This window comes from Micromonospora sp. NPDC005707 (assembly GCF_040631005.1).
Classification (GTDB): domain Bacteria; phylum Actinomycetota; class Actinomycetes; order Mycobacteriales; family Micromonosporaceae; genus Micromonospora.
In genome coordinates this window covers 1-56016 of the sequence record NZ_JBEXYR010000001.1, presented here as the reverse complement: position 1 = coordinate 56016, position 56016 = coordinate 1, and the positions used below count along the sequence as shown (strand labels likewise).

Here is a 56016-nt window from a genome sequence, read left to right as displayed (position 1 = left end):
ACCTGCGCCCTACCGGACCCCGCGCCCGGGCCGGCGAACCGATCAGGAATCGAGAAGCGCCCGGTCTGCCGCCGGGCCTAGCCTTTTCCTGACCGTCGGCCCGAGGCCGAGTCTCGACCAGGGAACGGAAGTCCGAGAATGTCCGCGAAGAACGCCACGACCGTGTCCGACGGCTTCAGCGCCGAGGAGCGCGCCGCGATGAAGGAGCGCGCCGCCGAGCTGCGCGCCGAGGGTAAGAAGGGTGCCAAGAAGGCCGACGACCTTCAGGCGCTTCTCGACCGGATCGCGCAGATGGCGCCGCAGGATCGCGCGCTCGCCGAGCGCGTGCACGCGACGGTCACCGCTGCCGCCCCGGAGCTGTCGCCGAAGACCTGGTACGGGATGCCCGCCTACGCGAACGCCGACGGCAAGATCGTCGTCTTCTTCCAGGACTCGGGCAAGTTCAACTACCGGTACTCGACTCTGGGCTTCCAGGACACGGCCAACCTCGACGATGGGGATCTGTGGCCGGTGGCGTACGCGCTCCAGAAGTGGAGCCCCGCGGTGGAGAAGAAGGTCGTCGCGCTGGTGAAGGCTGCGGTCTCCTGACCGCTGCCGTTTCAATCACCCGGCGGGGCCTTCGCCGCGGGCCGGTATCGCACGTTCACCACCGACGTGGGATCGCCTCCGCCGAGGCGGTGGAGACGGATCGGCGCACCGCCGGGGTTGTCATACAGCCGGATGCCGTCGCCGAGCAGGACCGGCGCGATGTGCAGGTCGATCTCGTCGATCAGGTTCAAGGCGAGGAGCTGGCGGCCGATGGTCGGTGAGAACACCTCGAGGTTCCTGCCGTTGGCCGCCTCCAGCCCGATCCGCACGGCGTCGGCCGGGTCACAGTCGAGGAACGTTACCCCCTCGGCGGGCTCGGCGTCCTCCGGGTGGTGGGTGAGGATGAAGACCGGGCCCTTCCAGGAGCCGCCGTAGGGGCGGCTGCCAGGCGCGGCGTCCCAGCCGTCCCGGCCGCCCAGCACGGCGCCCGTGGTCGCGACGTACTCGCCGACCAGGCCGGGCCGGGCCGAGATCCCGGTCATCCAGTCCATCCCGTGGTCCGGTCCCGCCACAAAGCCGTCGAGGGACATGGTGAAGTGCCACAGGACCTTTCCGGCTGCGGTCTGCGATTCGGTGTCGCTCATACGAAACGAGGTCATGGTTGTTGGACGGTCTGCACCGGGAAAGCTCATCGGTGGAGGCTGGGCGGTAGCGGTGCCCGGCACGTTCGGCGAGGCTCCTCCCGTCGTCCACCCAGGCACTATCCCGCGCGGCGCCGCGCGAGATGCACGGTGAGGTCGGCGGCGATCTCGACCGTCTGGGGCAGGACCTGAAGGATCCGGCGGTACACCTCCTCCTGCTCCGGGACCGGTAGCAGGAGATAGGCCGAGACGGTCGAGAGATGGCCGACGTAGTCCCGGGCGGTCATCGTCACGCGTCGCTCCACCACGGACTGCTGGACGTCGCCGAACCACTCGGACCGTAGGAGCTCCGTGCCCGGCCACTGCATGGCGTGTCCCGCAGGCGTCCCGTCCGGAGACGGCACCTCGTCGCTCTCCAGGAACGGCGCGCGGGCCGCGCGAACGGCTTCCTCCACGGCCGGATCGGCAAGCTGGATCGGCCCCCCGAACGAGGCGAAGACGCCACCCGGCTCCACGAGCGCGGCCATGCGGGACCACCGATCCCGCGGGTCCGTCCAGTGCAGCGCCGCCGCCGCATAGACCAATTCGTAGCTCTCACCGGGTTGCAGGTCCTCGAACGCGGCCCGCACGGTCCTGACGCCGGCCGGCAGGTGCCTGCGCAGCTCGGCGAGCATGGCCGGGTCCGGCTCGGTGGCGGTCACCGTGACCCCTCGTCGCGCGAACAGACGGGTGGCCTTCCCGGTCCCGGCGCCGATCTCGAGGGCGGTCCGGACGGGCCGGCCCGCGTACGTCATCACCATGTCGAAAAGTTCCACGGGATATCCCGGCCGGAATCGTTCGTACGCCTCCGCCACCGCCCCGAAGCTCAGTGCCCGACCAGACATGCCGAGATCCTGACACCATCCGCGCCGGCTGTGCTCACTCTTTCGCAGAGATCGGGCGCCGGAGCAGGCCGCCTCGATCCCGGCGACCACCAACGAGTGGCGGACGCCTGCCGATGAGCCGTGATACGGGTTGCGGAAGGCCCCTGTCCCACCCTCACCGTCGTGGATCTGCACCCGGTAGTGTGCCGTGCCCTGTGCGCCGTCACCTGTGTGCTGTGCTGGGCGTGCGTTGTGTGCCGGGGAGTCGAACCCCTGCGCCTGCCCGCGGCGCGCCAGGAGGGAGCCGGATTGCCCGCCGGCTCTCGGGTTCGTGCACGCCTCCACGTCGGCTACCTGCTCCGCAACCTCAGTCCAGCAGGTCGACCTCCCAGTTCGTCCGCTGAATCAGCGTGTCGACTTCGCGAATCTGCCGGCCGAGGTCGTCGGCCTGGCGGCGCAGTTCCGCCACCGGAAGCGCCGGGACCATCTTCAGCTCCGACCGCAACTGCCGATATCCCCGCTGGCCTTCCCCGGCGGCGGCGTCGGCGGCAGAAGTGACGACGTTGTGCCGCAGGCGGAGCACGTCGCGGCGTGCGAGCGCATCGGTGAGGGTCGCACCCTCCACCACCGTGGCGGCGTTGGTGCGATTGATCCGCCGGATCAGGATCTCCAGCTCACCGAGCACCTCGCCCGCCTCCACCAGGAGAGCGGCGGCGTCCTCAGCGGGCGCCTCGCCCTCCTGGTAGCGGGCGCTGGCGGCGATGCGGGCACGGAGTTGTTCGGCGCGACGCGCCGCATCCGCGCGCAGCGCAAGAGCCTCAGCAAGCTTCATGGTCACCAGTATGGCCACGTGAAGATCATCGCCGCACCGCAATTAGCTACGGCGGAGCACCAGCGTCACGAAGCCCAGAACGTTGCGGTAGCCGCGCAACCACTGGTCGCGGTGCTCCCGGGCGACGGTGACCGCCTCGGCGGCGTCCGGGTGGCCGGGGTTGTCCAGCGCCCACTCGGTGAGCGAGCCGATCCACGACCACTCGTAGTCGTCCCACTCGGCGGCGTCGCTGACATGGGCGTACACCGGGGTCCAGCCGGCCTGCTCGGCGGCGTCGACCAGGCCGGCGAGGTCGGTGAACTCCTCCGGCTTCGCATCGAGTGCCGCGAGTGCCTCCGGAGTCGGCGGGACCTGCCAGAACCCCTCACCGACCATGAGGATGCCGTCGGCGTTCACATGCCGACCGGCCAGCTCCAGCGTCCCGCCGAAGCCGCCGAACGCGTGTGTCGACCCGACGCACAGCACCAGGTCGTAGTCGCCGTCCGGCACGTACGTCCGGGCGTCGCGCTCGTGCAGGGTGAGCCGGTCGGCGAGGCCGCGCGCCTCGGCGGCGCCGGCGGCGCGTTCGAGGGCGTACGGGCTGACGTCCACGCCGTCCGCGTGCCCGTCGGGGTAGTGAGCGAGGGCCTGCAGCGCCCAGGATCCCTCTCCGCAGCCGAGGTCGAGGATGCGAGCCGTCGGTTGGCGGCCCGCTCGGCGCAGGAGCCGGTTGACGTTGACACCGAAGATCGGGGCCGCGATGGGGTGCCGCGAGTGCGCGATGCTGCTGAGCCGTTGACGATCCACCGGCAGAGTCAACACGAGTCAGGCCGACGTGCGCACTCTGGTTGTCGTGCCACGGCCGTTCCCGGGACGGCTGTCGCGCCCGCGGACCTGGACCGGGGGCTGGGAGCGGCGGCGCGCCGCTTCTCGGCTTCGTAGGAGTCACGGTCGGCCGGACCCGTCACGATCAGGTCGACGTCCAGCCGGTCAGGGTCCGCTCGGTGCACCGTCAGGGGCCGCGAACGTCAGTGGGCGAACCCTAGACTGCGGCTCGTGACGACACCCCTCACTCCGGTCGAGCTGGCCTTCGCGCTGTTGCGGGAGGGCCGGATGGGCGACGCCGAGAACCTCATGACGCGCGAGGTGCTGGCCACTGCGGACCGGCACGGTCCCGGCAGTCCGGAATGGGCCTCGGCCCAGTGCGACCTTGGCAATGTGCTCCTCAACGCCGATCAGCTCGACCGCGCGATCGAGTGCTTCCGCCGTGCCGTCTCCGTGCCGCCACGCGATCACGAGTCCCGCAAGGACCAGTTGACCTACCGGCTCAATCTGGGCTTGGCGCTTCGCCTGGCCGGGCGACTGGACGAGGCCGAGACGGAGCTACGCCAGGGGGTACAGGAGCGGCTCGCCTTCTACGGTCGCGAGCACGCCGGGTACGCGTTCGGCCTCGAACCGCTGGCCGACCTGCTGCGACAGCGTGGTGACCTGGCGGGCGCCCGGGAGGTCGTCGAGGAGGCGGTGGCCAACCTGTGGCGCAACGGGCACGAGCGGGTGGCCTCCGCGTTGGCGTTGCGAGCAGCGATCGTGCACGCCGGTGGCACCCGCGAGCCGCTCTTCGTCGGCCTGCACCAGCTGCCCGACGAGGTCGTCGAGCAGGTCGGCCAGGTCGTCACCCAGATGCTGAACCGCCGGGACCCGGCGTCCAAGCCCCTGCTCACCGCCCTGGTCGCGGCCTTGGAGGAGCGGCTCGGTGTCGACCACCAGGCGACGCTCAACGCCCTGTCCGTGCTGGCGAACCTCGGTCGTGACCTCGGTGACCAGGCGGGGCGGATCGAGGCGATCGAGCGCGTGCTCGCGTCGTACGACCGCCAGGGCCGGCAGGAGGAGGCGCTGTCGGCAGCGCTCGGCCTGGCGATGGCTCAGGACGAAGCCGGCGATGCCGCGGCGGGGCTGCGCACGTACGCCTCGGCGGACGCGAGGGCCGAACGCATCGGTCGTCCGGAGCTGCGGAGTCAGGTGCTGCGCAACTGGGGTCTCGCGCTGAAGGAGGCCGGCCAGGTGGGCCCGGCGGAGCAACGGCTGACCGAGGCGGTGAACCAGGCGCGCCGCGGCGCCGACCACGACACGGTCGGGCGGGCCTGCGTCGCCCTCGGCCTGTTCCTCCAGCACGAGGAACGGCTGTCGGAGGCCCGCACGGTCCTGGAGGAGGGCCTCGCCGTCATGGATCCCGTACACCCGGACGCGATCATCGGCCGCAGCCACCTCGGTGCGGTCCTCGACGGCCGCACCTGCGGGTGCGGCGACATGGCGGGCACGATCGCCGACGCGTTCCGCGAGTTCGTCATGACGAGGCTTCCCGCGGACCTGCTCGATCGCCTCGACGTGGCGATCGTGGACGGCGACTTCAAGATCGAGGTGGGGCTGCGGCGAGAACCGACCGAGTCCGAGATCGAGCGCCTGAACGGCGTCCTCCAGACCGCTCACGCCGAGTTCCGCCGCCGGATCAGCGAGCCACACTACGCCGGCTGACCGCCCGACCACCGCAGCCGGAGCAGGCCGTCGACACGTGGTGACCACGGCGTCTCGCCGCCGAGAAGAAGGCCCTGAGCGCCCACGCTCAGGGCCTTCCGGGTGCGGTGTCGCGACTCAGCCGGCGGTGTCGATCTGCTTCACGGAGTCGACGAAGGACCGCCAGGACGTGGGGTTGATGTGGAGGGTGCCGCCGTCCCGGTCCTTGGTGTCGCGCACCAGCACGACGCCCGGCAGGTTGTCGGCCACCTCGACACAGGAGCCGCCGTTGTTTCCGCTCTTCGTGCTCTTGCGCCACCGCGCGCCGGTCATGTCCATGATCCTGCCGCTTTCCTGATCAGGTCCAGGGATTGGGCGCGGGACAGGGCCTCACCCCTGATGCGCTCCCACCTCCGACTGAGCGTAGCAACGCCCGCAGCATCATTTACGATCTGCGCTCGCGCTTGGCTGTCGGCGTGCGCGACGTGCTCCCCGGTGGGCAGTTCGGCGATGATGAACCCTCCACCGAGACCCGGATACATCCCGACGTCCCGCGGCACCACGTGCACCTGCACCGAGGGCAGCGCCGCACACGTGGCGAGGTGCTCGACCTGCTCGCGCATCAGGTCGCGGTCGCCATAGGCCGACTGATAGAGCACCCCTTCGAAGACCACGGCGACGAGCAGCGGCGGGCGGTCGCGGCGCAGGATGGCCTGCCGACCCAACCGCGACGCGACGAGATCGTCGGCCTCGCTCGCCGTCAGAGCCTCGCCCGCGAGCGTCGCGCGGGCGTACTTCTCGGTCTGGAGGAGTCCAGGTATCCACATGTGCTCGAACCAGCGCAGTGCGACGGACTCCCGTTCCCAGTCGACCCACTCCCGTAGCCACTGCGGCTCGCGTCGCTTCAGGACATCGGGCCATAGGTCCCCAACGTCCCGGCCCAGGAGCGCGGCCACCTGCGCACGTCGGCGAGGTTGTGGCACTCGTCCCGGCGAGATCCACCGCGCTGCCGTCTTCGGATCCACACCGGTCTGAGCAGCCAGGCTCTCGGCTGTCTCGCCAGCTTGGGCCATTGCCGCTTGAAGCGTGTGGTTCATCCCGTCCCCAAGAAGGATGTCCTGAACGTCCTCTGAGAATAGATGAACGTCGTGTACTGGTCCCATCACGCTGAGCAAGGTGTCCTCGTGGGTCCGTTCGGCTCAGTCGAACAGTTGGGCGGGCTCCTGCCGGGCCACCCCACGGATTGAGGGCGGCCCTCTCCACCACAAGGAGGCTGATGTGCGTACCCGATGGTTCCGGTGTTTCACCGGCAAGCTGCCGACACTGCGGGAGCCGGCCCGGGCGTCGCGGCCGGTTGGCGCCGGCCCCGCAGTGGCGGGCGAACGGGAGCCACTGGTGACCGGCATGCTCAGCGTCACCGCGCACGTCGCCCGCCGCCCGACCTGGCACTGCGAATGCTGCGGCGCGCCCTGGCCCTGCCCGGCCTTCCGCACGATCCGGCTCGAACCGGCGGCGCTCATTCCGGTCCTGTCGTCCCTGCTCCCTGACGCGATCCGGGACCTGCGTGGATGCCCGGAGGGGCCGGAGCCGCCGCACATCGTCCGGCGGTTCCTGTGGTTCCTGCCGCTGACCGGCGAGGAAGCCCGCGCCGTGGCCCGCCGGCTGCGGTGATGGGGCGCCGGACCATCCCGCACGTCCCGATGCGTCCGCTCTGGCGTTGCCGGAGCTGCGGCGCGCAATGGCCCTGCCAGCCGGCCCGGCTGTCGCTGCTCGTCGAGTACCGGGGGGACCGGACGGCGCTGCTGGTGTATCTCGGCACGCTGATGGCCGAGGCCACGGAGCAGTTGACCAGGCTGAACCCGGATCGAGTCCCGGACCTGCACCACCGCTTCCTCGCCTGGGCGCGGGCCCGCGGCTGACCCGGCACACGGCGCGCCGCCCGCCGCTAGACCCGGTCGGGGCGGTCCGAGTTGGGGAAGCGGAACGGTACGCCCAGGTGGTCGGCGAGCGCCGCGCCGAGGCGACGCGCCGCGGCGGCAGCCGGCCACGGTGGGACCCGGCCGGTGAAGCCGGCCAGGTTGTCCCGGTGCCGGACCAGGGTGAGCGGGACGCCGCCCAGCGGACCGTGCAGGGCGGCGACCAGCAGCACGTCCAAGGCGGGTCGCTCGCCGCGCCACCGTGCCTCGATCGCCGCGGGTGGTGCCGGCAGCGCCGCCACCCGGGCGAGCAGCGCCGGCAGGTCGGCGCCCGGTGGCGGGTCCCGGCGCAGATCCTCCTGGAGCGCGGCCAGCCGGTGCAGGACCAGTTCGTGGCAGTCCTGCAGCGGCGGCCGGGGAGTCACAGCGTCGGAGACGGCGCGGATCGCGGGGATCAGCCAGCCGTGGGCGATGTGCCGGTCGACCCGGTCCTGGTCGGCCCCGGTCAGCCGGCCCCACAGCGCCTCGTCCACCCCGGTATTGACGCACGGCCGGCGGCGGTCGGTCGATCGCGTTTGCCACGGTGTCCGCCGGGCACCCGCCGCGTCGGCCGCCGGCCACGCGGAAGGTCGTCAGTGCGTTCCGCTGGGGGCGGGGACGGCATGCTCGGCCGCTCGGCTGACCTGTTCCCAGCCCGCCCAGGTGTCCATGCGACGGCGTGAGATGTCGAACGCCAGGTCGTAGACCATGCTGCCGAGCAGGAGCCGCAGCGGCGGGTCGTCGCTGTCGACCAGTTTCAGCAGCGAGTCGGCGGCGAGTCGGGGATGACTGTCGATCGAGCCGTCCGCCCACTGCCGTTCCAGCTTCGCGCGCAGTGGACCGTAGGCCTCCATCGGCGTCGTGGTGGCCATGCTGGTGTACAGGTCCGTCCAGTAGCCGCCGGGCTGGATGATGCTGACCTTGACGCCGAAGGCTGCCGCCTCCATCGCCAGGGCCTCGCTCATGCCTTCCAGCGCGAACTTGCTCGCGCTGTACATCCCGGTGCTCGGGAAGCCGCCGAGTGCGGCGATGCTGGAGATCTGCACGATGTGGCCGGCGCGTCGGGCACGTAGGTGCGGCAGCACGGCCTGGCTGACCCAGAGCGCCCCGAAGAGGTTGACCTCGAACTGAGCACGCGCCTCAGCTTCGGTGAACTCTTCGATCATGCCCATGGACATGGCGCCGGCGTTGTTGACGACGATGTCGAGCCGCCCGAAGTGCTCGACCGCGGTGGCCGCGGCGGCGAAGACCGCAGCCCGGTCGGTCACGTCGAGCCGCAGGGCGAGCAGCCGGTCGCCGTATCGGTCATCGAAGTCGTTCCGCGTGATGCTCCGAGCTGCGGCGACCACCCGGTCGCCGCGTTCGAGTGCCGCGATGGTGAACGCACGGCCCAGGCCACGGCTCGCGCCCGTGATGAACCAGGTACGCGTAGCGGTGCCGGATGAGGTGCGCATAGCGGATCTCCGCTCTCCCGTACTGAGACGAGACGGTTCGTCTCGCCGCTGAGGCGACAGTACGTCATTGGTACCCGCAACACAAGACGAGACGGTCCGTCTCAACCGGTAGGGTGGCCCACGTGACGACACCGCACCGAGCAACGCCCAGCGTGGCCCGCCGGAACGAGGCCTCGCGGCGGGCCATCCTCGCCGCCGCGTTCGAGCTGCTCCAGGAAGTCGGATACGCCAAACTCAGCATCGAGGGCATCGCCGCACGCGCCGGCGTCGGCAAACAAACCATCTACCGCTGGTGGCCGTCGAAGGGCGCGGTCATCTTCGACGCCTTCCTCATGCGCAGTGAGGGCAGCGAGGGTGAACCTGTCGCGTTGCCCGACACCGGTGACCTGGAAGCCGACCTGACCGCGGTCCTGCACGCCACGGTCGCGGAGTTGAACGATCCCCGGTACGACCGTCCGATGCGGGCGCTGGCCACCGAGATCGCGAACGACCCCGAACTGGCCGCCGCCTACCGCCAACGGCTGGACGGACCGATGAAGGAGGCCAAGCGGCAACGGCTGGTCAGCGCCCAGCGGGCCGGGCAACTCGCCGAAGACCTCGACCTCGACGTGGCCGTGGAGATGATCTGGGGTCCGGTGCTCAACCGTTGGCTGCAACGCAGTGGACCACTCACCGCCGAGTACACCGACCGTGTCATCACCACCGCCCTCAACGGCTTGCGCCCACGCCCGTCCGGCCGTTGAGCCGGCACCGCTGTCGAGCAGGCCCGCTACCGACCCGGCTCCGGCCCCCGGCCGATCGCGTTTGCGACGGTGTCCGCAGGGGGCATTGACGGTGATCCGGTTCTGCCAGTAGACCTTGGTGATGGAGGCGCGCCGATGAGGAAAGCTCCGCTCACGCTCGAACAACTGCGCGTCGCGGTCGCCGAGGGCGAGATCGACACGGTGGTGCTCGCGCTGACCGACATGCAGGGCCGCCTCCAGGGCAAACGGTTCCACGCGCCGTTCTTCCTGGACCAGGTCGTGGCGCACGGCAGCGAGGGTTGCAACTACCTGCTCGCCGTGGACGTCGACATGAACACCGTCGACGGGTACGCCATGTCGAGCTGGGAACGCGGCTACGGCGACTTCGCCATGCGGCCCGACCTGGACACGCTGCGCCGGGTGCCCTGGCAGCCCGGCAGCGCGATGCTGCTGGCCGACCTGGAGTGGCTGGACGGTTCCGGGCCGGTGGTCGCCTCGCCCCGGCAGATCCTGCGCCGGCAGCTCGACCGGCTCGCCGCTCACGGGCTGACCGCGTACGCGGGCACCGAGCTGGAGTTCGTGCTGTTCCGCGACTCGTACGAGGAGGCGTGGCGGCGCGGCTACCGCGAGCTGACCCCGGCCAACCAGTACAACGTGGACTACTCGCTGCTCGGCACGGCGCGGGTGGAGCCGCTGCTGCGCCGGATCCGCACCGAGATGGCCGGCGCCGGGCTGATCCCGGAGAGCGCCAAGGGCGAGTGCAACCTGGGCCAGCACGAGATCGCCTTCCGCTACGACGAGGCGGTGGCCTGCGCCGACCACCACGTCATCTACAAGAACGGGGCAAAGGAGATCGCCGCCCAGGAGGGCATGTCGATCACCTTCATGGCCAAGCCGAACGCGCGGGAGGGCAACTCCTGCCACATCCACTTCTCGCTGCGCGACTCCGACGGCCGCTCGGCCATGCTCGGGGACGGGCCGGCGCACCTGTCGGCCACCGGGCAGCGGGTGCTGGCCGGGCTGCTCGCCACCATGCGCGAGTTCAGCATCCTGTTCGCCCCCAACATCAACTCCTACAAGCGCTACCAGCCCGGCTCGTTCGCGCCGACCGCGCTGCGCTGGGGCACCGACAACCGCACCTGCGCGCTGCGGCTGGTCGGGCACGGCCAGGGGATGCGGGTGGAGAACCGGGTGCCGGGCGCCGACGTCAACCCGTACCTGGCGATCGCCGCGCTGGTCGCCGGTGCGGTGCACGGCATCGAGCGGGAGCTGGAGCTGGGCGAGGAGTGCGGCGGCAACGCGTACGACGACGCCGAGGCCGAGCGGGTGCCCGGCACGCTCCGCGACGCCCTCGCCCTGTGGGAGTCCTCGGCGACGGCCCGGGAGGCGTTCGGCGCCGAGGTGGTCGACCACTACGCCAACACCGCGCGGGTGGAGCTGGCCGCCTTCGACGCGGCCGTCACCGACTGGGAGCTGGTGCGTGGCTTCGAGCGCCTCTGACCTTGCGCTCGGGGTGCCGCCAGGAGAAGGGTGGGGCGCGTGACCCAGGTGATCAACCCGGCGACCGGTGAGCCGCTGCGCGAGGTGCCGGCCACCTCGCTCGCGGAGACGGACGCGGCCATCGAGCGGGCGGCGGCGGCCTTCGAGACGTGGCGCGCGGTGGCGCCGGGGGACCGGGCGCGGCTGCTGCGGCGGTTCGCCGCCGTGGTCGACGCGCACCGGGAGGAGCTGGCGCTGCTGGAGGTGCGCAACGCCGGCCACACCATCGGCAACGCGCGCTGGGAGGCCGGCAACGTCCGGGACGTGCTCGACTACTACGCGGGAGCGCCGGAGCGGCTGACCGGGCACCAGATCCCCGTGCCGGGCGGGCTCGACGTCACCTTCCACGAACCGCTCGGCGTGGTCGGGGTGATCGTGCCGTGGAACTTCCCCATGCCCATCGCCGGCTGGGGCTTCGCCCCCGCGCTCGCCGCCGGCAACACGGTGGTGCTCAAGCCGGCCGAGCTGACCCCGCTGACCGCGCTGCGCCTGGCCGAGCTGGCTCTCGACGCCGGCCTGCCGGAGGGCGTGTTCACCGTCCTGCCCGGCCAGGGCAGCGTGGTGGGCGAGCGGTTCGTCACCCACCCGGCGGTCCGCAAGGTCTGCTTCACCGGCTCCACCGAGGTCGGCGTCCGGATCATGGCGGGCTGCGCCGCCCAGGTGAAGCGGGTGACGCTGGAGCTGGGCGGGAAGTCCGCCAACCTGGTCTTCGCCGACGCCGACCTGCCGAAGGCCGCGGCCAGCGCGCCGGCCGCGGTCTTCGACAACGCGGGCCAGGACTGCTGCGCCCGCTCCCGCATCCTGGTCCAGCGCTCGGTGTACGACCGCTTCCTGGAACTGCTCGAACCGGCCGTGCGCGGGTTCCGGGTCGAGGACCCGGCCGCCGAGACCGCCGAGATGGGCCCGCTGATCTCCGCCGGGCACCGGGACCGGGTCTCCGGGTACGTCGACGGGGCGAAGGTCGCCTTCACCGGCGACCGTCCCGACGGCGGCGGTTTCTGGTACGCGCCGACCGTGCTGCTCGCCGACTCCCCGGCCGACCGGCACTGGCGGGAGGAGATCTTCGGCCCGGTGGTGTCGGTGCTCCCGTTCGACGACGAGGCGGACGCGATCCGCCTGGCCAACGACACGGAATACGGGCTCTCCGGCTCGATCTGGACCCGGGACGTGGGCCGCGCGGTCCGGGTGGCCCGGGCGGTCGAGGCCGGCAACCTCAGCGTCAACTCGCACTCCTCGGTGCGCTACTGGACCCCGTTCGGCGGGATGAAGCGCTCCGGCCTCGGCCGGGAGCTGGGTCCGGACGCGCTGCACGCCTTCACCGACGTCAAGAACGTGTTCATCAGCACGGAGGAGTGAGATGCAGGGACGGCTTCAGGACCGGGTCGCCGTGGTGACCGGGGCGGGCAGCGGCATCGGCCTGGCCACCGTGCGGCGGTTCGCCGCCGAGGGGGCCCGGGTGGTCTGTGTGGACATCGACGCCGAGGCGGGCAAGCGGGCCGCCGACGAGGTGGCCGGCGAGTTCGTCGCCGCGGACGTGGCCGACGAGACGGCCGTCCGGGAACTCTTCGACGGGGTGGCCGAGCGGCACGGCCGGGTGGATGTGGCGTTCAACAACGCCGGCATCTCGCCGCCGGACGACGACTCGATCCTGGAGACCGGGCTGGACGCCTGGGAGCGGGTGCTGCGGGTCAACACCACGAGCGTCTACCTCTGCTGCAAGTACGCCATCCCGCACATGCGCCGGCAGGGCAAGGGGTCGATCATCAACACCGCCTCGTTTGTGGCGCTGATGGGGGCCGCGACGTCGCAGATCGCGTACACGGCGAGCAAGGGCGGGGTGCTCGCGATGACGCGGGAGCTGGGCGTGCAGTTCGCCCGGGAGGGCATCCGGGTCAACGCGCTCTGCCCCGGCCCGGTCGCCACCCCATTGCTGCTGGAGCTGTTCGCCAAGGACCCGGAGCGGGCCGCCCGCCGCCTCGTCCACGTGCCCATGGGCCGGTTCGGCAACCCCGCGGAGATCGCCGCCGCGGTGGCCTTCCTGGCCAGTGACGACGCCTCGTTCATGACCGCCGCGCAGTTCGTGGTCGACGGCGGGATCACCGGCGCGTACGTGACACCCCTATGAGTCGGCGGCCGCTGATCGGCATCACGTCGTACGTCGAGCCGGCCGGCTGGGCGGTGTGGCGGGACGTGCCGGCGGCGCTGGTGCCGCAGGCGTACGTCCGGGCGGTGACCGCGGCGGGCGGCCGGGCCGTGGTGCTGCCCCCGGACGACGCCGACGCCGACGTGTTGCGGGTGCTGGACGGCCTGCTGCTGGCCGGCGGCGCCGACGTCGGCCCGGAGCGGTACGCCACACCGCCCGACCCGCGCACCGAGAGCCGGCCGGACCGGGACGCCGGCGAGCTGGCGTTGCTGACCGCCGCGCTCGCCGCCGACCTGCCGGTGCTCGGCGTGTGCCGGGGCATGCAGCTGCTCGCGGTGGCCTACGGCGGCACGCTGCACCAGCACCTCCCGGACGTGGTGGGGCACGACGGCCACCGGCCGGCACCCGGGGTGTACGGGTCGCATCCGGTCCGGTTCGCCGCCGGCAGCCTGGCCGGGGCGGTGATGGCCGGGGTGGACCGGGTCAACTCGTACCACCATCAGGGGGTGGCCGACCCGGGCGGCCTCGCCGTGACCGGCTGGGCCGACGACGGGGTGGTGGAGGCCCTGGAGGATCCGGCGCGGCGCTTCCTGCTCGGCGTGCAGTGGCACCCGGAGAACGACCCCGATCCGCGGCCGGTCGCCGCTCTGGTCCGCGCGGCGGCCGGCGCCGCGACCTCCCACGACACCGCCCGGACCGACCCGCGGGACGCGCTCGACTCGCCGCCGGCCGGAGGTTCCGTCAGGATGAGGCGTAGGTAACCAGCGTCCCGGGGTGGCGATGCGTTACGTTGCTCCTCCGCCTGGGTAGTAGGCGGGGCACGACCGGCGTGGCTGCGCCGGTCGTCGTGGACTCGGCCGGAGCGGGAGGCTGCATGGGTTCGGCCCAGGGGGGCGGGGGCGTCGGTCGTTCGTCCTCGGAAACCGGGGAGACTCTTCCGCCACTGCTGAGCGCGGCGTTCGCCGCGGGAGGCGAGATGGGCGAGCGACTGCGCGGCTTCGACTGGTCCCACTCCCCGCTCGGCGCCCCGCACGGTTGGCCCCCCGCACTCAGCCACGCGGTCAGCACGATGCTCTCCTCCCGGGCCCAGATCGTGCTGTTCTGGGGCGCGGACCACCTGGCCTTCTACAACGACGCCTACCGGCCCACCATCGGCGACAAGCATCCGGCGGTCCTCGGTCAGTCCGCCCGGCAGCACTGGGCGGAGACCTGGGACGTGCTCGGGCCGCTGCTCGACGGCGTGCACGGCACCGGCGCGCCCTACCGTGGCGAGAATCACCCCTTCGTGCTCAACCGGCACGGCTTCCTGGAGGACGTCTACTTCGACATCTCCTACGACCCGATCCGGGACGCCGACGGCAGCGTCAGCGGGGTGTTCTGCTTCGTCAACGAGACCACCGGGCGGGTGGTCGGCGAGCGCCGGCTGCGGGCCCTGGCCGAGCTGGGCACCGAGCTGGCCGATGTGCGCAGCACCGTGGAGCTGGGCCGGACCGCCGCCCGGGTGCTCGACACGCACCGGGCCGACGTGCCGTTCAGCGCCGTCTGGCTGCACGACGAGGACGGCGTCCCGGCGCTGGCCGGCTGCTCCGGGGTGGCCCCCGCCACGATCGCCGGCGGGCCACCACGCCCCGGTGACTCCCCGGAGATGCCCCGCTGGGTCTCCACCGCCGAACTGCTCGGCACGGTGCCGCCGGACGCCGCCGACCGGGCCCTGCTGCTGCCGCTCACGGCGACGAACGAGCCGGCCGGCGTGCTGCTGCTCGGGGTGGCCCGCCGGCTGCCCTTCACCGACGAGTACCGCCACTTCGCCGACCTGGTGGCCGCCCAGATCTCCCGGGCCGTCGGCAAGCAGCGGGCGTACGAGCAGGAGCGGGCCCGCGCCGCCGCCCTCGCCGCGCTGGACCGCGCCAAGACCAACTTCTTCGCCAACGTGAGTCACGAGTTCCGCACCCCGCTCACCCTGGTGCTCGGGCCGCTGGAGGACCTGCTCGCCGACCGCGACGTGCCCGACGCGTACCTCGACCGGCTGACCGTGATGCACCGCAACGCGCTGCGGTTGCTCAAGCTGGTCAACACGGTGCTGGATTTCTCCCGGCTGGAGTCCGGCCGGCTGACCGCCCGCTACCAGCCCACCGACCTGGCCGACTACACCGCCCGGCTGGCCAGCACCTTCCGCTCGGCCACCGAGCGGGCCGGCCTGCGCCTCGTGGTGGACTGCCCGCCGCTGCCCTCGCCGGTCTACGTCGACCGGGACATGTGGGAGAAGATCGTCCTCAACCTGGTGTCGAACGCCGTCAAGTTCACCTTCGACGGCGAGATCCGGGTCCGGGTGGCCGCCCGAGCCGACGCGGCGGTGCTGGAGGTCACCGACACCGGGGTCGGCATCGCGCCGGAGGAGCTGCCGCAGGTGTTCGAGCGGTTCCACCGGGTGTCCGGGGCCCGCGCCCGCACCCACGAGGGCACCGGCATCGGCCTCGCCCTGGTCCGCGAGCTGGTCGAGATGCACGGCGGCACGGTCGAGGCACACAGTGTCGTCGACCAGGGCACCACCTTCACGGTCACCGTGCCGTTCGGTTACGCGCACCTGCCCGCCGACCGGGTCTCGGCCCTCGCCGCGCTGCCGCCGGCCGAGCCGGAGCAGGCCCGCCTCTACGTCGCCGAGACCGCGCTCTGGACCGACGAGGTGGCCCGGCCCGGGGGGCTGCCCGAATCGGTCGGGCTGTCGGGCGGAGCGGGCCGGATCCTGGTCGCCGACGACAACGCCGACCTGCGCGAGCACGTCAGCCGGCTGCTCTCCCCGGCGTACGAGGTGGTCACCGTGCCGGACGGCGTGGAGGCGCTGCGGCTGGCCGTCGACTCCCCGTTCGACCTGGTGCTCACCGACGTGATGATGCCCCGGCTGGACGGGTTCGGGCTGGTCACCGCGCTGCGCGGCAACCCGGTCACCCGGCACGTGCCGATCGTGCTGCTCTCCGCCCGGGCCGGCGCGGCGGAGGAGGTCGCCGGGCTCTCGGTCGGCGCCGACGACTACCTCACCAAGCCCTTCTCCAGCCAGGAGCTGATCGCCCGGGTCCGGGCCAACGTCGAGCTGGGCCAGCTCCGCGGCCAGATCATCCGCCGGCTGCGGGCGCTCGCCGACGCCGCCGTGGCGATCAACACCGCCCGCTCCACCGCCGAGGTGGTGCAGGTCGCCGCGCGGCACGCGCTCCGTCTGGCCGAGGCCGCCCGGGTGGTGGTCACGGCCACCGGCGCGCGGTACGAGGCGGACGGCGGCGGGGACGCGTCCGCCGAGCCGTCGGTGGTGCTCCCGCTGACCGGCACCACCGAGGAGCAGCTCGGCGAGCTGCGGGTCTGGCGCCGGGAGGGCGGCGGCACCGAGCAGGCGGCACTCACCGAGCTGGCCCGGCTGATCGGCGTACGGCTGGAGAACGCCCGGCTCTACGAGGCCGAGCACCGGATCGCCACCACCCTCCAGCACAGCCTGCTGCCGCGTACGCTGCCGCAGCTCCCCGGCGCCGTGGTGGCCAGCCGCTACCTGCCGGGCAGCGCCGACGTCGAGATCGGCGGCGACTGGTACGACGTGATCGGCACCCCCGACGACGAGCTGGTGCTGGTCATCGGCGACGTGGTCGGCAAGGGGGTGCGGGCCGCCGCCGCGATGGGCCAGCTCCGCAACGCGCTGCGGGCGTACGTGCTGGAGGGCTACGACCCGGGCGAGGCGCTGACCCGGCTCAACCGGCTGGTCGGCTCCACCGAGGGCGGGTCGTTCGCCACCGTCGTCTGCCTGCGCTTCTCCCCGCGCACCGGCCGGCTCCGCTACGCCAGCGCGGGCCATCCCTCGCCGTTGCTGATCCGGGGAGGCGCCGCCGTGTTCCTTCACGACCGGGCGCTCGGGCCGCCGGTCGGGGCGGTCCCCGGCACGGCGTACCGGACCGTCGACGCCGAGCTGGCCCCCGGCGGCCGGCTGCTGCTCTACACCGACGGGCTCATCGAGGACCGGCAGGCCGGCATCGACGCCGGGCTCAGTCAGCTCCGGGCGGACGCGACGGCCCCGGGCGAGCACGTGGCCGACCTGGTCGACGCGGTGGTGGAGCGGGTCGCCGAGCGGACCCGGCACGACGACGTGGCGGTGCTCGCCCTGGAGGCGACCGAGCTGAACCGCTTCGCGCTGCGGCTGCCGGCCGACCCGACCCGGCTCAGCGTGCTGCGCAAGCGGCTGGAGGACTTCCTCGTCGCCCACCACGTCGGCGAGACCGACCTGTTCGACCTCACGGTGGCGATCTCCGAGGCCGCCGCCAACGCCATCGAGCACCCGGTCGACCCGGCCGAGCCGACGATCGGCGTCGAGGTGACCATCGAGGACCGGACGGTGACCGCCACGATCCGGGACAGCGGCCGGTGGAAGGAATCCACCGGGTCCAGTTTCCGGGGCCGGGGGCTGTCGCTGATCCAGGCGCTCGGCGAGATGACCGTGACCCGCACGGACGACGGCACCGAGTTGGTCCTGCGCCGCCGGCTGGCGGGCTGAGGCCGCGGCGGGCGGCGGCTAGGCCTGCTCCAGCCAGCGCTGCTCGCCCAGGCCGGAGATCTCCAGCACCCGCCGCACCTGCCGGGACGGCAGCACGGTGAGCGCGCCGGGGAGCTGCTGGGCCAGCCGGACCACGGCGTGGATCGCGGCCGAGTCGAAGAAGGTCACCGCCCGCAGGTCGAGCGTGACGTGGCGGGCGGACTCCCGCAGGACCGTCTGGTACATGGTGTCGGCGGTCGCCATGTCGACCTCGCCGACCACCTGGACGCGCAGTTGATCACCGTCGATCTCCGCCGTCGCGGAGAAGACGGGCGGCGCGCCCCCTTGATCCACGGAGCAACAATGGCACAGGCCTTGCGGTGCGGCAACAACCCGGGCGAGCGGGCCGTGGCGGGGGTCACCAGGAGTGCGGCGATAGGCTTGTCAGCATGACCGTCCGTGCGCCGCTGACCCCAGGCACGCTCTCCCCGTGGCGAGCGGTTCCCGCTGACATCCCGCGTCCCGAATACGTGGGCAAGAAGCGTCCCCAGGAGTGGCGCGGCTCGCACGTGCAGACGCCGGAGACCATCGAGAAGATGCGCGTGGCCTGCCGGCTCGCCGCCCAGGCCACCCAGCTCGCCGGGGAGCACTGCAAGCCGGGCGTGACCACCGACGAGATCGACAAGGTGGTCCACGAGTTCCTCTGCGACCACGGCGCCTACCCGTCGACGCTGGGCTACAAGGGCTTCCCGAAGTCCTGCTGCACCAGCATCAACGAGGTCATCTGCCACGGCATCCCCGATTCGACGGTGCTCGAGGACGGCGACATCATCAACGTCGACGTGACCGCGTACATCGGTGGGGTGCACGGCGACACCGACGCCACCTTCTGCGTGGGCGAGGTGAGCGAGGAGGCCCGCCTGCTGGTCGAGCGGACCCACCAGGCGATGATGCGCGGCATCAAGGCGGTCGCACCGGGCCGGCAGATCAACGTGATCGGCCGGGTCATCGAGTCGTACGCCAAGCGGTTCGGCTACGGCGTGGTGCGCGACTTCACCGGCCACGGTATCGGCGAGTCCTTCCACAGCGGCCTCTACGTGCCGCACTACGACAGCCCGCGCCCCACCGACGTGATGGAGCCCGGGATGACGTTCACCATCGAGCCGATGATCACCCTCGGCACCTACCAGTACGACATGTGGGACGACGGCTGGACCGTGGTCACCAAGGACCGCCGGTGGACGGCGCAGTTCGAGCACACCATCGTCGTGACCGACGACGGCCACGAGATCCTCACGCTGCCGTGACCGACACCCCGGCGGCGCTGCGCGAGGCGCACCACGCGGACGTGTCCGGCGGCTGGCTCCGGCCGGCCGTGTTCGGGGCGATGGACGGGCTGGTCACCAACATCGCGTTGATCGCCGGGGTCGGGGGCGGCGGGGTCTCCCCGCGCAGCGTCGTCCTCACCGGCGCGGCCGGGCTGGTGGCCGGCGCCATCTCGATGGGGCTGGGTGAATACACCAGCGTCCGCTCGGCCAACGAGCAGGTGGCCGCCGAGGTGGCCAAGGAGCGGCGCGAGCTGGAGCGGCACCCGGAGGCGGAGGCCCGCGAGCTGGCCGACGCGTGGGTGGCCCGGGGGCTGCCGCGGGACCTGGCCACCCAGGTCGCCGAGGCGGTCCGGCGCAACCCGGAGGAGGCGCTGCGGGTGCACGTGCGGGAGGAGCTGGGCGTCGACCCCGACGAGCAGCCCAGCCCGTGGGCGGCGGCGATCTCCTCGTTCCTCTGCTTCTCGGTCGGCGCGCTGGTGCCGCTGATCACCTACCTGCTCGGCTTCACCAGCCTCGCGCTGGCGCTCGCCGTCGGCGGGGTCGGCCTCTTCGTGGCCGGCGCGATCGTGGCCCGGTTCACCAACCGCACCTGGTGGACGAGCGGGTTGCGGCAGTTGCTGCTCGGCGCCCTGGCGGCCGGCGCCACCTACCTGGTCGGCGCCCTGATCGGCATCCAGGGCGGGATCGGCTGACCGGCCCGGGCACGCCCTAGCCGCCGAGCAGGTCGTCCACCGTGCCGTCGACCGGGCGGCCGCGGGCGGCCAGCTCCTCGGCCTGGCGGGCCAGCACCGTGCCCACCTCGGTCATGTCCGCGCCGGCCAGGCCGGTGCGCCGCACCGCGTCGCCCGGGTCCCGGAAGTAGGTGCGGCTCAGCAGCCCCTGCACGGTGGCCGCGGCCAGCCGGGCCTCGCCGAGCATGAGCAGCGCCGGGTCCGTCTCGTACCACTCGGCCAGCCGCAGCGCCCGGGCGTGTGCCGCGCTGCCCCGGTACCAGGCCTGGCGGGCCGCGGCGGTGAACTCGGCCGGCCGGGCCCGGGCCAGCCGGGCGAGGTGCCCGTCGCGGAGGGTGCGCAGCCAGCCGGTCGGGTCGTGCAGGGCGCGGGTGGTGACGTAGCGGTCGGCGGTGAGCGGCCAGAGCGCCGTGATCGCCGTGGCCTGCCGCAGGTAGTCGTCGGCCCCGGCCACCGTGAGGTCGACCAGCACCCCGTCCACCCGGCGGGTGGCCGGCGACGGCCCGCCGCCCGGCCGGTAGGTGGCCACCAGCAGCCCGACCTCGCCGTTGCCGCCGCCGTCGTCGTCGCCGTGCGCGAGCGGGCCGTGCACCGCCACGGCGAGGACGTCCGCCCGGAACCGGCGCAGCGCCGCGTCGCTCACCCGCTCGGCGACCCGCCAGCGGGGATCGTCCAGGTAGCGGTCGGTGTCCAGCTCGGCGCCGCCGGCTCCCACGGTCCACCTCCGTTCCGCGCGCGGCCCGCCCGGCGGCGGCCCGGCGCGCGTCGACCGACCACCACCCTAGCCAGCCGGACCGGGCCCGCCGGCTCGCCGCGCCCGAGGGTCAGGCGGCCGGCTCGCCCACCGGGACCAGCCGGAACACCCGGATCTCCCGGCCGCCGGCCCGCTCCACATAGGTGCGGTAGGCCGGCCACTCGTCGACCAGCCGGGTGAACAGCCGCTCCCGCTCCGCGCCGCTGATCGGCTCGGCGCGGACCGGGACCCGGCGCCCCTTGACGTCGACCTCGGCGGCCGGCTGGGCGAGCAGGTTCAGCGACCAGGCGGGCTGGTGCTGCTGCCCCCAGTTCGAGCCGATCACCACGAAGGCGTCGCCGTCCGGCACGTAGAGCAGGGGGTTGCTGCGCGGCTTGCCGGAGCGGCGGCCGGTGGTGGTGAGGACCAGCGAGGGCACCAGCCCGAAGGCGACCACCCGCCCCTTCGTGAGCCGGCCGACCAGCCGGTCGGCGGGAACGAGCAGGCGCATGGTGGCGGCGAACCACTTCTGGTGACCGAGACGACGGGTGAGGGATCCCAGGGCGGACACCCGCCCAGTGTGCCGCCCGCACCCCGCCCGCGACACCCCCCGACCGGATCGAGCGGTGTCAGTCCAGCCGGCGCTCGACCGGCAGCCGGGACCGGGTGAGCAGCGCCGCCCCGACCATGGCCACCAGCGGCACCACCACCAGCACGGTCAGCGTCGACCCGGGCACCACCAGCGGGTACGGCGGCTCCACCGGCCAGGACTGGGCGTAGCGGCGGTTGAGCGAGACCAGGATGATGGCCGCCGAGCCGAGGCCGGCGACGATGCCGAGCACCGATCCGAGCACCGCGATCACCCCGGCCTGGGAGAGCGACAGCACCCGGCGTACCCGGGGATCGGCGCCGACCGCGGCGAGGGTCGACAGGTCCCGGCGGCCCTCCGCGGCGGCGAGGCCGGTGGCCACCGCGGCCGCGCCCAGGGTGATCAAGCCGGACGCCCCGGCCAGCAGGAGCAGCAGCGGTCGCTGGTCGAACGGCGGCCCGGCCGTCGCGACCTGGACCGCCAGCGGGGCGACCTCGGTCAGCTCGGCGGCCAGCCGGTCCCGATCGTGGGCGGTCGGCGCGTCCGCGGTGTCGACCAGGTAGCCCAGCGGCGCGGCCACGAGGCCGAGCGTGGTGGCCGCCGCCGGGGAGAGCACCACCCGGTCCACCGGGAGGCCGCCGCGCAGCGCGTAGCCGGGCAGCGTGCCCACGGCCGTCGGGGCGTCGGAGCCGTGGCTGACCTCCACCCGCACACGGCCGTCCACCACCTGCCCGGGATCGGTGACCACCACGCCACCCGCCCCCAGCGTGCGGCGGGCCGCCGCCACCTCCTCGGCCGGGCCGCCGGTCAGCGCGGGCAGCGCCGTCCCGTCGTCCACGATGGCCGGCAGGTAGAAGTCGCTCGGTTCGCGGAACGGCCGGGCGCAGCGCGGGTCGGTCCGCGCCGAGGGCGGCCCGGAGCCCATCGGGTCGTACGGGCAGCGCTGCTCGGGCGGGCGCACCGCGGTGGCGACGCAGTAGTCCTCCTTGTCCGCCGGCCGGGCGCACTCGGGAGCGGCGAGCGGGACCACGGTGGCTCCCGGCAGCACCGCCCGGACCCGCTCCGCCACCTCGCCGGCCGGGGGCAGCGCGCTGTCGGCCGGCCCGTCGGTGCGCTGGAGCAGCACGTGCCCCGGGGGCAGGCCGGGCTGCCAGGCCGCCCGCTGCCGGGCGTCGTCGCTGGCCACGTAGACGCCGAGCGCCACGCTGCCGGCCACCGCCGCCATCACCGCGGAGATGGCGGGCGCGGCCGACGAGCGGTTGCGGCTCGCGTCGCGCAGCGCCAGCCGGGGCGTCAGCGGCAGCAGCCGGCCGGTCCGGGCCAGCAGCCCGATCAGCGTCGGGGTGCAGAAGACCAGCCCCAGCTCGCCCAGGACCACCCCGGCCAGCACCCCCGTCGGCGTGGTCCGGGTGGCGCCGAACGCGGCCACGGCGGCGCCGGCCACGGTGAGCAGCAGCCCGAGGGCCAGCCAGCGGCGGCCCGGTCGCGGCGGCTCCCGCCGGCCGGCAAGCCCGGCCACCACGTCCTGCCGGGCCGCCGTCCAGGCCGGGGCGAGCGCGGCCAGCACACCCGCCAGCACCGCCACCGCAACGATCGCCACGAGCGCCGCCGGGAAGACCCGGTACGCCCCGAAGCGCGCCTGGATCACGTACTGCTCGACCAGCGGGCGGCCGGCGAACGCGGCGCCGATGCCGAGCAGCAGCCCGACGGCCGCCCCGCCCGCGCCGAGCACCACCCCGTCGGCGAGCACGATCCGGCGCAGGTGCGCGGCGTCCCCGCCGGCCACCGCGACCAGGGCCAGGTCCCGGCGCCGCCGGCGTACGCCGACCGCGAAGGCCGGGCCGACCAGCAGCACGACCTCCAGCAGGCCGAGCCCGCCGACCAGCACCGTGTTGCCGGCCTCCTCGGCGTCGGGCAGGTCCGGTCCGGTGGCCATCTCGTCCCGTCCGGGCAGCGGGTTCCGGGCGGTTACCAGGATTCCCCGGGCGTTCAGCCGGTCGACCAGCGTCCCGTCCACCGGCCCGGGCAGGTCCACGAGCCAGCTCTCGTCCGCCGCGGCGGGCGGCCCGGGCGGCAGCTCCGGCCGGAGCGCGACCACCTCCCGGAGGTTGTCCGGGAACTCCACCACCCCGACCACCCGGTAGGTGGTGCCGTCGACGGTCCGCACCGGCTCGCCGAGCCGGGCGCCCAGCCGGCGCAGCGCCGCCGGGCTCACCGCGATCTCGTCGGAGCGGGTGGGCCGCCGGCCCTCCCGCAGGGTGGCCAGCGGGCGGGCGAGCGGGTCGGTCAGGTCGACGGCGCGGGCGTCGAACGACACGGTCTTCCGGTCCACCCGTACGTCGAACGGCACCCACCGGCGCAGCAGGGTGAGCCGGGTGCCGGCGGGCAGCAGCGCCCGCAGCTCGTCCGCCGTCACCGGACGGGTCCGGGGCACCGCATCGCCCTGGACCGGCCAGGAACCCTCCCCCCAGGCGTCCTGGGTGATCGGGTTCACGTCGGCCCAGCGCAGCTCCGCGTCGGCGGCGCCGAGCTGCCGGTCCATCCGCTCGGCCCGGCTCAGCTCGGCCATGTCGTAGCTCACCGCGGCGAAGCTGAGCCCGAGCACCGGCAGCGCGATCATCACCAGCACCAGGGCGGTACGCCGGCGTGCCCGCAGCGCCTCCCGCCGGGCGATCCGCAGCGCGGTCCGCCACGACCCGAGCGTGGCGGCGAGCCGGCCCCGGTTCACCGACCGCTGCCGCTGAGCAGATGCTCCACGCCGACCAGCGGGGCCGTCGAGTCCACCAGCACCCCGTCGCGGAGGAACACCACCCGGTCCGCCCAGCCGGCGTGCCGCGCCTCGTGCGTGACGAGCACCCCGGCCGCGCCGGCGTCCACCCGGCGGCGCAGCAGGTGCAGCACCGCCTCGCCGGCCTGCGAGTCGAGCGCGCCGGTGGGCTCGTCGGCGAGGACCAGGCGGCGCTCGCCGACCAGGGCCCGGGCGATCGCCACCCGCTGTTGCTGGCCGCCGGACATCTGGTCGGGGAAGCGGTCCGCCAGCCCGGCCACGTCCACCTCGGCGAGCGCGGCCAGGGCCTGCCGGCGGGCCGCCCGGACGCCGGCGCCGTCCAGTTCGAGGGGGAGCGCCACGTTCTCCACGGCGGTGAGGCTGCCGAGCAGGTTCAGATCCTGGAAGACGTAGCCGATCCGGCGGCGGCGCAGCCGGGCCAGGTCGCGGGCCGACAGGCCGCCGAGGGACTCGCCCTCGACCAGCACCTCCCCGCCGGTCGGCCGGTCCAGGCCGCCGGCCAGCGCCAGCAGGGTGGACTTGCCGGAGCCGGACGGCCCCATGACGGCCACCAGCTCGCCGGCGGCCACGGTGAGGCTCACCCCGCGCAGCGCGTGCACGGCCGCCTCGCCGGCGCCGTGGGTCCGGTGCACGGTCCGCAGTTCCAACACCCCGTTCACCGCGTCACCTTCGCTCGCGACCTCGGGGCACGCAAGACCGGCTCACTCCTCGCGCTCACGAGCTCACCTGCTGCCGTCACCGGCGGGCCTCCTCGTCGGCCCGGTCCACCGCCTCCGGGTGGGTGACCGGCCGGCTCGGCGCCGGACGGTGGCGGACCAGGCTGGTCTCGCAGTGGTCGAGCCAGCGGACCTCGGCCTCGGCCTGGAAGATCATCGCGTCCAGCACCAGGCGCCAGGGCAGATCCTCCGGCTTGTCACTGCCGTACTTCAACCGGGTGAACTCCTGCAGGGCCCGCATGGTGGCGCTGCGCTGGGTCTGCACGACCGCGCGGACGTCCACGCCGGGGGTGGTGAGGGCCAGGGCCAGCTTGATCGACAGCTCGTCGCGGGGCCGGTCGGCCCGGCTGATCGGGGTCGCGAACCAGAGCGTGAGGTCCGCCCGCCCGGCGTCGGTGATCTCGTACGGCCGCTGCCCGGCCTCGCTCTCCGGCAACGAGCGGACCAGGCCGTCGCGCTCCAGCCGGGCCAGGGTGGTGTACACCTGCCCGATGTTCAGCGGCCAGGTCGACCCGGTCGACTCCTCGAACGCGGAGCGGAGCTGGTAGCCGTACATCTGGCCGCGCTCCAGGAGGGCGAGCAGGCCGTGGCGGATGGACATGGCCAGGAGTATGCATACCTGGTATGCGGTCCGCAACCGCAGGGTTCCGCCGGGTGACCGGGGCCTCCGCTCAGGCCGGCCGGCCCGGGAACGGCACGGTGACCGGGGTCACCCCGGCGGTGCGCCGCCAGCGGGTGGCCCGCAGCGCGCAGTCGGTGAGCGCCGCGAGCGCCCGGTTCCGGTCCGCTCCGGTGGTGTGCGGCAGGGCCGCCCGCCAGTGGCCCGCGCTGCGCTCCTCGATCTCGACGGCCAGCTTCAGGGCGCTCGCCCGGTCGGTCACCGGGTAGGGCAGCGCGTAGCCGGCCCGGTCGGCGGGGACCTGACCCCCGCCCGAGCTGAGCTGGAGGACGAGGGCGTCCCGGCGGGACCGGTGTGCCGCCTCGGCGGAGCGGGCGGCGGAGCGGGCCGCCCCGGTCAGGTGCACGCCGATCACGCCGTACGCCCAGATGGCCGCGTACTCGGCGGCGAGCGCGTCGCCGAGGGCCTGGGTCGGGCCGCTGGTCGGGGTCACTTCAACGCCTCCAGGTGGGTCGCCCGGGCCGCCGCGATCGACCCGAGCAGCGCGGCCCGCTCGGCGGGCGCGGCGGCGCACGCCTTCGCGGCGTTGTCCCGCCCCTCCTGCTCGGCCTGCCGCAGCTCGGTCCGGACCGTGTCCGGGTCGGCCGCGGCCCCCGTCGGGCTGGCGGCGGGACTGCCGGACGGTGCCGGCCGGCCGATGACCTTCCGCAACTCCTCGGCGTGCGCCCGGTGCGCGTCGGCGATCGCCGTGCACCGCTCGGCCAGCGCCGGGACGGCGGTGGCGGCGGCCCGGTAGCGGGCCTCCAGCGCGGTGGCCTCGGCCGCGAGCGGCTCCAGCGGATCGGGCGGCCGGGACTTGTCGTCGCGGTCGAAAAGATCACAGCCCGTCAACGGCACGGCCGCGCCGCCGAGCGCCACCAGCGCGCCGGCGCGCAGCAGCGCCCGCCGGGAATGCCCCGGTGCGCCCTGATCCGATGTCGTTCTGACCGTCGCCACCGGACAAGTCAACACCATCTCCGCCGCCCTGTGGGCCAGTGGCGTCGGTGCGCCGCCGGGCCCGCCGCCCGGCCCGCGCGTTACGCTCTGCGCAGCCACCGGGCGCGGACGCCCCGGTGGCGTGCCGGCATGGCGGGCCGACCGGCCCGCCCGAGCAGTGACACGACGGACCCTCGGGCCCGTGGCAACAGCAGAGAGGTGCGCCGAATGACGCAGCGTGGCCGTGCCACCCGGCCGACGGGGCCCTCGGGGCGCCCCCGCCGGTCCGACGGCCCCCGTGGCGCGGACCGGGGCGGCGCACCCCGCGGCGACCTGAACGCGCGCCGGGCCCGGCTGCGCGAGGTGATCGAGCCGGTGGTCACCGCCGCCGGCTACGACCTGGAGGACCTCTCCGTGTCCCGCGCCGGCCGCCGGCACGTGGTCCGGGTGATCGTGGACGCCGACGGCGGGATCAACCTGGACGCCGTCGCGGACGTCTCGCGGGCGGTCTCGGCGGCGCTGGACGCCGCCGAGGAGGCCGGCGGGGACATCGTGGCCGGCGAGTACCAGCTCGAGGTCAGCTCGCCCGGCGTGGACCGCCCGCTCACCCTGCCCCGGCACTGGCGGCGCAACGCCGGCCGGCTGGTCAAGGTGACCGTCCACGGCCCCGAGGGGGACCGGCAGGTCACCGGCCGGATCGCCGCCGCCGACGACGAGCGCGTGGCGCTGGAGACCGACGCCGGCCGTGCGGAGCACCCGTACGCCGAGCTCGGCCCCGGCCGGGTCCAGGTGGAGTTCACCCGCCTGGACGAGGTGGCCGACGAGGACTTCGGTGACGACACCGACATCGACGACGACGAAGATCTGGAGGACGAGGAGAGGTGAACATCGACCTCGCGGCGCTGCGCGCACTGGAGCGCGAGCGGGAAATCCCGTTCGACACGATCCTCGCGGCGATCGAGACCGCGCTGCTGACCGCCTACCGGCACACCGACGGCGCCGAGCCGCACGCCCGGGTGGAGATCGACCGCAAGACCGGGGCCGCCTCGGTGTACGCCCAGGAGGTGGACGCCGACGGCAGCGTGGTGCGGGAGTGGGACGACACCCCGCACGACTTCGGCCGGATCGCGGCCATGACCGCCAAGCAGGTGATCCTCCAGCGGCTGCGGGAGGCCACCGACGAGGTGCACTTCGGCGAGTACGTCGGCCGCGACGGCGACCTGGTCACCGGCGTGGTGCAGGCGCACGAGGCGCGGGCCGAGAAGGGCATCGTCAGCGTCGACCTGGGCAAGCTGGAGGGCGTCCTGCCCCAGTCCGAGCAGGTCCCCGGCGAGCGCTACGCGCACGGCGAGCGGATCCGCTGCGTCGTGGTGCACGTCGCCAAGGGCATGCGCGGCCCGCAGATCACCCTGTCCCGGTCGCACCCGGCTCTGGTGAAGAAGCTCTTCGCCCTGGAGGTGCCGGAGATCGCCGACGGCACCGTGGAGATCGGCGCCATCGCGCGTGAGGCAGGTCACCGCACAAAGATCGCGGTGCGCTCGACGGCCCAGGGGGTCAACGCCAAGGGCGCCTGCATCGGCCCGATGGGCCAGCGGGTCCGCGCGGTGATGAGCGAGCTGCACGGCGAGAAGATCGACATCATCGACTGGTCGGACGACCCCGCCACCTTCGTCGGCAACGCGCTCTCCCCGGCCAAGGCGCTGCGGGTGGAGGTCGTCGACCTGGCCAGCCGGACCGCCCGGGTGACCGTCCCGGACTTCCAGCTCTCGCTGGCGATCGGGCGGGAAGGGCAGAACGCCCGACTCGCGGCCCGGTTGACCGGTTGGCGGATCGACATCCGCTCCGACGCGGAGCAGAGCGGGGCGGCCGGCCGGGGCGGAGCTGATCACGTTCCCGAGGCGGGCGGCGCGATCTCGAGCAGCTAGGGGTAGACTTCCTCCAGTGGCACGACGCGCGCTGCCGGAGCGCACCTGTGTGGGCTGCCGGAAGCGAGCGCCGGCCAGCGAGTTGCTGCGGATCGTCGCGATCGGTGACGAGGCTGGTCATTACAGCCTCCGGCCTGATCCGGCTCGCAGACTGCCGGGTCGGGGAGCGAACATGCACCCGGATCCGGCCTGCTTCGCGCAGGCGGTGCGGCGCCGCGCCTTCGGGCGGGCACTGCGCGTCACCGGGGTCCCCGACCACGGTGCGCTCGCGGAGCACGTTGACGCGCAAACCCCGACGACCGGTCAGCCCGACCGGTCGAGGGTCGCTAGCAAGGTAGGACGACCGACATGAGCACACGATGAAGTCCCTGAAATGACCAGGCTTCAAGTGCACGAGTGAGGTCGCTGCGGGTGCTGCCCGCACGACCTCGGAGTGAGGAGTGCAGTGGCAGGAAAGGCCCGCGTACACGAGCTCGCCAAGGAGCTCGGGGTCGAGAGTAAGACCGTTCTCGCCAAGCTCAAGGAGATGGGCGAGTTCGTCAAGTCCGCGTCCAGCACCGTCGAGGCGCCCGTCGCCCGACGGCTGCGTGGCGCATTCGTCGCGTCCGCCGGTGGTTCCTCGGCGCCGACCGCCCCGCCGGCGGCCGCACCGAGCCCGGCAACGACCCCGACGCCGTCCCCGACCCCGGGCGCCCCCCGGGTCTCGGCCAAGCCGATGCCGCCGCGGCGGCCGGCCGCGCCGACCCCTGGACCGAAGCCCAAGGGCCCGGTCCCCGGCCCGCCGCAGCCGGCGACTCCGGTCGCCAAGCCGGCGAGCGCGCACGACATCGAGGTGGCGGCCGCCGAGGCGCGCGCCGCCGCCCTCAAGGCTGAGCAGGAGGCCGCGGTCAAGGCCGCGCAGGCCGCCCGCCAGCAGCAGCGGGAGAACGTCCGCCGCGAGCCCCCGACCGAGGGTGGTCCCCGTCCGGGGCCGCGTCCGGGTCCGAACGCGGCGCCGCCGCGTCCGGGTGCCCCGGCCGCCGGCCGTCCCGGTGGCCCGACCCCGGGCCCGGGTGCCCGGCCGGGCGGTCGTCCGCCGGCGCGCGGCGCCGGCAACAACCCGTTCGGCATCCAGGGTGGCCAGCAGCGGCCTCCGGCCGCCGGTGGCGGCGGTCCGCGGCCGAGCCCGGCGGGCATGCCGCCGCGGCCCAGCCCGGCTTCCATGCCGCCCCGGCCCAGCCCGGCCTCCATGCCGAGCCAGCGGCCGACCACGGGTCGCCCCGGCGGCCCCGGTGGCGGTCGTGGCGGACCCGGCGGCGGCGCGGGCCGTCCCGGTGGTGGCGGCGGCGGCTTCCGCGGCGGTCCCGGTGGCGGTGGCGGCGGCGGTGGTTACCGCGGCGGTCCCGGCGGCGGTGCCGGTGGCGGCGGTGGTTACCGCGGCGGTCCCGGTGGCGGCGGTGGTGCTCCCGGTGGCGGTTTCCGCCCGGGTGCCCCGGCCGGCGGCGGTGGCCGTCCGGGTGGTGGCGGTCGTGGCCGTGGCGGTGGCGCCGCGGGTGCCTTCGGGCGTCCCGGTGGCCGGCCGACCCGCGGTCGCAAGTCGAAGAAGCAGCGCAGACAGGAGTTCGACAACCTGTCGGCCCCGACCATGTCCTCGGGTGCCCCCCGTGGCCAGGGTCAGGTCGTCCGGTTGTCCCGTGGCGCCTCGCTGTCGGACTTCGCCGACAAGATCAACGCCAACCCGGGTTCGCTGGTCCAGGAGATGTTCAACCTGGGCGAGATGGTGACGGCGACCCAGTCCTGCTCCGACGAGACGCTGCTGCTGCTGGGTGAGCACCTCGGCTTCGACGTGCAGATCGTCAGCCCGGAGGACGAGGACCGTGAGCTGCTCGCGCAGTTCAACATCGACCTCGACGCCGAGGTCGCGGCGGAGCGCCTGGTCAGCCGTGCGCCGGTCGTGACCGTCATGGGTCACGTCGACCACGGTAAGACCAAGCTGCTCGACGCGATCCGCAAGGCGAACGTCGTGGCCGGCGAGGCGGGTGGCATCACCCAGCACATCGGCGCCTACCAGGTCCACGTCCCGCACGAGGGCGAGGACCGCGCGGTGACCTTCATCGACACCCCGGGTCACGAGGCGTTCACCGCCATGCGTGCCCGCGGTGCCCAGGTGACGGACATCGTGATCCTGGTGGTGGCGGCCGACGACGGCGTCATGCCGCAGACCATCGAGGCGCTCAACCACGCCAAGGCTGCGGACGTGCCGATCGTGGTCGCGGTCAACAAGGTCGACAAGCCCGAGGCGAACCCGGACAAGGTCCGCCAGCAGCTGACCGAGTACGGCCTGGTCGCCGAGGAGTACGGCGGCGACACCATGTTCGTCAACGTGGCGGCCAAGCCCGGCATCGGCATCGAGGAGCTTCTCGAGGCCGTGCTGCTGACCGCCGACGCGTCGCTGGAGCTGACCGCTCCGATCGACGGGCCGGCGCAGGGTGTCGCCATCGAGGCGCACCTGGACAAGGGCCGTGGCGCGGTGGCGACCGTGCTGGTGCAGAAGGGCACGCTCCGGGCCGGCGACTCGATCGTCGCCGGTGGGGCGCACGGCCGGGTCCGGGCCATGCTGGACGAGAACGGCAAGCCGGTCGACGAGGCCGGGCCGGCGCGTCCGGTCATGGTGCTCGGTCTGACCACGGTGCCGGGTGCGGGTGACACCTTCCTGGCCGCCGAGGACGACCGGACCGTGCGGCAGATCGCCGAGCAGCGGCAGGCACGGCGGCGGGCGGCGTCCTTCGCCAACTCCCGTGGCCGGGCGACTCTCGAGACGCTCATGGAGCAGCTCAAGGAGGGCGAGAAGACCTCGCTCAACCTGGTGCTCAAGGGCGACGTCTCCGGTTCCGTGGAGGCCCTCGAGGACGCGCTGTTCAACCTCGACATCCCGGAGGAGGTCCAGCTTCGGATCATCCACCGGGGCGTGGGTGCGATCACCGAGAGCGACGTCATGCTCGCGAGCGCCTCGTCCGAGGCGGTCACGATCATCGGCTTCAACGTGCGGGCCGCCAACAAGGTCCGCGAGATCGCCGACCGCGAGGGCGTGGAGATCCGGTACTACACGGTCATCTACCAGGCCATCGAGGAGATCGACGCCGCGCTCAAGGGTCTGCTCAAGCCGGAGTACGAGGAGGTCGAGCTGGGCACCGCGGAGATCCGCGACGTCTTCCGCTCGTCCAAGATCGGCAACATCTCCGGCTGTATCGTCCGGTCCGGCCTCATCCGCCGCAACGCCAAGGCGCGGCTGCTGCGGGACGGGGCGGTCGTGGCGGACAACCTCACGATCAGCTCCCTCAAGCGGTTCAAGGACGACGCGACCGAGGTCCGCGAAGGCTTCGAGTGTGGTCTGACGCTGGGCGGTTTCAACAACGTCCAGGTCGGCGACATCATCGAGACCTTCGAGATGCGGGAGAAGCCGCGCGCCTGAGCGGTGTGAACGACGGAGACGGCCGGGGCCCTGCGGGTCCCGGCCGTCGCCGTTCCCGCAGGCTGCGACAATCTCCGGCGTGCTCAGGTACGCGCTGCTCCTCGCTCTCTCCGCCAACCGCGTCTACGCCGACGCCGCCGGCCGGCTGGCCCGCGCCGAGCTGACCGTGTTCGCCGGGTCCGGGGTCCTCGACTCGGCGCCGGTCGACGCCGCGGTGGAGCGGATCGGCGGGGTGGAGTACCTGACCTTCTCGGTCCCGGCGCCCGGCCTCGGCGCCCGCGACCTGGCGCACCTCGCCAACCTGTCGGCGGCGTACGCGCTCTTCGAGCGGGTGGGCGACGACCTGCTCCGGCCGGTGCCGCTGCACCCCCTGGCCCGGTACGACTCCGACCTCGTCACCATCCCCAAGTACGCCGGCAAGACCAACGAGCAGTTCACCCGGCTGCTGCTCAACGTCACCGTGCTGGCATCGGCCTCGGCGCCCCGGATGCTGGCCGGGCCGGTCGTGGTGCTCGACCCGCTCTGCGGGCGGGGCACCACCCTCAACCAGGCGCTCATGTACGGCTACGACGGCATCGGCGTGGAACACGACGGCAAGGACGTGGACACCTACGCGGCGTTCCTGCGTACCTGGCTGCGCCGCAAGCGGCTCAAGCACACCGCCGAGACGGTGCCGGTGCGGCGGGACCGCAGGCTCGTGGCCCGGCGCTTCGAGGCGGTCCTCGCGCCGTCCCGGGACGCGCACCGGACCGGGGCGACCCAGCGGGTCACCGTGCTGCACGCCGACACCACCCGGGCCCGCGAGGTGCTCCGCCCCCGCTGCGCCGACGTGATCGTGACCGACGCCCCGTACGGGGTGGCGCACGGCAGCCGCACCGACACGGGCCTGTCCCGCAGCCCGCTGGACCTGCTCACCGCCGCCGTACCGGTGTGGCGGGAACTGCTGCGTCCGGGCGGGGCGCTGGGCCTGTCCTGGAACACCCGCGTGGCCCCGCGCGCCGCCGCCGAGGCGGTGCTGGCCGACGCCGGCCTGCGGGTGGTCGACGGGCCCGGCTGGCGGGACCTGGCGCACCGGGTCGACCAGGCGATCGAGCGGGACGTGCTGGTGGCGGTGGCGCACGACGACTCCGGCTCGGGGCGGCCCGGCGACCCGGAGCCGCCGGCGGAAACCGGGTGACCGCAGGAGTGCTCCTGCCGTACCGTTGCTCGCCGTGTACACCGGAACCGCGCAATTCGACCTGTTGCTCCCGGGGGACTCCCGGTCCCTGAAGGCCAAGCGGTCGTACGTCCGGCCGATCGTCGCGGCGCTGCGCCGGTTCGAGGTGTCCGCCGCCGAGGTGGGGGCCCTCGACCTGCACGGCCGCACGCAGATCGGGGTGGCCGTGGTGGCCGCCGAGCCGGCGCACGTCCGCGAGGTGCTCGACGCCTGCGAGCGGCTGGTGGCCGCCCGGCCGGAGGTCGAGCTGCTGTCGGTCCACCGCCGCCTGCACGGCGAGGAGGACTGACCTGCCGGTCGCAGGCTGGCGGCGGCCCCGCGCGGGGGCGGCGATCGCGCGGGTAATGTTCGGGATGTTGAGCGGTCGGACCGGCGGCGCCGCGCCGTCGTCCCCGGCCGACGGCTCCAGGTCCGGCAGTGCCGTCAGGCGCGCCGAGCGGGAGCCGTCGTAGGAAGCAGGAAGCCCTGGAGGTGGGGGACATGACGGATCCGGCCAAGGTACGCCGGCACGCGGAGCGCATCCGTGAACTTGTCGCGTCGGTGGTGCGGAGCCAGATCAAGGACCCCCGGCTCGGCATGATCACGATCACCGACGCCCGGATCACCGCCGACCTGCGCGACGCCACCGTCTTCTACACGGTGCTCGGCGACGCGACGGCCCAGGCCAGCACCGCCGCCGCGCTGGAGAGCGCCAAGGGCATGCTGCGCAGCACGGTGGGCAAGGCGCTCGGGCTGCGCCACTCGCCGACGCTGACCTTCGTCCTCGACGACGTGCAGGACCAGGTCAAGCACATCGACGACCTGCTCGCGGCGGCCCGCAACGCCGACGCCGAGGTGCAGCGCCTGGCGGCCAAGGCCGAGTACGCGGGCGAGGCCCAGCCGTACCGGGTCGAGGACGAGGACGAGGACACCGAGGACGCCGAGGTCGAGGCGACCGGGGACGAGGAGCCGCGCGGCGGCGACCGCCCGTGACCGGTCCCGCCGCGGGCGGCCCGCCGGCGGGCGCCGGCCCGACCGACAGCGATTGGGCGGCCGCCGTCGCGGCGGTACGAGGGCTCACCGCCACCGCGCGGGTGCTGCTCATCTGCCACGTCAACCCGGACGGCGACGCGCTGGGCAGCATGCTCGGCTTCGGGCTGGGCCTGCGCCGGCTCGGTGTACGGCAGCTCCAGGCGACCTTCCCCGGGCCGCCGGAGGTGCCCGAGCCGTTCCGCTGGCTGCCCGGTTCCGATCTGCTCGTGGCGCAGGACGACGCCTACCCGGATCCGGACCTGGTGATCTGCTTCGACGCGGCGAGCGAGTCGCGCCTGGGCGACCTGGTCGACCGGCTGGACAAGGCGGGCACCGCGCTGGTGCTGGACCACCACGCCTCGAACACCGGGTTCGGCGGCATCCACCTGGTCGACCCGCAGGCGGCCGCCACCTCGGTGGTCGCGCTGGGGCTGCTGGACCGGCTCGGGGTGCCGCTGGACGCGGAGATCGCGGCCGGCCTCTACGTGGCGCTCAGCACCGACACCGGCTCGTTCCGCTTCGAGGCCACCACGCCGGCCGTGCACGAGATGGCGGCCCGGCTGCTGGCCACCGGGGTCCGGCCGGGGGAGATCTCCCGGAGGATCTTCGACACGCGCCCGTTCGGCGCGGTCCGCCTCTTCGGCGAGGTGGTGGGCCGGGCGCGGCTGGAGCCGGCGGCCGCCGGCGGGCACGGGTTCGTCTGGACGTACGCCACCCGGGACGACCTGGCCCGGCACGACCAGCCGGCGTACGTGCTGGAGGCCCTTATCGACTCGGTGCGCTGCACGGCCGAGGCGGACGTGAGCTGCGTGGTCAAGCAGTCCGGCGACGCCGAGTGGGCGGTCTCGCTGCGCAGCAAGGGCGCGGTGGACGTGAGCCGGGTCGCCATGGCGCTCGGCGGCGGCGGGCACCGCTTCGCCGCCGGGTTCACCGGGCGGGGCACGGTCGACGAGGTGGTGGAGCGCATCCGCGCCGAGCTGCCGGGCGCCCTGCTGCCCGCCTGACCCACCCCGAGGGCGGGAACCGGGGGTGACTCCGGGGCGCGCCGGTCTTCCCGCGTTTCGTGACGCTGGGGACAATCGGGTGATGGATCACCCCCGTGAGCTCACCGTCGAGGCGCCCCGGGCCTGGGACCGCCCGGTCGTCTCCGTGCCGGTGCTGATCTGCCTCTCCCTGGTCGGCGGGCAGATGCCATCCTTCTCCGCCGCGGCCAACCTCTACACCCTGGGCACCGGCGGGGCGTTGATCTGGGTCGGCCTGAGCAACCGGGTGCCGCCCCGGCGGCCGGCGCCGCGGCGGCTGCCGTCCGGCGCGCTCTGGTGGCTGCTGCCGGTCACCGTCTTCGGCGTCCTGGAGGGCGCGACCTTCGTGCTGTCGGTGGGAGACGAGTTCCCCACGTTCTCCCGGCTGGCCGACCCCCTGCTGGAGGATCAGCTGGTCCGCTCGGCGGGCTGGTTCGCCTGGCTGACCGCGTTCTGGGGGCTGGTCCGGCGATGATGCGCACCCTGGCGATCGGCGGCTTCCTGGCCGCGCTGCTGCTCTTCGCGGCGGTCGAGTGGGCCGCCCGGCGGGAGGGCTCGCGCATCCCGTCCCTGGCCGACGTCTGCGCCTTCGTGATGCGCTACGAGGTCGGGCCCGTGCCGGTCGGGCGGATCGGCCTGTTCGGCTTCTGGTGGTGGCTGGGCTGGCACTTCCTGGCCCGGTGAGGCGCGCCGCCGGGCGTCGTTCCGTGCTGTCCGCATTGCGGGAACAGTGGGCAGCATGTGGAAAGTGAACGTTAATTTGGGTGAGGGCCGGCGCTTCGGCGCTGGTCACGGGGCGGTGGTGCCTCACCCGGTGCCGCCTCCCTCCAGGGTCAGACCGACCCGGGCACACGCTGCCGACGAGCCGCTCCGGTGATCCCGGACCGCACTGCCGGCGCTCAGCAGGCCGACGGCTCCAGGTCGCGGCGCGGCGGAAGGCGCGCCGGGCCGGAACGTCGGATCGCCCCGTAGGGCCGCCGTGCGTCGGTGGTCCGCACCCTGGAAGGGAACTCCCATGGCGACCAAGCGCAAGCCGCAGACCGAGAACACCACCGACGAGGCGCGCGAGCAGATGCGCCGCGCACTGCAGACCTCGATGGACACCCGCCAGTGACGGTGGCCGCCCGGCGGTGACGCCGTTCCACGACGTCACCGCCGCTCCGGTCGCCTCGATCTCCGCCCGCCGCGCGATCACCCGTTGGGTGATCGACCCGGGGGTGGCACCGGCCGGTAAGTAGTGGGCAGGGTTGCGTCCCTTACGCGGGGCGTGCCAGGATCGGCGGCGATGAGTCAGACAGTCGCGCCCGCCGTCCAGTCCGCCACGGCCCGGCGGATCGCCGCGCTCGCCCTGCCGGCCCTCGTGGTCCTCGCGGCCGAGCCGCTCTACGTCCTGGTCGACACGGCGGTCGTCGGGCACCTCGGGCGGGTCCCGCTCGCCGCGCTCGCCATCGGCGGCACCGTGCTGACGCTGACCGCCTGGCTCGGCACCGTCGTGGCGTACGGGACCACGGGGCGGTCGGCCCGGCGGTTCGGCGCGGGTGACCGGGCCTCGGCGGTGGCCGAGGGCGTGCAGGCGTCCTGGCTCGCCCTGAGCGTCGGGGTGCTGGTGGCGCTCGCCATGCAGGTCGGCGGCGGGTGGCTGGCGCGTACCCTCGCCGGCGGCCCCGGCGACGTGGCCGACGCGGCCGCGACCTGGCTGCGGATCGCGGCGCTCGGCGCGCCCGGGCTGCTGCTGGCGGCGGCCGGCAACGGCTGGCTGCGCGGCATCCAGGACACCCGGCGGCCGCTGCTCTTCGTGCTCGGTCCCAACCTGCTCTCCGCGCTGCTCTGCCCACTGCTGGTCTACCCGGCCGGGCTCGGCCTGGCCGGCTCGGCCGTGGCGAACGTGGTGGCGCAGACCATCTCCGGTTGCCTCTTCGCGGCGGCCCTGTTCCGCGAGCGGGTCCCGCTGCGCCCCCGGCCCCGGCTGATCGGCCAGCAGTTGACGCTCAGCCGGGACCTGCTCATCCGGGGCGTCGCCTTCCAGGCCAGCTTCCTGTCCGCGACCGCCGTGGCCGCCCGGTTCGGGGCCGCCGCGGTCGGCGCGCACCAGATCGCCGTGCAGCTCTGGTTCTTCACCGCCCTGGTGCTGGACGCCCTGGCGATCGCCGCGCAGTCCCTGATCGGCGCGGCGCTCGGCGCCGGCGACGCCGCCGCGGCGCGCGCCCTCGCCCGGCGGATCGCCCTGCTCGGCGGGCTCTGCGGTGTGGCGTTCGCGGTGCTCATCGCCGCCGGCGCCGGCCTGGTGCCGTCGTGGTTCAGCTCCGATCCGCAGGTACGCGAGCAGGCCATGGTCGCCTGGCCCTGGTTCGTGGCGCTCCAGCCGATCGGCGGCGTGGTGTTCGCCCTGGACGGCGTGCTGATCGGTGCGGGGGACGTCCGCTACCTGCGCAACCTGACCATCGTGGCGGCGCTGGGCGGTTTCCTGCCGGCCATCTGGCTGGCCTACGGGCTCGACCTCGGGCTGGGCGGGATCTGGGCCGGGCTGACCCTGTTCGTGGTGCTCCGGCTGGTCGCCCTGCTGCTGCGCCTGCGGTCCGGCGGCTGGGCGGTCGTCGGCGCGGTCCGCTGACCACGGCCGCCGGCCGTCAGCAGGTGTCCGGGAGGTCCAGCGTCGCGGCCGGGTCGAAGACCGCGTCCTGGTCCGGGCCGTCCGGGCCGCCGGTGTTGCTGGTGCCCAGGTCGAGCAGGCCCTTGTCGAAGGCCGCGCAGTCGATGTTGGCGGCGTACGAGTTCGCGTCCTCGATCCACAGCCCGTTCGAGCCGCGGTCGACGTCGTCGGGATGCGGCATGCTCCAGACCACCGTGTCGTGCACGACGACCAGCCCGTCGCCCGGCGCGGTGCTGCCGGTCTCGAAGGCGTACGACCAGACGAAGTTGGTGGTCACCGCCAGGATCCGCACGCCGTCGGCGTCCTTGGTGGCCCGGTAGCTGATCCGCCCCTTCACCCTGGGCTGGTCGTCGGTGAGCCGGGCGCCGGGCGCCAGCCGGGTGGCGTACGCGGCGAAGGTGTCCGACGCGAAGCTCTTGCGCATGTCGGCGCGGGCGTCCCGGGCGAACTGCCGGATGAGCGGCTCCGGGTCGTCCGCGGTCATGAACCGGCGGTCCAGCCGCGCGGTCACCAGGACCGTCCGGACCTTCGCCAGGGTGGCCGCCACCTGCTTCTCGGTGAACGGGCCGGTCCGCTTGGCGGCCGGCAGGACGATCCCCGCCTGCCCCTGCGGGAACCCGGCGGCCGGGGTGCCGTCGAAGGGGCCGGACGTCCGTGGCGCGGCGGACGTGGCGGCCGGTGCCGCGGACGTGGCCGCCGGTGCGCCGGGCGGCGGGCCGAACGTCGGGAACACCACCGGCGTCCCGCCCGAGGACGGCATCGACACCAGGATGGCCCCGCCGACCACCCCGACGAAGGCGAGCAGCAGCAGCGCCGTCACGCCGGTCAGCAGGGAGCCGGGGTGCCGGCTCCGCCAGCCCCGCAACCCCCCGTCGCGGCCCGGATCACCCGCGCCGGGCGGCGGCCGGCGCTGCCACTCCGGGCCCGCCGGCGGTCCGGGCGGTCCGGGCGGGTGGCCGGGCGGTCCGGGCCGGTGGCCCGGTGGCCCGGCGGGCTGGCGTGGTGGTGCGGAGTCCGGCCGATCGTCGGTCATCGCGGCCCCCGGTCAGGAGTGGGCGAGATGTCACCGAGTGTCCCACCTTGTCGCCCGACGCGGTAGCCCCCGGCGCCGTCAACAGGGCTTGAACGACCCCGGCCCGCCCATCCACGGGTAGACCGTGACGAAGCCCTCCGCCAGGCGGGAGCACTCGACGTTGCTGGTGCTCGCCCGCGCCGACACGAGCCAGAGCCCGCGCTGCGCGGCGGGCAGCCCGTCCGACCGGGGGACGTGCCAGACGACCTCGTCGCGGATCGCCGCCAGACCCGCCTGGCCCGGGGTGGTGCGCGGCACGTCGAACGCGTACACCCAGACGTATGCGGTGGTGATCTCCAGCACCGGGACGCCGTTCTCGTTCCTGGTGGCCCGGTAGCGGATCGTCCCCCGGGCCCTGACCTCCCCGGCCTCGTCACGGGAGCCGATCCGGGTGGCGTAGTTCAGGAAGGTGTTGCCGTCGAAGTCGCGCGCCAGCTCCCGGCGGGCGTCCGGCGCGAGGAGGGCCAGGAACGGCTCGGGGTCGCCGAGGAGCATGGCCAGATCGAGGCGGGCCGCCGTGAGCGCCGTGCGGACCCGGGTCAGGGCCGCGGCCACCTCCGCGGCGGTGAACGGTCCGGTAGCGGTGGCCCGGGGCAGCGTGAGCGCCTCCTGGCCGACCGCGAAGTCCGCCGCGGCGCTCCCGGCGAAGAGGTCCCGCGGCTCGCCGACCTGGCTCAGCGGCACCGGAGACGGCGTGGGCGAGGCCGTCGGCTGGGCGGTGCCGGCCCGGATCCGGTCGACCGCGACGTGACCGAGCGTGGCCGTGGCGCCGAGGAGTGCCAGCGCCAGCAGCACGACACCGGCGACGTGGCGCTTGCCGCGCCCCCGGGACCACACGAGCCGGATGCGCTCCCCGCGGGTCAACGGGGTCGCCGCGTCCTCGCCGGTCATCCAGTCCGGCAGCCGGACGGCCTCACCGCGGGTGGCGACGTCGTATCGGCCCGGGGCCACCGGTGGGGTGGTCTCGTCTTCGGTGGTCATGTGGCATCCCGAGGTGTTCGGAGCGGCTTGGCGGCTGATCTTCGTACCCGCACCGCGGGTCAGAGCTCGTGATGCGTGATCTTGTAGAGCAGGTAGAGCGTGCCGACCACCAGGACGGTGGCCACCACGGCCACCACCACGAAGGACACGATCGCGGAGAGCGCCGGGTGCCGCTCGCTGAACCGGGTGCGGTCCCGCCACGCCCAGAGCCGCCGCCGCGTCGCCGCCAGCGCCGGCACGCCGTCGACGAGGTCGGAGAGGCGGCGGCCGAGGGTGCGGCGCGGCGGCTCCGGGTTCCGCATCCACTCGGGCAGGTCGACCCGGGGACGGTGCTCGTGCGACGGCGGGGTGGCGCTCATGCGGGGGCTCCTGGGGGTTGGTGCGACGGGGGGTGGCGGCAGTGTGCCGGACCGGGGCCGACCGCGCGACCCCGGTCCGGCGCGGGTCAGCAGGGGTCCTGGACCTCGAGGGAGCGGTCCGGGTCGAACGCGGCGTCCGGGTCCTCCCAGCCGCCCGGACCGCCATAGGTGGGCGTGACCTCCACCTCCAGCAGGCCCTTGTCCAGGCCGGCGCACTCCACGTTCGTGACGTAGGCGTCCCCGTCGCGCAGCCACAGGCCGGCGGAGCTGTCGGCCACGTCGTCCGAGTGCGGCACCTGCCAGACCACGGTGTCGTGCACCACGACGACGCTGTCCGCCGGAGCGACGCCCTCGCGCTGGAGGGCGTACACCCAGACGAAGTTGGTGGTGACCTCGAGCATCCGGATCCCGTCGTCGGTGCGGGTCGCCCGGTAGGTCACCCGTCCCTTCACCCGGGGCTGGTGCTTCGTCAGGTGGGTCGCGGGCCCGAGCCGCGTGGCGTAGGTGCCGAAGGTGCCACCGGCGAAGTCCTTGCGGATGCTCGCGCGGGTGTCCGGCGCGAACTGCCGGACGAGCCGTTCCGGGCTGCCGGCGGTCATGAACGACCGGTCCAGCCGGCTGGTCACCAGTGCCTTGCGGACCTTCGCCAGCGCGGCGGCCACCTGCTTCTCCGTGAACGGCCCGGTCCGCTTCGCGGCGGGCAGGGCGATCCCCGCCGCCCCCTCGGGGAAGCCGGCGGCCGGCGTGCCGTCGAAGGCGCCGGCCGCCGGGGGCGGCGACGCCGACGTCACGGCCTGCTCGCCGACCGGCTGGCTGATCGTCGGGTACGCCGTGGGCGTCTGCGCCCAGCGCTGGATGCCCAGGTAGCCGCCAGTGGCGACCAGCCCGAAGAAGGCGAGCACCAGCAGGGCGGCGACGCCGCCGAGCAGCTTGCCCGAGTGGTCGCCCAGCCAGATGCGGAACCGGTCGGAGCGGTCCGGCTCGGCCGTCACGGCCGGCCGGCGCAGCCAGTCGGGGACCGTCCCCAGCCCGTCGGCGGGCGGATACGGCTGGTCGGGACGGCCGGGTTCGGGGGCGGGTGCGTGCTCGGTCATCTCGGTTCCCAGCGGTTCACGGGGGGCGGGGGTGGTCGGGCCGGACGTGCCGGGTCAGCAGGTGTCGGGAATGTCCAGCGAGCGGTCCGGGTCGTACAGGGAGTCGCGGTCCGGGGTGGGGGTGGCGACCGGCTTCCCGTCGCCCCCCTTGCCGAGGTCGAGCAGTCCCTTGTGGAAGGCCGCGCAGTCGACGTTCGAGGCGTACGAGCCCATGTCCGTGAGCCAGAGACCGTTGTCCCGGGAACGGACGTCGTCCGGGTGGGGCACCTCCCAGACCAGGGTGTCGTGCACGACCACCACCGCGTCACCGGGCGCGGCCCCCGGGCTCAGGAAGGCGTACGCCCAGACGAAGTTGGTGGTCACCCGGAGCATCCGGACCCCCTGCTCGTCCCGGCTCGCCCGGTAGGTGACCCGGCCCTTCACCCGGGGCTGGTCCGGCAGCAGCCGGGCGCCGGGCGCGAGCCGGGTCGCCACGCTGATGAAGCTCGCGTCGCTGACCTCCTCGCGGAGGTGGCGGCGGGCGTCCGGGGCGAACTGCCGCACCAACCGCTCGCGGTCCTTCGCCGTCATGAAGGCGCGGTCGAGCCGGGCGGTCACCAGCGCGGTCCGGATCTTCGTGAGCGTGGCGGACACCTGCTTCGCGGTGAAACCGCCGGTCGCCTTCGCCGGGGGCAGCGTGATCCCGGCCGCGCCCTCCGGGAAGGCCCCCGCCGGGGTGCCGTCGAACGGCCCGGCGGCCGGGGGCGGCGACGCCGCGGTGGTCGCCTGGATGCCGGCGGGCGGGCTCACCGTCGGGTACGCCCGGGGCGGGTCGGCCGGGCGCCGGACGTGCCGGTATCCGGCCGCGCCGAGGTACGCCAGCAACGCGAGCGCCAGCACGGCGCCGACGCCGAGGCGCAGGCCGCGGGCGTGCCGGCCGAACCAGATGCGCAGCCGGGTGGCGGGGCCGACCCGGATCTCCCGCTCCAGCTGGCGTACCCAGTCCGGGATCTCCTCCGGGCCGCCCGTAGAGGGGCGGTCGAGCCGCGGTGGCTCGGGGGTGAAGTCGTCGCTGCTCATCGTGCTTCCCGGGCAGGAGTGGGGCGAGGGGCGCATGATCTTGACACCCGGGTCGATCAGGGCGGTATCCCCCGCAGGGCCGATCACCGCCGTCTGGCAGGCTTGGCCGTCGTGAGCACAGACGGTCTGATCGTGGTCGACAAGCCCGGCGGCATGACGTCGCACGACGTGGTGGCCCGGATCCGGCGGCTGGCCCGCACCCGGCGGGTGGGGCACGGCGGCACGCTGGACCCGATGGCCACCGGCGTGCTGGTGATCGGCGTGGGCCGGGCCACCCGGCTGCTCACCTACGTCATCGGCGCCGGCAAGAGCTACACGGCGACGATCCGGCTGGGCCAGGCGACGGTCACCGACGACGCCGAGGGCGACGTGATCGCCAGCACCCCGGCCGGCGCGGTCACCGACGAGGCGGTCCGCGCCGCGCTCGCCGCGCTCACCGGCGAGGTCGACCAGGTGCCCAGCGCGGTCAGCGCCATCAAGATCGACGGACAGCGGGCGTACAAGCGGGTACGCGAGGGGGAGAGCGTCGAGCTGCCGGCCCGCCGGGTGACCATCTCGCGGCTGGACGTGCTGGCGATCCGCCGGGACACCCCGGACCTGGTGGACGTCGACGTGGACGTCACCTGCTCGTCCGGGACGTACATCCGGGCCATCGCCCGGGACGCGGGCCTGGCGCTCGGGGTCGGCGGCCATCTCACCGCGCTGCGCCGCACCGCGGTGGGCGGGTTCACCCTGGCCGAGGCGGCCACCCTCGACGCGCTGGAGCAGCGCGCGCCGGACGTGGTGAACCTGCCGCTGGACGCGGCCGCCGGCCGGTTCTTCCCGCGCCGGGACGCCACACCCGAGGAGGCCAGGGTGCTCTCCCACGGCGGGCCGCTGGACCCGGCCGGCGTCGCCGGGCCGTACGCGGTCTTCGGCCCGGACGGCGGGCTGATCGCTATCGTCAGCGAGCGGGACGGGCGGGCCCGCGCGGAGATCGTGCTGGCCCCCGCCTGACGGCGCGTGGGCGGACAGGGGAGGAGCGGCATGCAGCGGTGGCGGGGGTACGAGGCGGCGCCCGGCGGCTGGGGGCGTTCGGTGGTCACCATCGGCGTCTTCGACGGCGTGCACAAGGGCCACCAGGCCACCATCGGCCACGCCGTGGCGCGGGCCCGTGAGCTGGGCGTCAAGTCGGTGGTGGTGACCTTCGACCCGCACCCGGCCGAGGTGGTGCGCCCCGGCTCGCACCCGGCCGTGCTCACCGAGCCGGCCCGCAAGGCCGAGCTGATCGAGGCGCTCGGTGTCGACGTGCTCTGCGTCGTGCCGTTCACCCCGGAGTTCTCCCGGCTGCCGGCCGAGGCGTTCGTGCACGACATCCTGGTCGAGCACCTGCACGCCGCGCTCGTGGTGGTCGGCGACAACTTCCGGTTCGGGCACCGGGCGGCCGGCGACGTGGCGCTGCTGGAGCGGCTGGGCCGCACCTTCGGCTTCGCGGTGGAGGGCGGCCCGCTGGTCGCCGAGGCCGGCACGGTCTTCTCCTCCACGTACATCCGCTCCTGCGTCGACGCGGGCGACGTGGCCGCGGCGGCCGCCGCGCTGGGCCGCCCGCACCGGGTCGAGGGCGTGGTGGTCCGCGGTGACCAGCGCGGGCGTGAGCTGGGCTACCCGACCGCGAACCTGCTGACCCACCGGTACGCGGCGATCCCCGCCGACGGGGTGTACGCGGCCCGGCTGGTGCGCCGGGGCGGTGAGCCCCTCGCGGCGGCGGTCTCCATCGGCACGAACCCGACGTTCTCCGGGCGGGAGCGCCGGGTGGAGGCGTACGCGCTGGACTTCACGGGCGATCTCTACGGCGAGCGGCTGGCCCTGGACTTCGTGGCGCACCTGCGGGAACAACGGACGTACGACGCAATCGAGCCGCTGGTGGCCCAGATCGCCGAGGACGTGGAGCGGACCCGCCGGGCGGTCGGCTGAGCGCGCCGGAGCCGGTCGGCCGCTCTCTTGGCGGCCCTTCACCGGGCGGTTCCCCGCCGGGCTGGTAGTCTGGCAGGGACGTCGGCTGACCGACGTGGGGCCTCGCGTGCCTGCACGACGCCGCGGGTGCGAGGAACCGGTCCGTTTCCCGGTCACTCCGACCGATCCGGACCTCATCTAACGTTCCACGAAACAGGGAGAACATGGCGCTCGACCAGGAAGCCAAGGCCAAGATCCGCTCGGAGTACGCGACCGCCGAGGGCGACACCGGTTCGCCGGAGGTGCAGGTCGCGGTCCTCACGAAGCGGATCGCCGAGCTCACCGAGCACCTGAAGGTGCACAAGCACGACCACCACAGCCGCCGCGGGCTGCTGCTGCTGGTCGGCCGTCGCCGCCGGCTGCTCAACTATGTCCAGAAGAAGGACATCAACCGCTACCGGTCGCTCATCGAGCGGCTCGGCCTGCGCCGATGACGTGACGGGGGAGTGGCCGGTCGGCCGCTCCCCCGTTCCGGTACCACCAGAAGAACCCGGCCACACGACCGACCGAGAGGGAGCCGGTCAGCGCACCGGTCTCCGGTAGTGGCCCCCGGGAACGCCGGCATCATGCCGGCCACCCGGGCGCTTCGATCGAAGACCGGCCGCCTGAGCAGTTCCCCGTGTCGTGGGCCGACGACGCGAAGGAGCACCACAGCACATGACCGAGACCAACCTCGGCACCGAATCCCGCACCGCCGTGATCGACAACGGGTCCTTCGGCACCCGCGAGATCACCTTCTCCACCGGCCGGCTGGCCCGTCAGGCCGCCGGCTCCGTCATCGCCCAGCTCGGCGAGACGGTCGTCCTCTCCGCCACCACCGCCGGCAAGCAGCCCCGGGAGCAGTTCGACTTCTTCCCGCTGACCGTCGACGTCGAGGAGCGGATGTACGCCGCGGGCCGGATCCCCGGCTCGTTCTTCCGCCGCGAGGGCCGGCCCAGCGAGGACGCCATCCTCACCTGCCGGCTGATCGACCGGCCGCTGCGCCCGTCGTTCGTCAAGGGCCTGCGCAACGAGGTCCAGGTCGTCGAGACCGTGCTGGCCCTCGACCCGCAGCACCCGTACGACGTGGTGGCGATCAACGCCGCCTCGATGTCCACCAAGCTCTCCGGCCTGCCGTTCTCCGGCCCGATCGGCGCGACCCGGGTCGCGCACGTCGACGGCCAGTGGGTCGCCTTCCCGACCCTGGAGGAGCTGGCCCGGGCCACCTTCGACATGGTCGTGGCCGGCCGGGCGCTGGCCGACGGCGACGTCGCGATCATGATGGTCGAGGCCGAGGCGACGCCGAACGCCGTGGCCCTGATCGCGGGCGGCGCCACCGCCCCGACCGAGGAGATCGTGGCCAGCGGCCTGGAGGCCGCCAAGCCGGCGATCCGCGAGCTGTGCCGCGCGCAGAGCGAGCTGGCCGAGGTGGCCGCCAAGCCGGTCGCCGAGTTCCCGGTCTTCCTGGACTACCAGGACGACGTCTACCAGGCGGTGGCCGACCTGGTCCGCGCCGAGGTCGCCGAGGCCCTCAAGATCGCCGGCAAGGCGGACCGCGAGGAGGCCCTGGACCGGGTCAAGGCCAAGGTCGCCGAGGAGCTCGGCGGTCGGTTCGAGGGCCGCGAGAAGGAGCTCTCCGCCGCCTTCCGGTCGCTGACCAAGTCCGAGGTCCGCAACCGGGTGCTGCGCGAGCAGGTCCGCATCGACGGCCGCGGCCCGCGCGACATCCGCCCGCTGACCGCCGAGGTCGGCGTGCTGCCGCGGGTGCACGGCTCGGCGCTGTTCGAGCGGGGCGAGACCCAGATCCTGGGCGTCACCACGCTGAACATGCTGCGCATGGAGCAGATGGTGGACACCCTGTCCCCGGAGAACCGCAAGCGCTACATGCACAACTACAACTTCCCGCCGTACTCGACCGGTGAGACCGGCCGGGTCGGCTCGCCGAAGCGGCGCGAGATCGGCCACGGCGCTCTCGCCGAGCGGGCGCTGATCCCGGTGCTGCCGTCGCGCGAGGAGTTCCCGTACGCCATCCGGCAGGTCTCCGAGGCGCTCGGCTCCAACGGCTCCACCTCGATGGGCTCGGTCTGTGCCTCGACGCTGGGCCTGCTCTCGGCCGGTGTGCCGCTGAAGGCGCCGGTCGCCGGCATCGCCATGGGCCTCATCTCCGACGAGGTGGACGGCAAGACCCAGTACGTGACGCTGACCGACATCCTCGGCGCCGAGGACGCGTTCGGCGACATGGACTTCAAGGTCGCGGGCACGCCGGAATTCGTCACCGCGCTCCAGCTCGACACCAAGCTCGACGGCATCCCGTCGGACGTGCTGGCCGCCGCGCTCCAGCAGGCGAACGAGGCCCGGCAGACCATCCTCGAGGTGATGAAGCGGGCCATCGAGGCGCCGGCCGAGATGTCGGAGTACGCCCCGCGGGTCACCACCGTGAAGATCCCGGTCGACAAGATCGGCATGGTGATCGGCCCGAAGGGCCAGACCATCAACGCCATCCAGGACGAGACCGGCGCCGAGATCTCCATCGAGGACGACGGCACCATCTACGTCGGCGCCACCAACGGCCCGTCCGCCCAGGCGGCGGTGGACCGGATCAACGGCATCGCCAACCCGACCCTGCCGAAGGTGGGGGAGCGGTTCCTCGGCACGGTGGTGAAGACCGCCGCGTTCGGCGCCTTCATCTCGCTGCTCCCGGGCCGCGACGGCCTGCTGCACATCTCCAAGGTGGGCGACGGCAAGCGGGTCGAGAAGGTCGAGGACTTCCTCAACGTCGGCGACCGGGTCGAGGTGGAGATCGCGGACATCGACGCCCGCGGGAAGATCTACCTGGACAAGATCCGTCCGGAGGGCGCCGAGGCGCCGGCCGCCGGTGAGGCCGCCGAGGGCGGCGAGCGTCCGGCCGGCCGGGACCGCGGCGGCGACCGTGGCCCGCGCGACCGCGGCGACCGTGAGCGCGGCGGCGACCGCGAGCGCGGCGGCCGGGGCCCGGAGCGCGGCGAGGGCGGCGGCGAGGGCGGCGGCGACGGCCGTCCGCGGCGCCGTACCCGGCACAGCTGATCCATCCACCGGCCGGGTGACGCCCATGGCGTCACCCGGCCGGTGACTGCTCCCGCCCGTCGCGCGTCAGCCGCTGGGCCGGAGTCATCACCGCACCACCCACCCCTCGTCGAACTGAGAGCAGGTTCCTCGTGAGTCGGATCCGGCGTTCGTCCTCCCCGGCGGCTCGACGGGGGGTCACGTCGTCCGGGGTCGCGCGCCCCGCGGGCGGAGCGGCCCGGGCGATCACCCGCACCCTCAGCGACGACCCGCTGGGCGGCACCGTCCGCCGCACCGTGCTCCCCAGCGGCCTGCGCGTGCTCACCGAGGCGATCCCGGCGATGCGCAGCGTCTCGTTCGGCATCTGGGTGGCGGTCGGCTCCCGCGACGAGACCGGGCCGCAGGCCGGCGCCGCGCACTTCCTGGAGCACCTGCTCTTCAAGGGCACCAACAAGCGCAGCGCCCTGGAGATCTCCTCCGAGATCGAGGCGGTGGGCGGCGAGACCAACGCCTTCACCACCAAGGAATACACCTGCTACTACGCCCGGGTGCTGGACGAGGACCTGCCGCTGGCCATCGACGTCATGTGCGACCTGGTCGCCGACTCGGTGCTCGCCGCACCCGACGTGGAGACCGAACGCGGGGTCATCCTCGAAGAGATCGCCATGCACGACGACGAGCCCGGCGACGAGGTGCACGACCTGTTCGCCCGCGCCGTCTACGGCGACCACCCCCTCGGCCGGCTGATCTCCGGCACCGAGGAGACGGTCACCCCGATGACCCGGCGGCAGATCCAGAGCTTCTACCGCCGCCGCTACACCGCCCCGGACATCGTCATCGCCGCCGCCGGCAACCTCGACCACGCCGCCGTGGTCAAGCTGGTCCGGCAGGCGCTGCGCGGCACCCCGCTGGACACCGACCCGGCCACGCCGGCCCCGCACCGGGCGGCCACCCCGGCGGTACGCACCAAGCCGGCCGCCACCCTGGTCGAGCCGAAGGAGACCGAGCAGGCGCACGTCATCCTCGGCTGCCCCGGCATCGACCGCACCGACGAGCGGCGCTTCGCCCTCGGGGTGCTCAACAACGTGCTCGGCGGCGGCATGTCCAGCCGGCTGTTCCAGGAGATCCGCGAGCAGCGCGGCCTGGCCTACTCGGTCTACTCCTACGCGAGCCAGTACGCCGACAGCGGCCTCTTCGCCGTCTACGCCGGCTGCGCCCCGGGCAAGGTGGACGAGGTGCTGGACCTGACCCGGGCCGAGCTGTCCCGGGTGGCCGCCACGGGGATCACCGAGGCCGAGCTGGCCCGGGGCAAGGGGATGAGCAAGGGCTCCTTCGTCCTCGGCCTGGAGGACACCGGCTCCCGGATGAGCCGGCTGGCCAAGGGCGAGCTCCTCTACGGCAACCTCATGCCGGTCGACGAGCTGCTGGCCCGGGTCGACGCGGTGACCCTGGACGACGTCAACGGCCTCGCCGCCGAACTGCTCGCCCGGCCGATGTCCCTCGCCGTGGTGGGCCCGTTCGACAGGTCCGCCTTCGCCGCACGCTGACCGTCCCGCTCCGCGGTCCACGGGGGTGGCCGCGTCCCGATTGGGATAGGTTGTGCCCCGTGACTGACGAGCAGGAGAAGACCCCGGTGCGGGTCGGCGTGCTGGGCGGCCGCGGCCGCATGGGCATGGAGGTCTGCAAGGCCGTCGACGCGGCCGCCGACCTCGACCTGGTGGCGACGATCGACCAGGGCGACGCCCTCTCCGCCGCCTCCGGCGCCGACGTGGTCGTCGACTTCACCACCCCAGACGTCGTCATGGACAACCTGCGCTGGTGCATCGACCAGGGCGTTCACGCGGTCGTCGGCACCACCGGCTTCACCGAGCAGCGGCTGGAGCAGGTGCGCGGCTGGCTGGCCGGCAAGCCCGGCGTCGGCGTGGTGATCGCCCCCAACTTCGGCATCGGCGCGGTGCTGATGATGCAGTTCGCCGCCCGCGCCGCCCGGCACTTCGAGTCGGTCGAGATCATCGAGCAGCACCATCCCCGCAAGCTCGACGCGCCCAGCGGCACCGCCACCCACACGGCCCGGCTCGTCGCGCAGGCCCGCGCCGAGGCCGGGCTCGGCCCCACACCCGACGCCACCAGGGACGAGGTCCCCGGCGCCCGCGGCGCCGACATCGACGGGGTACGCGTCCACGCCGTCCGCGCCACCGGTCTGGTCGCCCACCAGGAGGTGCTCTTCGGCACCACCGGCGAGACGCTGACCATCCGGCACGACTCGTACGACCGGGCCTCGTTCATGCCCGGCGTGCTGTTGGCGGTGCGCGAGGTGCGCCGCCGACCGGGCCTCACCGTGGGCCTGGACGCCCTGCTCGACTGATCCCTGCCGCGGGCTCCCGTGCTCGCTGGGTTCGGCCGTGGGCGGCCGTGCCCGTTCCGTTCTACCGTCGGTGGCCGTGCCCGTTCGGTTCCACCGTGGGTGGCCGTGCCCGGCGGTGACCGGGCGCCGCCGCGGGCGGCCGTACCTGACGGCGGCCGGTGGCGCGCAGGGGCGCAACGGCGATCAAGCGGCGCGGCCCCGGGCGGGTGCACGCTGTGCACATGACCCAGACGGACGGACTCACCGGCCTCCTCGACTGGCTCCAGGAAGCACTGGACGACCCGGAGGCCGGGCCGGCGAACCTGGCCGCCCGGGCCCACCTGTCCCGGTTCCATTTCGACCGGCTGGTCGCCGCGGCCACCGGGGAACCGCCGGGCGCGATGCGCCGCCGCCTGCTCCTGGAGCGCGCCGCGCACCGGCTCACCACCAGCGACCGGACCGTCCTCGACATCGCCGTCGAGGCCGGGTACGGCTCGCACGAGGCGTTCACCCGCGCCTTCCAGCGGTTGTACGGCATCGCCCCCACCGGGCTCCGGCGCCGCCCGCCGCTGACCTTCCGCGAGCTGGAGCTGCCCTGCCCCAGCGGCGTCCACTTCCAACCGCCCGGTGGCCTGCGGCTGCCGGCGGCACGTCAGGAGACTCCCATGAACGTTCTCCAGCACCTGGTCGACCACCACGTCCAGACCCTCACCGCGATCATCGAGCGCGCCGGCGCCCTCGACGAGGAGGTGCTCGACCGGCCCGTCACCGTGTCCGTGGAGACCATCGACGAGCAGCCCACGCTCCGCTCGCTGATCAACGCCATGGTCACCCAGGAGGAGCACTGGCTCTCGGCGCTGCGCGGCGGCGAGTGGCCCGACGAGAGCGACCGGTCCGTGTCCGGGCTGGCCGCCCGGCACTCGGTCGCCGGGCGTGACTGGCGGGCCTTCGTGGCCCGGACGCTCGCCGCCGGCACCCTGGCGGACACCTTCGTCGACACCACCTGTACGCCGCCGACCAGCCACACCCTGGGCGGCACCATCGGCCACGTGATCACCTTCGCCGCCGTGCGCCGCACCCTGGCCATCGGCGCCCTGCACACCGCCGGGATCACCGACCTCGGCGCCGGCGACCCGCGCCCGTTCCTCGACGCCGCCGCGACAACGCCGGCCGGCTGACGGGCTGCCGGCTGGCGGGGGCTGTCCGCGTCGGCCGGCTCCAGGTCGCCGAAGTGGCGGTGTCCGACGCCCGTCGACACCGCCACCTCGGCGACCTGGAGCGCTGTGCCGGGGGCCGGCGGCCGGTGAGGCGGCGGTCGGGGTGTGGGTGGCCTGCCGTGCGGCGCCTGGTTAGGCTCGGTCGGGGTGTGGGTGGCCTGCCGTGCGGCGCCTGGTTGGGCGCCAGTCGAGGGAGTGGGTGGCCGGTGAGGCGGGTTCGGCTGCGGCGAAACCGATGGCCCGGTGGGCGGGCCGGCCCTAGGCTGACCGCCATGATCGATTCCGGGCAGCGTGACCGCGCCGGCCGCCGGGTGACCCTGCGGCCGGTGGACGACGACAACTGGCGGGCGGTGGCCGACGTCGCTCCCCGCGACGACCAGCGTTCGTTCGTGCCGGCGCTGGCGGCCCGCTACCTGGTGCTGACCATGCGCTCGGACGTCTGGACCTCGCTCGCCGTGTGCGCGGACGAGTCGGTGGTCGGGCACGTCATGTGGGGTGTGGACGACGACGGCTCACGCTGGATCGGCGGCATGGTGATCGACGCCGCCGAACAGGACCGCGGCGTCGGTCGCGCCGCCGTGCGGACCCTCACCGACTGGCTGGCCGAGGCCGGCCACCCGGTCCGCCTCAGCTACCACCCCGACAACACCCCGGCGGCCACCCTCTACACCTCCCTGGGCTTCCACCCCACCGGCGCCATGGAGGACGACGAACTGATCGCCGAACACCCCCCCAACCTGACCCACCACCACCCCATCCCTGCCCACCCCACCCCACCCCGTCGATCATGAAGTTGTTGTCACCGGCCGTGGCGTGTCGTGACAACAACTTCATGATCAACCGCGTGGGGCGGCCCGGGGGTCAGGTGGGGGTGTGGGTGGGGGCCTGGCGGGGGGTGGGGATCCTCAGGGGCGCGGGGAGGCCGGTCAGGGTCGGGTGGCCGGTGTGGTCGACGGTCACCGTGACCGGGGCGCCGGCGATCTGGAGGCCGGTGGCCGTGAGGGCTCCGAGTTCGGGTCCGGCCAGGGGGCGGAGGTCGACGCGGCCCGCGGGCACGTCGGGGTAGACGCCGAGGCCGGCCTGGAGGAGCAGCACGGCGGCCGCCGCCGACCAGGCCTGCGGGTGGCACGCCGCTGGGTACGGCACCGGCCGGCCGAACGCCGCCCGGTCGTCCCCGCCGTACAGCTCGGGGAGGCGGTAGTCGAACGCCTCGGCGGCCGCCAGCAGGCCGTCGGCGAGCCGGAGCGCCGCCGCGCGGTGGCCGGCCCGGGCCAGCCCGCCGAGCACGATGGCCGTGTCGTGCGCCCAGATCGACCCGCAGTGGTAGGACAGCGGGCTGAAGCCGGCGTCGTCGGTGGACATGGTGCGCAGCCCGAAACCGCCCGCCAGGGCCTCGGTCGAGAGCAGGGCGGCGACCTGCGCGGATTCGGCGTCCGAGAGCAGCCCGGTGCCGAGCAGGTGGCCGATGTTGCTGGTCAGCGAGTCGACGGGGCGCTTGTCCCGGTCGAGCGCCAGGGCGGGCTGCGGGCCGTGCGGGCCGTCGACCCAGAACGCGGCGCGGAAGCGGGCGGCGAGCCGGTCGGCGTAGGAGCGCCACCGGTCGGCGCCGGGGCGGCCGAAGGCGTCGAGCAGGTCGGCCCCGTTCACCGCGGCCTGGTACGCGTACCCCTGGACCTCGGCCAGCACGATGGGCGACCGGGCGAGGCTGCCGTCCCGGAAGCGCACGGCGTCGCCGGAGTCCTTCCAGCCCTGGTTGGCGAGGCCGTGGCCGGTGGTGTCGATGTACTCGATGAAGCCGTCGCCGTCGGCGTCGGCGTGCTCGCCGAGCCAGCCGAGCGCCGCCTCCAGGTGGGGGAGCAGCGGCTCGACCTGGTCGGCGGGGAGCCCCCACCGCCAGGCGTCGTGCAGCAGCCCGACCCAGAGCATGGTGGCGTCGACGGTGCCGTAGTAGGCGGGCGGCAGCCGGAGCCCCTCGTCGAGGGTGAACTCGTGCCGGCGCAGCTCGTGCATGATCTTGCCGGGCGCCTCGCCGGTGGCCGGGTCGATCCGGGTGCCCTGCCGGCGGGCCAGCACACGCAGCGTGCCGGCGGCCAGGTCGGTGCCGAGCGGCAGCATCATCCGGGCGGCCCAGAGGCTGTCCCGGCCGAAGAGGGTGAGGAACCAGGGCACGCCGGCGCCGAGGAAGACGTCCTCCGGGTGGGCCGGCTCGGCCAGTCGCAGGCCGCGCAGGTCGCCCAGGGCGCGGTCGAGGAGCCGGACCAGGCGGCGGTCGTCGGCGCGTACGGCCGGCTCGGACCAGCCGGGCCCGGGTGGGGCGGCGGTGACCACGGCCTTCGGGTCGGTGACGGCGAGCCGCCAGCGCAGCGTCACGGACTCGCCGGGGGCGAGCGTGACCGGCCAGGTCAGCCGGGGTGCGGTGGCGCGCTCGCCGGTGGCGTCCACGGTGGCCGCCTCGCCGGTGACGGTCACGGTGAGCCCCTCGGCGGCCCACTGGATCCGGCCCGGCTCGCCGGCCTTCGCCTCCAGCGGCGCGCCGCTCCCGCCGGACTTGACCAGCTCGATCGGGGCGAGGTCGCAGGCGAGGTCCACGCTGACCGTGGTGTGGACCGGGTCGGCGGCGGTGGACGAGACGACGAGTTCCTCGGTGACGCCGTGCGGGCCGGCCTGCCGGGTGCGCTCGACCCGCACGGTCGGGTCGGGGGTGGGGTCGCCGAGCCAGCGGGCCAGGGCGACGAAGCGGGCGCCGTGCGGCCCGGCCGCCCCGCGGGCCAGCGCTTCCGGCTCCCGCCCGTCCAGGCGCAGTTCGGCGCGGGAGAGCACCCGGGCGTCGGCGTGGAAGACGCCCTGGACGCCGTGCGGCCGGATCTGGCCCGCCGCGTCGCCCAGCGCGCTGGTGGGGGCGTGCACCGCGCCGACCAGGTCGTGCAGCAGGGGTTGCAGGTGGCGTTCGGACAAGGGGGACTCCCGGTGCTGATCGGTGGCCGGCGACGTCTTGACAGATGGCTCCGGCCGGTGCAAAGTGCGAAACATTCCAGAAACTTTGAACGATCTAATCCTGCCCCATCGAAGTTGGATCGTTCAAGGCGGCGAGAGGGTTTTAGTGGCTGAAAAGGTGACCATCGCGACGGTGGCCCGGCATGCCCAGGTGAGCCGGCAGACGGTTTCCAACGTGCTCAACGCGCCGCACATCGTCCGCGAGGAGACCCGGCGGCGGGTGCAGGAGGCGATCAGCGCGCTCGGCTACCGGGCCAACCAGGCCGCCCGGCAGATGCGGACCGGCCGCTCCCGCCTCATCGCCGTCCGCATCGAGCCCACCCGGGACGGGATCAACGGCTCGGTGCTCGACCGCTTCCTGCACGGCCTCACCGAGACCGCCGACGCCGCCGGCTACCGGGTCATGCTCTACACGGCCCGCGACGACGACCAGGAGATCGCCACCTACGACGACCTGCTCGGCGCGTACGACCTCGACGCGTTCGTGCTCACCGGCACGAAGCACGGCGACCCGCGCACGGCGTGGCTGGCCGAGCGTGAGGTGCCGTTCGTGACCTTCGGCCGGCCGTGGGACGCCCTCGACGGGCACCCGTGGGTCGACGTGGACGGGGCCGCCGGCACCGCCCAGGTCACCCGGCACCTGCTCGACGCCGGCCACCAGCGGATCGCCTTCCTCGGCTGGCCGGCCGGCTCCGGCGTCGGCGACGACCGGTACGCCGGTTGGCGTACCACCATGACGGCGGCCGGCCACGACGTCGCCGGCCTGCGCCGGGAAAGCGAGGACGGCATCGCCGAGGGCGAGCGGGAGTTGCGCGACCTGCTCGCCCACGACGTGCCGCCGACCGCGGTGGTCTGCGCCAGCGACTCGCTCGCCCTCGGCGCGCTCCAAGCCGCACGCGACTCGGCCGCGCCGGTCGCCGTCGTCGGCTTCGACGACACCCCGGTGGCCGCCGCGGTCGGGCTGAGCAGCGTCAGCCAGCCCCTATCCGCGGCCGCCGCCCGCTGCGTCGACCTGCTCACCACCCTGCTCGACGGCCAGCCCACCGATCACCGTGTGCTGCTCACTCCCACGCTGGTGCTCCGGCACACGGCGTGACCACATCCCCCATCAGGAGAGTCAGATGACACCTCGCACCCTCACCCGGGCGGCGGTGGCCGGCTTCGCCGCCGTCGCCCTGTTCGGCTCCGCCGCGTGCGGCAGCGGCTTCGACGACTCCAAGAGCGACACCAAGCAGTCCAGCGGCCCGGCCAGCCTCCAGATCCTGATCGGCTCCTCCGGCGACGCCGAGACCAAGGCGGTGCAGGACGCGGCCGCCAAGTGGGCCTCGTCCAGCGGCAACACGGCCACCGTCACCCCGGCCCAGGACCTCACCCAGCAGCTCGGCCAGGCCCTGGCCGGCGGCACCCCGCCGGACGTCTTCTACGTCGACGCGACCCGGTTCGCCGACTACGCCAGCGTCGGCGCGCTGGAGCCGTACGGCGACAAGGTCAGCAACACGGACGACTTCTACGAGAGCCTGCGCACGACGTTCACCTACGACGGCAAGCTCTACTGCGCGCCGAAGGACTTCTCCACCCTCGCCCTGGAGATCAACACCGACCTGTGGGCGAAGGCCGGCCTGACCGACGCCGACGTGCCGACCACGTGGGACCAGCTCACCGCCGTCAGCGAGAAGATCAAGGCGAAGAAGATGGTGGCGCTCGCCCTCGGCGACACCCGCGACCGGATCGGCGCCTTCATGGTGCAGAACGGCGGCTGGCTGATGAGCAAGGACGGCAAGCAGCCCACCGCCGACACCCCCGAGAACCTCCAGGCCCTCCAGTACGTGAAGGGCCTGCTCACCAACGGCTACGCGAAGTTCCCGAAGCAGCTCGACTCCGGCTGGTCCGGTGAGGCGTTCGGCAAGGGCAAGGCCGTCATGACCATCGAGGGCAACTGGATCAAGGGCGCCCTGCAGAACGACTTCCCGAACGTGAAGTACAAGGTCGTGCCGCTGCCGGCCGGCCCCAAGGGGCAGGGCACCCTGTCCTTCACCCAGTGCTGGGGCATCGCCGCCAAGTCGAAGTTCAAGGACCAGGCGATCAAGTTCGTCGAGGCGATGACCGCGGGCGACCAGCAGGTGACCTTCGCCAAGGCGTTCGGTGTGATGCCGTCGCGGCAGTCCGTCCGCGACCAGTACTCCAGCGCCTTCCCGGCGGACAAGCCGTTCATCGACGGCGTCGCGTACGCCCAGGGCCCGGTGAACGCCCCGAAGATGGACAGCGTCCTGCGCGACCTGGAGGCCGGCCTGCAGGGGCTGGCCACCGGTGACCCGAAGACGGCCCTGGCCAACTTCGACAAGAACGCCAAGGCGGCGCTCGGCGGCTGCTCGCCGGGCTGGCCGGCGGCGCGGCGATCGGCTGGCTGCTCAGCCGCCGGAAGCGCGACACCCTC

Annotated in this window: 56 protein-coding genes (1 of these 56 only partly in view); 34 read left to right on the top strand and 22 right to left on the bottom strand. The window is 74.0% G+C overall.

Annotated elements, in window-relative coordinates; all coding sequences use genetic code 11:
* Both ABZ452_RS00280 and ABZ452_RS00275 read left to right on the top strand, forming a co-directional pair.
* Position 1: a 1-nt sliver of a GNAT family protein gene (locus tag ABZ452_RS00280; protein WP_357938151.1), read on the top strand. Its footprint begins 476 nt before the window's first position; just 1 of its 477 coding nucleotides falls inside the window; its start codon lies beyond the left edge, outside the window; the stop codon is cut by the window's left edge — 1 of its three bases falls inside, at position 1.
* Positions 2 to 138: 137 nt separating this feature from the next.
* On the top strand, positions 139 to 588 hold the full coding sequence (locus ABZ452_RS00275; protein WP_357937280.1) for a hypothetical protein: 450 nt from the start codon (positions 139 to 141) through the stop codon (positions 586 to 588).
* Between the two features lie 11 nt (positions 589 to 599).
* On the opposite strand, the gene ABZ452_RS00270 is transcribed toward ABZ452_RS00275, so the two are convergent.
* The 4 genes from ABZ452_RS00270 to ABZ452_RS00255 all read right to left on the bottom strand — a co-directional run bounded on the left by ABZ452_RS00270 (position 600) and on the right by ABZ452_RS00255 (position 3650).
* A complete protein-coding gene (locus ABZ452_RS00270) occupies positions 600 to 1172 on the bottom strand; it encodes a dihydrofolate reductase family protein (RefSeq protein WP_357937278.1) in 573 nt (190 codons plus the stop codon).
* A gap of 116 nt (positions 1173 to 1288) precedes the next feature.
* Entirely contained in the window at positions 1289 to 2053 is a 765-nt protein-coding gene (locus ABZ452_RS00265; RefSeq protein WP_357938149.1) for a class I SAM-dependent methyltransferase, read from the bottom strand.
* A gap of 346 nt (positions 2054 to 2399) precedes the next feature.
* Positions 2400 to 2864 (bottom strand): DIP1984 family protein, encoded by a 465-nt coding sequence (locus ABZ452_RS00260; protein ID WP_357937276.1) that lies wholly within the window; start codon positions 2862 to 2864, stop codon positions 2400 to 2402.
* Positions 2865 to 2906: 42 nt separating this feature from the next.
* Complete coding sequence (locus ABZ452_RS00255; RefSeq protein WP_357937274.1) at positions 2907 to 3650, bottom strand: class I SAM-dependent methyltransferase; 744 nt, start codon at positions 3648 to 3650, stop codon at positions 2907 to 2909.
* A 249-nt stretch (positions 3651 to 3899) separates the two neighbouring features.
* Between ABZ452_RS00255 and ABZ452_RS00250 the strand changes: the two genes are divergently transcribed.
* Complete coding sequence (locus ABZ452_RS00250) at positions 3900 to 5375, top strand: tetratricopeptide repeat protein (RefSeq protein WP_357937273.1); 1476 nt, start codon at positions 3900 to 3902, stop codon at positions 5373 to 5375.
* Positions 5376 to 5492: 117 nt separating this feature from the next.
* Here ABZ452_RS00250 and ABZ452_RS00245 read toward each other — a convergent pair whose 3' ends face one another.
* On the bottom strand, positions 5493 to 5687 hold the full coding sequence (locus ABZ452_RS00245; protein ID WP_357937271.1) for a DUF397 domain-containing protein: 195 nt from the start codon (positions 5685 to 5687) through the stop codon (positions 5493 to 5495).
* Positions 5684 to 6451, bottom strand: a complete 768-nt coding sequence (locus ABZ452_RS00240) for a DUF5753 domain-containing protein (protein WP_357938147.1) — start codon at positions 6449 to 6451, stop codon at positions 5684 to 5686. The genes ABZ452_RS00245 and ABZ452_RS00240 overlap by 4 nt, the downstream gene beginning before the upstream one ends.
* A 307-nt stretch (positions 6452 to 6758) precedes the next feature.
* Here ABZ452_RS00240 and ABZ452_RS00235 point away from each other — a divergent pair, with 307 nt between their 5' ends.
* Both ABZ452_RS00235 and ABZ452_RS00230 read left to right on the top strand, forming a co-directional pair.
* Complete coding sequence (locus tag ABZ452_RS00235; protein WP_357938145.1) at positions 6759 to 7025, top strand: hypothetical protein; 267 nt, start codon at positions 6759 to 6761, stop codon at positions 7023 to 7025.
* A 29-nt stretch (positions 7026 to 7054) separates the two neighbouring features.
* Positions 7055 to 7273, top strand: coding sequence for a flavin reductase (locus tag ABZ452_RS00230; RefSeq protein ID WP_357937269.1), 219 nt, complete (start codon positions 7055 to 7057; stop codon positions 7271 to 7273).
* 26 nt (positions 7274 to 7299) lie between these two features.
* On the opposite strand, the gene ABZ452_RS00225 is transcribed toward ABZ452_RS00230, so the two are convergent.
* Together ABZ452_RS00225 and ABZ452_RS00220 are read right to left on the bottom strand one after the other, a co-directional pair.
* Entirely contained in the window at positions 7300 to 7803 is a 504-nt protein-coding gene (locus ABZ452_RS00225; protein WP_357937267.1) for a hypothetical protein, read from the bottom strand.
* A 99-nt stretch (positions 7804 to 7902) separates the two neighbouring features.
* The gene (locus ABZ452_RS00220) at positions 7903 to 8763 is read right to left on the bottom strand and encodes an SDR family oxidoreductase (RefSeq protein ID WP_357937265.1); all 861 of its coding nucleotides are present in this window, start codon (positions 8761 to 8763) and stop codon (positions 7903 to 7905) included.
* A gap of 122 nt (positions 8764 to 8885) precedes the next feature.
* Here ABZ452_RS00220 and ABZ452_RS00215 point away from each other — a divergent pair, with 122 nt between their 5' ends.
* From ABZ452_RS00215 to ABZ452_RS00190, 6 genes are all read left to right on the top strand, one after another.
* Entirely contained in the window at positions 8886 to 9506 is a 621-nt protein-coding gene (locus tag ABZ452_RS00215; protein ID WP_357937263.1) for a TetR/AcrR family transcriptional regulator, read from the top strand.
* A 135-nt stretch (positions 9507 to 9641) separates the two neighbouring features.
* A complete protein-coding gene (locus ABZ452_RS00210; protein ID WP_357937261.1) occupies positions 9642 to 11006 on the top strand; it encodes a glutamine synthetase family protein in 1365 nt (454 codons plus the stop codon).
* Positions 11007 to 11045: 39 nt separating this feature from the next.
* Positions 11046 to 12401: an aldehyde dehydrogenase family protein gene (locus ABZ452_RS00205; RefSeq protein WP_357937259.1), complete on the top strand. Its 1356-nt coding sequence runs from the start codon at positions 11046 to 11048 to the stop codon at positions 12399 to 12401.
* A 1-nt stretch (position 12402) separates the two neighbouring features.
* Complete coding sequence (locus ABZ452_RS00200; protein WP_357937257.1) at positions 12403 to 13170, top strand: 3-oxoacyl-ACP reductase; 768 nt, start codon at positions 12403 to 12405, stop codon at positions 13168 to 13170.
* A complete protein-coding gene (locus tag ABZ452_RS00195; RefSeq protein WP_357937255.1) occupies positions 13167 to 13949 on the top strand; it encodes a gamma-glutamyl-gamma-aminobutyrate hydrolase family protein in 783 nt (260 codons plus the stop codon). The genes ABZ452_RS00200 and ABZ452_RS00195 overlap by 4 nt, the downstream gene beginning before the upstream one ends.
* Positions 13950 to 14062: 113 nt before the next feature.
* A complete protein-coding gene (locus ABZ452_RS00190) occupies positions 14063 to 17716 on the top strand; it encodes a SpoIIE family protein phosphatase (protein WP_357937253.1) in 3654 nt (1217 codons plus the stop codon).
* Positions 17717 to 17734: 18 nt separating this feature from the next.
* Here ABZ452_RS00190 and ABZ452_RS00185 read toward each other — a convergent pair whose 3' ends face one another.
* On the bottom strand, positions 17735 to 18049 hold the full coding sequence (locus ABZ452_RS00185; RefSeq protein ID WP_357937251.1) for an STAS domain-containing protein: 315 nt from the start codon (positions 18047 to 18049) through the stop codon (positions 17735 to 17737).
* Positions 18050 to 18144: 95 nt separating this feature from the next.
* Between ABZ452_RS00185 and map the strand changes: the two genes are divergently transcribed.
* The gene (gene map / locus ABZ452_RS00180; protein ID WP_357937249.1) at positions 18145 to 19002 is read left to right on the top strand and encodes a type I methionyl aminopeptidase; all 858 of its coding nucleotides are present in this window, start codon (positions 18145 to 18147) and stop codon (positions 19000 to 19002) included.
* Entirely contained in the window at positions 18999 to 19715 is a 717-nt protein-coding gene (locus ABZ452_RS00175) for a VIT1/CCC1 transporter family protein (RefSeq protein WP_357937247.1), read from the top strand. Before map ends, ABZ452_RS00175 begins: the two co-directional genes overlap by 4 nt.
* A 16-nt stretch (positions 19716 to 19731) precedes the next feature.
* Here ABZ452_RS00175 and ABZ452_RS00170 read toward each other — a convergent pair whose 3' ends face one another.
* The 7 genes from ABZ452_RS00170 to ABZ452_RS00140 all read right to left on the bottom strand — a co-directional run bounded on the left by ABZ452_RS00170 (position 19732) and on the right by ABZ452_RS00140 (position 26138).
* A complete protein-coding gene (locus tag ABZ452_RS00170) occupies positions 19732 to 20469 on the bottom strand; it encodes a nucleotidyltransferase domain-containing protein (protein ID WP_357937245.1) in 738 nt (245 codons plus the stop codon).
* Positions 20470 to 20578: 109 nt separating this feature from the next.
* Complete coding sequence (locus tag ABZ452_RS00165; RefSeq protein ID WP_357937243.1) at positions 20579 to 21058, bottom strand: nitroreductase family deazaflavin-dependent oxidoreductase; 480 nt, start codon at positions 21056 to 21058, stop codon at positions 20579 to 20581.
* A gap of 58 nt (positions 21059 to 21116) precedes the next feature.
* Positions 21117 to 23804 carry an FtsX-like permease family protein gene (locus tag ABZ452_RS00160; protein ID WP_357937242.1) on the bottom strand — a complete coding sequence of 896 codons (2688 nt, stop codon included), beginning with the start codon at positions 23802 to 23804 and terminating at the stop codon, positions 21117 to 21119.
* Positions 23801 to 24523 (bottom strand): ABC transporter ATP-binding protein, encoded by a 723-nt coding sequence (locus ABZ452_RS00155; RefSeq protein WP_357937240.1) that lies wholly within the window; start codon positions 24521 to 24523, stop codon positions 23801 to 23803. The genes ABZ452_RS00160 and ABZ452_RS00155 overlap by 4 nt, the downstream gene beginning before the upstream one ends.
* A gap of 76 nt (positions 24524 to 24599) precedes the next feature.
* Positions 24600 to 25181 (bottom strand): PadR family transcriptional regulator, encoded by a 582-nt coding sequence (locus tag ABZ452_RS00150; RefSeq protein WP_357937238.1) that lies wholly within the window; start codon positions 25179 to 25181, stop codon positions 24600 to 24602.
* Between the two features lie 70 nt (positions 25182 to 25251).
* The gene (locus tag ABZ452_RS00145; RefSeq protein WP_357937236.1) at positions 25252 to 25692 is read right to left on the bottom strand and encodes a ferritin-like domain-containing protein; all 441 of its coding nucleotides are present in this window, start codon (positions 25690 to 25692) and stop codon (positions 25252 to 25254) included.
* Complete coding sequence (locus tag ABZ452_RS00140) at positions 25689 to 26138, bottom strand: hypothetical protein (protein WP_357938143.1); 450 nt, start codon at positions 26136 to 26138, stop codon at positions 25689 to 25691. The genes ABZ452_RS00145 and ABZ452_RS00140 overlap by 4 nt, the downstream gene beginning before the upstream one ends.
* A 264-nt stretch (positions 26139 to 26402) precedes the next feature.
* On the opposite strand from ABZ452_RS00140, the gene rimP reads away from it, so the two are divergent.
* From rimP to ABZ452_RS00085, 11 genes are all read left to right on the top strand, one after another.
* Positions 26403 to 27059 carry a ribosome maturation factor RimP gene (rimP, locus tag ABZ452_RS00135; RefSeq protein WP_357937234.1) on the top strand — a complete coding sequence of 219 codons (657 nt, stop codon included), beginning with the start codon at positions 26403 to 26405 and terminating at the stop codon, positions 27057 to 27059.
* Positions 27056 to 28099, top strand: coding sequence for a transcription termination factor NusA (gene nusA / locus ABZ452_RS00130; RefSeq protein ID WP_357937232.1), 1044 nt, complete (start codon positions 27056 to 27058; stop codon positions 28097 to 28099). The genes rimP and nusA overlap by 4 nt, the downstream gene beginning before the upstream one ends.
* Positions 28100 to 28115: 16 nt before the next feature.
* The gene (locus ABZ452_RS00125) at positions 28116 to 28451 is read left to right on the top strand and encodes a YlxR family protein (protein WP_357937230.1); all 336 of its coding nucleotides are present in this window, start codon (positions 28116 to 28118) and stop codon (positions 28449 to 28451) included.
* Between the two features lie 93 nt (positions 28452 to 28544).
* Positions 28545 to 31550, top strand: a complete 3006-nt coding sequence (infB, locus tag ABZ452_RS00120) for a translation initiation factor IF-2 (protein ID WP_357937228.1) — start codon at positions 28545 to 28547, stop codon at positions 31548 to 31550.
* 79 nt (positions 31551 to 31629) lie between these two features.
* Complete coding sequence (locus ABZ452_RS00115) at positions 31630 to 32727, top strand: SAM-dependent methyltransferase (protein ID WP_357937225.1); 1098 nt, start codon at positions 31630 to 31632, stop codon at positions 32725 to 32727.
* A 34-nt stretch (positions 32728 to 32761) separates the two neighbouring features.
* Complete coding sequence (locus ABZ452_RS00110; RefSeq protein ID WP_357937223.1) at positions 32762 to 33055, top strand: DUF503 domain-containing protein; 294 nt, start codon at positions 32762 to 32764, stop codon at positions 33053 to 33055.
* A 191-nt stretch (positions 33056 to 33246) separates the two neighbouring features.
* On the top strand, positions 33247 to 33738 hold the full coding sequence (rbfA, locus tag ABZ452_RS00105; RefSeq protein ID WP_357937221.1) for a 30S ribosome-binding factor RbfA: 492 nt from the start codon (positions 33247 to 33249) through the stop codon (positions 33736 to 33738).
* Positions 33735 to 34781 (top strand): bifunctional oligoribonuclease/PAP phosphatase NrnA, encoded by a 1047-nt coding sequence (locus tag ABZ452_RS00100; RefSeq protein ID WP_357937219.1) that lies wholly within the window; start codon positions 33735 to 33737, stop codon positions 34779 to 34781. Before rbfA ends, ABZ452_RS00100 begins: the two co-directional genes overlap by 4 nt.
* An 82-nt stretch (positions 34782 to 34863) precedes the next feature.
* On the top strand, positions 34864 to 35274 hold the full coding sequence (locus ABZ452_RS00095) for a hypothetical protein (RefSeq protein WP_357937217.1): 411 nt from the start codon (positions 34864 to 34866) through the stop codon (positions 35272 to 35274).
* A complete protein-coding gene (locus tag ABZ452_RS00090; RefSeq protein WP_208602894.1) occupies positions 35274 to 35483 on the top strand; it encodes a DUF6186 family protein in 210 nt (69 codons plus the stop codon). Before ABZ452_RS00095 ends, ABZ452_RS00090 begins: the two co-directional genes overlap by 1 nt.
* A 601-nt stretch (positions 35484 to 36084) precedes the next feature.
* Entirely contained in the window at positions 36085 to 37410 is a 1326-nt protein-coding gene (locus ABZ452_RS00085) for an MATE family efflux transporter (protein WP_357937215.1), read from the top strand.
* Between the two features lie 16 nt (positions 37411 to 37426).
* On the opposite strand, the gene ABZ452_RS00080 is transcribed toward ABZ452_RS00085, so the two are convergent.
* The 5 genes from ABZ452_RS00080 to ABZ452_RS00060 all read right to left on the bottom strand — a co-directional run bounded on the left by ABZ452_RS00080 (position 37427) and on the right by ABZ452_RS00060 (position 42014).
* A complete protein-coding gene (locus tag ABZ452_RS00080; RefSeq protein ID WP_357937213.1) occupies positions 37427 to 38482 on the bottom strand; it encodes a hypothetical protein in 1056 nt (351 codons plus the stop codon).
* 78 nt (positions 38483 to 38560) lie between these two features.
* Positions 38561 to 39502 carry a hypothetical protein gene (locus ABZ452_RS00075; protein ID WP_357937211.1) on the bottom strand — a complete coding sequence of 314 codons (942 nt, stop codon included), beginning with the start codon at positions 39500 to 39502 and terminating at the stop codon, positions 38561 to 38563.
* A 59-nt stretch (positions 39503 to 39561) separates the two neighbouring features.
* Positions 39562 to 39861 carry a hypothetical protein gene (locus ABZ452_RS00070; protein ID WP_357937209.1) on the bottom strand — a complete coding sequence of 100 codons (300 nt, stop codon included), beginning with the start codon at positions 39859 to 39861 and terminating at the stop codon, positions 39562 to 39564.
* A gap of 86 nt (positions 39862 to 39947) precedes the next feature.
* Positions 39948 to 40955 (bottom strand): hypothetical protein, encoded by a 1008-nt coding sequence (locus ABZ452_RS00065; RefSeq protein ID WP_357937207.1) that lies wholly within the window; start codon positions 40953 to 40955, stop codon positions 39948 to 39950.
* Between the two features lie 54 nt (positions 40956 to 41009).
* A complete protein-coding gene (locus tag ABZ452_RS00060; RefSeq protein WP_357937205.1) occupies positions 41010 to 42014 on the bottom strand; it encodes a hypothetical protein in 1005 nt (334 codons plus the stop codon).
* 111 nt (positions 42015 to 42125) lie between these two features.
* On the opposite strand from ABZ452_RS00060, the gene truB reads away from it, so the two are divergent.
* From truB to ABZ452_RS00020, 8 genes are all read left to right on the top strand, one after another.
* On the top strand, positions 42126 to 43010 hold the full coding sequence (truB, locus tag ABZ452_RS00055) for a tRNA pseudouridine(55) synthase TruB (RefSeq protein ID WP_357937203.1): 885 nt from the start codon (positions 42126 to 42128) through the stop codon (positions 43008 to 43010).
* 30 nt (positions 43011 to 43040) lie between these two features.
* On the top strand, positions 43041 to 43967 hold the full coding sequence (locus ABZ452_RS00050) for a bifunctional riboflavin kinase/FAD synthetase (RefSeq protein ID WP_357937201.1): 927 nt from the start codon (positions 43041 to 43043) through the stop codon (positions 43965 to 43967).
* A 203-nt stretch (positions 43968 to 44170) separates the two neighbouring features.
* Positions 44171 to 44440, top strand: a complete 270-nt coding sequence (rpsO, locus tag ABZ452_RS00045) for a 30S ribosomal protein S15 (RefSeq protein ID WP_067302624.1) — start codon at positions 44171 to 44173, stop codon at positions 44438 to 44440.
* 223 nt (positions 44441 to 44663) lie between these two features.
* Positions 44664 to 47048 carry a polyribonucleotide nucleotidyltransferase gene (locus tag ABZ452_RS00040; protein WP_357937199.1) on the top strand — a complete coding sequence of 795 codons (2385 nt, stop codon included), beginning with the start codon at positions 44664 to 44666 and terminating at the stop codon, positions 47046 to 47048.
* 140 nt (positions 47049 to 47188) lie between these two features.
* Positions 47189 to 48574: a pitrilysin family protein gene (locus tag ABZ452_RS00035; RefSeq protein WP_357938141.1), complete on the top strand. Its 1386-nt coding sequence runs from the start codon at positions 47189 to 47191 to the stop codon at positions 48572 to 48574.
* 59 nt (positions 48575 to 48633) lie between these two features.
* Entirely contained in the window at positions 48634 to 49392 is a 759-nt protein-coding gene (dapB, locus tag ABZ452_RS00030) for a 4-hydroxy-tetrahydrodipicolinate reductase (protein WP_357937197.1), read from the top strand.
* Positions 49393 to 49613: 221 nt separating this feature from the next.
* Positions 49614 to 50549, top strand: a complete 936-nt coding sequence (locus ABZ452_RS00025; protein WP_357937195.1) for an AraC family transcriptional regulator — start codon at positions 49614 to 49616, stop codon at positions 50547 to 50549.
* Between the two features lie 311 nt (positions 50550 to 50860).
* The gene (locus ABZ452_RS00020; RefSeq protein ID WP_357937193.1) at positions 50861 to 51379 is read left to right on the top strand and encodes a GNAT family N-acetyltransferase; all 519 of its coding nucleotides are present in this window, start codon (positions 50861 to 50863) and stop codon (positions 51377 to 51379) included.
* A 70-nt stretch (positions 51380 to 51449) separates the two neighbouring features.
* Here the strand turns inward: ABZ452_RS00020 and ABZ452_RS00015 are convergent, their stop codons facing one another.
* A complete protein-coding gene (locus ABZ452_RS00015) occupies positions 51450 to 53543 on the bottom strand; it encodes a glycogen debranching N-terminal domain-containing protein (RefSeq protein WP_357937191.1) in 2094 nt (697 codons plus the stop codon).
* A 157-nt stretch (positions 53544 to 53700) separates the two neighbouring features.
* Between ABZ452_RS00015 and ABZ452_RS00010 the strand changes: the two genes are divergently transcribed.
* Together ABZ452_RS00010 and ABZ452_RS00005 are read left to right on the top strand one after the other, a co-directional pair.
* Positions 53701 to 54678, top strand: a complete 978-nt coding sequence (locus tag ABZ452_RS00010) for a LacI family DNA-binding transcriptional regulator (RefSeq protein WP_357937189.1) — start codon at positions 53701 to 53703, stop codon at positions 54676 to 54678.
* Between the two features lie 25 nt (positions 54679 to 54703).
* A partial coding sequence (locus ABZ452_RS00005; protein ID WP_357937187.1) for an extracellular solute-binding protein occupies positions 54704 to 56016 on the top strand: 1313 nt, incomplete at its 3' end.

What these genes read in the sequence shown, in the direction of transcription:
- ABZ452_RS00275 (WP_357937280.1), top strand. Translation starts at nt 139, where the DNA reads ATGTCCGCGAAGAACGCCACGACCGTGTCCGACGGCTTCAGCGCCGAG.
- ABZ452_RS00270 (WP_357937278.1), bottom strand. Translation starts at nt 1,172, where the DNA reads ATGAGCGACACCGAATCGCAGACCGCAGCCGGAAAGGTCCTGTGGCAC.
- ABZ452_RS00265 (WP_357938149.1), bottom strand. Translation starts at nt 2,053, where the DNA reads ATGTCTGGTCGGGCACTGAGCTTCGGGGCGGTGGCGGAGGCGTACGAA.
- ABZ452_RS00260 (WP_357937276.1), bottom strand. Translation starts at nt 2,864, where the DNA reads ATGAAGCTTGCTGAGGCTCTTGCGCTGCGCGCGGATGCGGCGCGTCGC.
- ABZ452_RS00245 (WP_357937271.1), bottom strand. Translation starts at nt 5,687, where the DNA reads ATGACCGGCGCGCGGTGGCGCAAGAGCACGAAGAGCGGAAACAACGGC.
- ABZ452_RS00240 (WP_357938147.1), bottom strand. Translation starts at nt 6,451, where the DNA reads ATGAACCACACGCTTCAAGCGGCAATGGCCCAAGCTGGCGAGACAGCC.
- ABZ452_RS00235 (WP_357938145.1), top strand. Translation starts at nt 6,759, where the DNA reads ATGCTCAGCGTCACCGCGCACGTCGCCCGCCGCCCGACCTGGCACTGC.
- ABZ452_RS00230 (WP_357937269.1), top strand. Translation starts at nt 7,055, where the DNA reads ATGCGTCCGCTCTGGCGTTGCCGGAGCTGCGGCGCGCAATGGCCCTGC.
- ABZ452_RS00220 (WP_357937265.1), bottom strand. Translation starts at nt 8,763, where the DNA reads ATGCGCACCTCATCCGGCACCGCTACGCGTACCTGGTTCATCACGGGC.
- ABZ452_RS00210 (WP_357937261.1), top strand. Translation starts at nt 9,642, where the DNA reads ATGAGGAAAGCTCCGCTCACGCTCGAACAACTGCGCGTCGCGGTCGCC.
- ABZ452_RS00200 (WP_357937257.1), top strand. Translation starts at nt 12,403, where the DNA reads ATGCAGGGACGGCTTCAGGACCGGGTCGCCGTGGTGACCGGGGCGGGC.
- ABZ452_RS00195 (WP_357937255.1), top strand. Translation starts at nt 13,167, where the DNA reads ATGAGTCGGCGGCCGCTGATCGGCATCACGTCGTACGTCGAGCCGGCC.
- ABZ452_RS00190 (WP_357937253.1), top strand. Translation starts at nt 14,063, where the DNA reads ATGGGTTCGGCCCAGGGGGGCGGGGGCGTCGGTCGTTCGTCCTCGGAA.
- map (WP_357937249.1), top strand. Translation starts at nt 18,145, where the DNA reads ATGACCGTCCGTGCGCCGCTGACCCCAGGCACGCTCTCCCCGTGGCGA.
- ABZ452_RS00150 (WP_357937238.1), bottom strand. Translation starts at nt 25,181, where the DNA reads ATGTCCATCCGCCACGGCCTGCTCGCCCTCCTGGAGCGCGGCCAGATG.
- rimP (WP_357937234.1), top strand. Translation starts at nt 26,403, where the DNA reads ATGACGCAGCGTGGCCGTGCCACCCGGCCGACGGGGCCCTCGGGGCGC.
- rbfA (WP_357937221.1), top strand. Translation starts at nt 33,247, where the DNA reads ATGACGGATCCGGCCAAGGTACGCCGGCACGCGGAGCGCATCCGTGAA.
- ABZ452_RS00095 (WP_357937217.1), top strand. Translation starts at nt 34,864, where the DNA reads ATGGATCACCCCCGTGAGCTCACCGTCGAGGCGCCCCGGGCCTGGGAC.
- ABZ452_RS00090 (WP_208602894.1), top strand. Translation starts at nt 35,274, where the DNA reads ATGCGCACCCTGGCGATCGGCGGCTTCCTGGCCGCGCTGCTGCTCTTC.
- ABZ452_RS00085 (WP_357937215.1), top strand. Translation starts at nt 36,085, where the DNA reads ATGAGTCAGACAGTCGCGCCCGCCGTCCAGTCCGCCACGGCCCGGCGG.
- ABZ452_RS00080 (WP_357937213.1), bottom strand. Translation starts at nt 38,482, where the DNA reads ATGACCGACGATCGGCCGGACTCCGCACCACCACGCCAGCCCGCCGGG.
- ABZ452_RS00075 (WP_357937211.1), bottom strand. Translation starts at nt 39,502, where the DNA reads ATGACCACCGAAGACGAGACCACCCCACCGGTGGCCCCGGGCCGATAC.
- ABZ452_RS00070 (WP_357937209.1), bottom strand. Translation starts at nt 39,861, where the DNA reads ATGAGCGCCACCCCGCCGTCGCACGAGCACCGTCCCCGGGTCGACCTG.
- ABZ452_RS00065 (WP_357937207.1), bottom strand. Translation starts at nt 40,955, where the DNA reads ATGACCGAGCACGCACCCGCCCCCGAACCCGGCCGTCCCGACCAGCCG.
- ABZ452_RS00060 (WP_357937205.1), bottom strand. Translation starts at nt 42,014, where the DNA reads ATGAGCAGCGACGACTTCACCCCCGAGCCACCGCGGCTCGACCGCCCC.
- ABZ452_RS00050 (WP_357937201.1), top strand. Translation starts at nt 43,041, where the DNA reads ATGCAGCGGTGGCGGGGGTACGAGGCGGCGCCCGGCGGCTGGGGGCGT.
- rpsO (WP_067302624.1), top strand. Translation starts at nt 44,171, where the DNA reads ATGGCGCTCGACCAGGAAGCCAAGGCCAAGATCCGCTCGGAGTACGCG.
- ABZ452_RS00040 (WP_357937199.1), top strand. Translation starts at nt 44,664, where the DNA reads ATGACCGAGACCAACCTCGGCACCGAATCCCGCACCGCCGTGATCGAC.
- ABZ452_RS00025 (WP_357937195.1), top strand. Translation starts at nt 49,614, where the DNA reads ATGACCCAGACGGACGGACTCACCGGCCTCCTCGACTGGCTCCAGGAA.
- ABZ452_RS00020 (WP_357937193.1), top strand. Translation starts at nt 50,861, where the DNA reads ATGATCGATTCCGGGCAGCGTGACCGCGCCGGCCGCCGGGTGACCCTG.